Source organism: Streptomyces sp. MGP-P1 (assembly GCF_057766565.1).
In genome coordinates this window covers 899,507-956,653 of the sequence record NZ_JBYMEM010000005.1, presented here as the reverse complement: position 1 = coordinate 956,653, position 57,147 = coordinate 899,507, and the positions used below count along the sequence as shown (strand labels likewise).

At 70.7% G+C, this 57,147-nt stretch carries 49 protein-coding genes, 1 tRNA gene and 1 pseudogene (2 of these 51 only partly in view); 21 read left to right on the top strand and 30 right to left on the bottom strand.

Annotated features, from left to right (window positions below):
- On the bottom strand, positions 1 to 37 hold the 5' portion of the coding sequence (locus AC3CH1_RS13790; protein WP_488463162.1) for a cystathionine gamma-lyase. It extends 1,088 nt beyond the left edge of the window; the window shows 37 of its 1,125 coding nt (coding positions 1-37); it begins with the start codon at positions 35 to 37; its stop codon lies off the left edge, out of view.
- 106 nt (positions 38 to 143) lie between these two features.
- A complete protein-coding gene (locus AC3CH1_RS13785) occupies positions 144 to 521 on the bottom strand; it encodes a phage holin family protein (protein WP_488463161.1) in 378 nt (125 codons plus the stop codon).
- Between the two features lie 87 nt (positions 522 to 608).
- Here AC3CH1_RS13785 and AC3CH1_RS13780 point away from each other — a divergent pair, with 87 nt between their 5' ends.
- The 4 genes from AC3CH1_RS13780 to AC3CH1_RS13765 all read left to right on the top strand — a co-directional run bounded on the left by AC3CH1_RS13780 (position 609) and on the right by AC3CH1_RS13765 (position 3,026).
- A complete protein-coding gene (locus tag AC3CH1_RS13780) occupies positions 609 to 926 on the top strand; it encodes a cupin domain-containing protein (RefSeq protein WP_069743704.1) in 318 nt (105 codons plus the stop codon).
- A gap of 190 nt (positions 927 to 1,116) precedes the next feature.
- The gene (locus tag AC3CH1_RS13775; protein WP_403756264.1) at positions 1,117 to 1,329 is read left to right on the top strand and encodes a DUF5326 family protein; all 213 of its coding nucleotides are present in this window, start codon (positions 1,117 to 1,119) and stop codon (positions 1,327 to 1,329) included.
- Positions 1,330 to 1,710: 381 nt separating this feature from the next.
- On the top strand, positions 1,711 to 2,487 hold the full coding sequence (locus tag AC3CH1_RS13770) for an IclR family transcriptional regulator (RefSeq protein ID WP_488463160.1): 777 nt from the start codon (positions 1,711 to 1,713) through the stop codon (positions 2,485 to 2,487).
- A 101-nt stretch (positions 2,488 to 2,588) separates the two neighbouring features.
- Complete coding sequence (locus AC3CH1_RS13765) at positions 2,589 to 3,026, top strand: SsgA family sporulation/cell division regulator (RefSeq protein ID WP_329157065.1); 438 nt, start codon at positions 2,589 to 2,591, stop codon at positions 3,024 to 3,026.
- 23 nt (positions 3,027 to 3,049) lie between these two features.
- Here AC3CH1_RS13765 and AC3CH1_RS13760 read toward each other — a convergent pair whose 3' ends face one another.
- Positions 3,050 to 4,396: a YibE/F family protein gene (locus tag AC3CH1_RS13760; protein WP_488463159.1), complete on the bottom strand. Its 1,347-nt coding sequence runs from the start codon at positions 4,394 to 4,396 to the stop codon at positions 3,050 to 3,052.
- Positions 4,397 to 4,592: 196 nt separating this feature from the next.
- On the opposite strand from AC3CH1_RS13760, the gene thiC reads away from it, so the two are divergent.
- On the top strand, positions 4,593 to 6,413 hold the full coding sequence (gene thiC / locus AC3CH1_RS13755) for a phosphomethylpyrimidine synthase ThiC (RefSeq protein WP_488463158.1): 1,821 nt from the start codon (positions 4,593 to 4,595) through the stop codon (positions 6,411 to 6,413).
- Between the two features lie 300 nt (positions 6,414 to 6,713).
- Positions 6,714 to 7,067 (top strand): DUF805 domain-containing protein, encoded by a 354-nt coding sequence (locus tag AC3CH1_RS13750; protein WP_488463157.1) that lies wholly within the window; start codon positions 6,714 to 6,716, stop codon positions 7,065 to 7,067.
- An 80-nt stretch (positions 7,068 to 7,147) separates the two neighbouring features.
- On the opposite strand, the pseudogene AC3CH1_RS13745 reads toward AC3CH1_RS13750, so the two are convergent.
- The 3 genes and pseudogenes from AC3CH1_RS13745 to AC3CH1_RS13735 form a co-directional block, all read right to left on the bottom strand.
- Positions 7,148 to 7,977 (bottom strand): annotated as a pseudogene (locus AC3CH1_RS13745) (hypothetical protein).
- Between the two features lie 205 nt (positions 7,978 to 8,182).
- The gene (locus AC3CH1_RS13740; protein ID WP_488463156.1) at positions 8,183 to 9,355 is read right to left on the bottom strand and encodes a metallophosphoesterase; all 1,173 of its coding nucleotides are present in this window, start codon (positions 9,353 to 9,355) and stop codon (positions 8,183 to 8,185) included.
- A 174-nt stretch (positions 9,356 to 9,529) separates the two neighbouring features.
- Complete coding sequence (locus AC3CH1_RS13735) at positions 9,530 to 10,642, bottom strand: LacI family DNA-binding transcriptional regulator (protein WP_006126041.1); 1,113 nt, start codon at positions 10,640 to 10,642, stop codon at positions 9,530 to 9,532.
- A 405-nt stretch (positions 10,643 to 11,047) separates the two neighbouring features.
- Between AC3CH1_RS13735 and hisC the strand changes: the two genes are divergently transcribed.
- The 5 genes from hisC (at position 11,048) to AC3CH1_RS13710 (ending at position 20,374) form a co-directional block, all read left to right on the top strand.
- A complete protein-coding gene (hisC, locus tag AC3CH1_RS13730; RefSeq protein ID WP_018957364.1) occupies positions 11,048 to 12,127 on the top strand; it encodes a histidinol-phosphate transaminase in 1,080 nt (359 codons plus the stop codon).
- A gap of 258 nt (positions 12,128 to 12,385) precedes the next feature.
- Positions 12,386 to 13,897: a cytochrome ubiquinol oxidase subunit I gene (locus AC3CH1_RS13725; RefSeq protein WP_488463155.1), complete on the top strand. Its 1,512-nt coding sequence runs from the start codon at positions 12,386 to 12,388 to the stop codon at positions 13,895 to 13,897.
- A 16-nt stretch (positions 13,898 to 13,913) separates the two neighbouring features.
- The gene (gene cydB / locus AC3CH1_RS13720; protein WP_488463154.1) at positions 13,914 to 14,915 is read left to right on the top strand and encodes a cytochrome d ubiquinol oxidase subunit II; all 1,002 of its coding nucleotides are present in this window, start codon (positions 13,914 to 13,916) and stop codon (positions 14,913 to 14,915) included.
- Between the two features lie 78 nt (positions 14,916 to 14,993).
- Positions 14,994 to 18,536: a thiol reductant ABC exporter subunit CydD gene (cydD, locus tag AC3CH1_RS13715; RefSeq protein WP_488463153.1), complete on the top strand. Its 3,543-nt coding sequence runs from the start codon at positions 14,994 to 14,996 to the stop codon at positions 18,534 to 18,536.
- Positions 18,537 to 18,667: 131 nt separating this feature from the next.
- Positions 18,668 to 20,374 (top strand): sensor histidine kinase, encoded by a 1,707-nt coding sequence (locus AC3CH1_RS13710; protein ID WP_488463152.1) that lies wholly within the window; start codon positions 18,668 to 18,670, stop codon positions 20,372 to 20,374.
- Positions 20,375 to 20,492: 118 nt separating this feature from the next.
- Here the strand turns inward: AC3CH1_RS13710 and AC3CH1_RS13705 are convergent, their stop codons facing one another.
- The gene (locus tag AC3CH1_RS13705; protein ID WP_488463151.1) at positions 20,493 to 21,350 is read right to left on the bottom strand and encodes a Cof-type HAD-IIB family hydrolase; all 858 of its coding nucleotides are present in this window, start codon (positions 21,348 to 21,350) and stop codon (positions 20,493 to 20,495) included.
- Between the two features lie 149 nt (positions 21,351 to 21,499).
- On the opposite strand from AC3CH1_RS13705, the gene AC3CH1_RS13700 reads away from it, so the two are divergent.
- Positions 21,500 to 22,402: an LLM class flavin-dependent oxidoreductase gene (locus tag AC3CH1_RS13700; RefSeq protein WP_488463150.1), complete on the top strand. Its 903-nt coding sequence runs from the start codon at positions 21,500 to 21,502 to the stop codon at positions 22,400 to 22,402.
- 21 nt (positions 22,403 to 22,423) lie between these two features.
- Here the strand turns inward: AC3CH1_RS13700 and AC3CH1_RS13695 are convergent, their stop codons facing one another.
- The 4 genes from AC3CH1_RS13695 to AC3CH1_RS13680 form a co-directional block, all read right to left on the bottom strand.
- Positions 22,424 to 23,014 (bottom strand): RNA 2'-phosphotransferase, encoded by a 591-nt coding sequence (locus AC3CH1_RS13695; protein WP_488463149.1) that lies wholly within the window; start codon positions 23,012 to 23,014, stop codon positions 22,424 to 22,426.
- Between the two features lie 215 nt (positions 23,015 to 23,229).
- Complete coding sequence (locus AC3CH1_RS13690) at positions 23,230 to 24,177, bottom strand: MerR family transcriptional regulator (RefSeq protein ID WP_488463148.1); 948 nt, start codon at positions 24,175 to 24,177, stop codon at positions 23,230 to 23,232.
- Positions 24,174 to 25,946: an SDR family oxidoreductase gene (locus tag AC3CH1_RS13685; RefSeq protein ID WP_488463147.1), complete on the bottom strand. Its 1,773-nt coding sequence runs from the start codon at positions 25,944 to 25,946 to the stop codon at positions 24,174 to 24,176. Before AC3CH1_RS13685 ends, AC3CH1_RS13690 begins: the two co-directional genes overlap by 4 nt.
- Entirely contained in the window at positions 25,943 to 26,794 is an 852-nt protein-coding gene (locus tag AC3CH1_RS13680) for a M24 family metallopeptidase (protein WP_488463499.1), read from the bottom strand. Before AC3CH1_RS13680 ends, AC3CH1_RS13685 begins: the two co-directional genes overlap by 4 nt.
- 370 nt (positions 26,795 to 27,164) lie before the next feature.
- Between AC3CH1_RS13680 and AC3CH1_RS13675 the strand changes: the two genes are divergently transcribed.
- The 5 genes from AC3CH1_RS13675 to AC3CH1_RS13655 all read left to right on the top strand — a co-directional run bounded on the left by AC3CH1_RS13675 (position 27,165) and on the right by AC3CH1_RS13655 (position 31,747).
- Positions 27,165 to 28,169, top strand: a complete 1,005-nt coding sequence (locus tag AC3CH1_RS13675) for an ABC transporter ATP-binding protein (protein ID WP_488463498.1) — start codon at positions 27,165 to 27,167, stop codon at positions 28,167 to 28,169.
- Positions 28,159 to 29,067 (top strand): ABC transporter permease, encoded by a 909-nt coding sequence (locus tag AC3CH1_RS13670; protein WP_488463146.1) that lies wholly within the window; start codon positions 28,159 to 28,161, stop codon positions 29,065 to 29,067. Before AC3CH1_RS13675 ends, AC3CH1_RS13670 begins: the two co-directional genes overlap by 11 nt.
- Positions 29,064 to 29,975, top strand: a complete 912-nt coding sequence (locus tag AC3CH1_RS13665) for an ABC transporter ATP-binding protein (RefSeq protein ID WP_488463145.1) — start codon at positions 29,064 to 29,066, stop codon at positions 29,973 to 29,975. The genes AC3CH1_RS13670 and AC3CH1_RS13665 overlap by 4 nt, the downstream gene beginning before the upstream one ends.
- Positions 29,976 to 30,005: 30 nt before the next feature.
- Complete coding sequence (locus tag AC3CH1_RS13660) at positions 30,006 to 30,725, top strand: ABC transporter permease subunit (protein WP_488463144.1); 720 nt, start codon at positions 30,006 to 30,008, stop codon at positions 30,723 to 30,725.
- Between the two features lie 323 nt (positions 30,726 to 31,048).
- Complete coding sequence (locus AC3CH1_RS13655) at positions 31,049 to 31,747, top strand: hypothetical protein (RefSeq protein ID WP_488463143.1); 699 nt, start codon at positions 31,049 to 31,051, stop codon at positions 31,745 to 31,747.
- A gap of 80 nt (positions 31,748 to 31,827) precedes the next feature.
- Here the strand turns inward: AC3CH1_RS13655 and AC3CH1_RS13650 are convergent, their stop codons facing one another.
- The 10 genes from AC3CH1_RS13650 to AC3CH1_RS13605 all read right to left on the bottom strand — a co-directional run bounded on the left by AC3CH1_RS13650 (position 31,828) and on the right by AC3CH1_RS13605 (position 41,956).
- Entirely contained in the window at positions 31,828 to 32,643 is an 816-nt protein-coding gene (locus AC3CH1_RS13650; RefSeq protein ID WP_488463142.1) for an HAD family hydrolase, read from the bottom strand.
- Positions 32,640 to 33,917, bottom strand: a complete 1,278-nt coding sequence (gene serS, locus AC3CH1_RS13645; protein WP_488463141.1) for a serine--tRNA ligase — start codon at positions 33,915 to 33,917, stop codon at positions 32,640 to 32,642. Before serS ends, AC3CH1_RS13650 begins: the two co-directional genes overlap by 4 nt.
- A 9-nt stretch (positions 33,918 to 33,926) precedes the next feature.
- Positions 33,927 to 34,178 carry a hypothetical protein gene (locus AC3CH1_RS13640; RefSeq protein WP_488463140.1) on the bottom strand — a complete coding sequence of 84 codons (252 nt, stop codon included), beginning with the start codon at positions 34,176 to 34,178 and terminating at the stop codon, positions 33,927 to 33,929.
- Between the two features lie 398 nt (positions 34,179 to 34,576).
- A complete protein-coding gene (pheA, locus tag AC3CH1_RS13635) occupies positions 34,577 to 35,512 on the bottom strand; it encodes a prephenate dehydratase (RefSeq protein WP_488463139.1) in 936 nt (311 codons plus the stop codon).
- Positions 35,513 to 35,691: 179 nt separating this feature from the next.
- Entirely contained in the window at positions 35,692 to 37,038 is a 1,347-nt protein-coding gene (gene efeB, locus AC3CH1_RS13630; protein WP_488463138.1) for an iron uptake transporter deferrochelatase/peroxidase subunit, read from the bottom strand.
- 5 nt (positions 37,039 to 37,043) lie between these two features.
- Positions 37,044 to 39,032: a copper resistance CopC/CopD family protein gene (locus tag AC3CH1_RS13625; RefSeq protein ID WP_488463137.1), complete on the bottom strand. Its 1,989-nt coding sequence runs from the start codon at positions 39,030 to 39,032 to the stop codon at positions 37,044 to 37,046.
- Positions 39,033 to 39,044: 12 nt separating this feature from the next.
- Positions 39,045 to 39,491 carry a copper chaperone PCu(A)C gene (locus tag AC3CH1_RS13620; protein WP_488463136.1) on the bottom strand — a complete coding sequence of 149 codons (447 nt, stop codon included), beginning with the start codon at positions 39,489 to 39,491 and terminating at the stop codon, positions 39,045 to 39,047.
- Complete coding sequence (locus tag AC3CH1_RS13615; RefSeq protein ID WP_488463135.1) at positions 39,488 to 40,147, bottom strand: SCO family protein; 660 nt, start codon at positions 40,145 to 40,147, stop codon at positions 39,488 to 39,490. The genes AC3CH1_RS13620 and AC3CH1_RS13615 overlap by 4 nt, the downstream gene beginning before the upstream one ends.
- 45 nt (positions 40,148 to 40,192) lie before the next feature.
- Positions 40,193 to 40,939, bottom strand: coding sequence for a YcnI family copper-binding membrane protein (locus AC3CH1_RS13610; protein ID WP_488463134.1), 747 nt, complete (start codon positions 40,937 to 40,939; stop codon positions 40,193 to 40,195).
- 150 nt (positions 40,940 to 41,089) lie between these two features.
- Complete coding sequence (locus AC3CH1_RS13605; protein ID WP_488463133.1) at positions 41,090 to 41,956, bottom strand: hypothetical protein; 867 nt, start codon at positions 41,954 to 41,956, stop codon at positions 41,090 to 41,092.
- Between the two features lie 293 nt (positions 41,957 to 42,249).
- Between AC3CH1_RS13605 and AC3CH1_RS13600 the strand changes: the two genes are divergently transcribed.
- Positions 42,250 to 42,786, top strand: coding sequence for an ATP-binding protein (locus AC3CH1_RS13600; protein WP_488463132.1), 537 nt, complete (start codon positions 42,250 to 42,252; stop codon positions 42,784 to 42,786).
- Between the two features lie 36 nt (positions 42,787 to 42,822).
- On the opposite strand, the gene AC3CH1_RS13595 is transcribed toward AC3CH1_RS13600, so the two are convergent.
- Complete coding sequence (locus AC3CH1_RS13595; protein ID WP_488463131.1) at positions 42,823 to 44,298, bottom strand: aminopeptidase P family protein; 1,476 nt, start codon at positions 44,296 to 44,298, stop codon at positions 42,823 to 42,825.
- A 241-nt stretch (positions 44,299 to 44,539) separates the two neighbouring features.
- Positions 44,540 to 46,027 (bottom strand): PP2C family protein-serine/threonine phosphatase, encoded by a 1,488-nt coding sequence (locus tag AC3CH1_RS13590; RefSeq protein ID WP_488463497.1) that lies wholly within the window; start codon positions 46,025 to 46,027, stop codon positions 44,540 to 44,542.
- 639 nt (positions 46,028 to 46,666) lie between these two features.
- Here AC3CH1_RS13590 and AC3CH1_RS13585 point away from each other — a divergent pair.
- A complete protein-coding gene (locus AC3CH1_RS13585) occupies positions 46,667 to 47,410 on the top strand; it encodes a bifunctional DNA primase/polymerase (RefSeq protein ID WP_488463130.1) in 744 nt (247 codons plus the stop codon).
- A 993-nt stretch (positions 47,411 to 48,403) separates the two neighbouring features.
- Here AC3CH1_RS13585 and AC3CH1_RS13580 read toward each other — a convergent pair.
- The 3 genes from AC3CH1_RS13580 to AC3CH1_RS13570 form a co-directional block, all read right to left on the bottom strand.
- Positions 48,404 to 49,369 (bottom strand): DUF5926 family protein, encoded by a 966-nt coding sequence (locus tag AC3CH1_RS13580; protein ID WP_488463129.1) that lies wholly within the window; start codon positions 49,367 to 49,369, stop codon positions 48,404 to 48,406.
- Between the two features lie 151 nt (positions 49,370 to 49,520).
- Positions 49,521 to 50,195, bottom strand: a complete 675-nt coding sequence (locus AC3CH1_RS13575) for an ATP-binding protein (protein WP_488463128.1) — start codon at positions 50,193 to 50,195, stop codon at positions 49,521 to 49,523.
- An 84-nt stretch (positions 50,196 to 50,279) separates the two neighbouring features.
- A complete protein-coding gene (locus tag AC3CH1_RS13570; RefSeq protein WP_488463496.1) occupies positions 50,280 to 51,116 on the bottom strand; it encodes a glycerophosphodiester phosphodiesterase in 837 nt (278 codons plus the stop codon).
- A 201-nt stretch (positions 51,117 to 51,317) separates the two neighbouring features.
- Here AC3CH1_RS13570 and AC3CH1_RS13565 point away from each other — a divergent pair, with 201 nt between their 5' ends.
- Together AC3CH1_RS13565 and AC3CH1_RS13560 are read left to right on the top strand one after the other, a co-directional pair.
- A complete protein-coding gene (locus AC3CH1_RS13565) occupies positions 51,318 to 53,066 on the top strand; it encodes a S1C family serine protease (protein ID WP_488463127.1) in 1,749 nt (582 codons plus the stop codon).
- Between the two features lie 86 nt (positions 53,067 to 53,152).
- A tRNA-Ser gene (locus AC3CH1_RS13560) sits at positions 53,153 to 53,242 on the top strand.
- A 136-nt stretch (positions 53,243 to 53,378) separates the two neighbouring features.
- Here the strand turns inward: AC3CH1_RS13560 and AC3CH1_RS13555 are convergent.
- From AC3CH1_RS13555 to AC3CH1_RS13540, 4 genes are all read right to left on the bottom strand, one after another.
- Positions 53,379 to 54,782, bottom strand: a complete 1,404-nt coding sequence (locus tag AC3CH1_RS13555) for a tyrosine-type recombinase/integrase (protein ID WP_488463126.1) — start codon at positions 54,780 to 54,782, stop codon at positions 53,379 to 53,381.
- A gap of 60 nt (positions 54,783 to 54,842) precedes the next feature.
- Complete coding sequence (locus AC3CH1_RS13550) at positions 54,843 to 55,028, bottom strand: helix-turn-helix transcriptional regulator (RefSeq protein WP_037878213.1); 186 nt, start codon at positions 55,026 to 55,028, stop codon at positions 54,843 to 54,845.
- 278 nt (positions 55,029 to 55,306) lie between these two features.
- On the bottom strand, positions 55,307 to 56,857 hold the full coding sequence (locus AC3CH1_RS13545; RefSeq protein ID WP_488463125.1) for a YfjI family protein: 1,551 nt from the start codon (positions 56,855 to 56,857) through the stop codon (positions 55,307 to 55,309).
- Positions 56,854 to 57,147: the 3' end of a bifunctional DNA primase/polymerase gene (locus AC3CH1_RS13540; protein WP_488463124.1), read on the bottom strand. 624 nt of this gene lie beyond the right edge of the window; the window shows 294 of its 918 coding nt (coding positions 625-918); its start codon lies off the right edge, out of view — the gene reads right to left on this strand; its stop codon occupies positions 56,854 to 56,856. Before AC3CH1_RS13540 ends, AC3CH1_RS13545 begins: the two co-directional genes overlap by 4 nt.

Here is a 57,147-nt window from a genome sequence, read left to right as displayed (position 1 = left end):
CGCGTACCGCGCGCGTTCCGTCGCCCATGGTGCTCATGCCTGCTCCTTCGCTGTTCTCCCGGTGGTGGACCGGTGTCCCCCGCACTCTTCCAGAGACCCTGGGAGCGGCCTTCCCCGGATGTCCGGAATACCGAGTACCGGAATCAGTTCTCGTCGGGCAGGACGACGTTGAGCGCCCAGGACACGACCGAGATGATCAGTCCGCCGAGCACCGCCGTCCAGAAGCCCTCGACGTGGAAGCTGAGATCGAACACGCCGGCCAGCCAGGAGGTCAGCATCAGCATCAGGGCGTTGACCACCAGGGTGATCAACCCCAGCGTCAGGATGAACAACGGGAACGTCAGGAGCTGGACCACCGGCTTCACCAGGAAGTTCACCAAGCCGAAGATCAGCGCGACCAGGATCAGGGTGAGGGCCTTGCGCCCCGTACTGCCCCCCTCCAGCGTGATGTCGCCGATGAGCCAGATGGCGACGGCCAGCGCACCCGCGTTGGCGATCGTCTTGACTACGAAATTCTTCATGTGTCTGATCGTGGCAGACATGATCGGTGGTGGACACCGGCAGCGCGGGCACAGCCGACAGCGTGGGTACAAGGGGCGGGACGGGCCATGAAGGCATTCAGACTGGACGAACTCGAGGCGGAGCGGGCCGCCAACGACGGTGCCTACCTGCAGTTCGTGCGGGAACGCAATATGTCGGTCGGCCTGTACGCGCTGGACGCGGGAGAGCTCGATCCGCAGCAGCCGCACCAGCAGGACGAGGTCTACTTCGTCGTCAGCGGGCGGGCATCGATCACGGTGGGGACGGAGACGACGCAGGTCGGCAGGGGGAGCGTCGTCTACGTGCCCGCGGGCGTGGCCCACAAGTTCCACCACATCACCGAGGATCTGCGGGTGATGGTCGTCTTCTCGCCGCCCGAGGGCTGATTCCCGGCGCCCGAGAGTCCAGCTTCCCCGGGGATCCGATGCGCTCGTCCCCGGGGATCCGCTGCGCCCGTACCCGGGGTCCCTAGGGGCTCGATCAGGGGTCTTCAAGGGCTGCCCGCCCCCCGCGGGAGGCCTTCGCGCCTCTAGCATCGAGGCAAGGACTCAGAGAGACGAGGTAGAGGCGATGGCCGTGCGGGAGATATTCGCGGGAATGCCCTGGTGGGTGAAGTGGATCGCGGTGCCCGTCATTGCGATCTTCGTGTTCGGCGGGTTGATCGCCAGCGTCGTCGGCTTCGTGATCAGCCTGCTCTTCAAGGCGCTGGTCTTCGTCGTCGTGGTCGGCGGGCTGATCTTCGTCGTCCGCAAGTTCACGTCGTCGTCGTCCTCGCGTGGTGACTGGTAGTACACGGAACGCGGGTCGCCATGGGGGGCGGTCCGCTCCTTCCGGCCCCTTCGTCCCGGGCCCGCAGGACGGGGTGAGGTCAGCGCCGGGCGGGAGATTAGCCCAGCAGAGCTAAGTCCCGGAGGAAACCACCCGTCTGCCACAGGCGGCCGATACAGTGACAAACCACTGCCGCCATCCGGAATGTGACCTTCCGTCACCATATCGATCACCTGATCGGTCCTGGGTACGACAGTCCGGTCGTTGGCCTTCGATCGTCGGCGCCCGGACCGGTCCTCGCCGGTCACGGGCCGGATCCCCGGTCCTCGGGATCGCGGCAGGCCCGTGGGGGCGGCCCCCACGGGAGGGCCGACGGCCCGTCACCATGCCTGGGGGTGGCCCTTGACCACGGCATCTAGCACCGCTGTGCCGACGTTGATCGGTTCGGTTCAGCGGGCGTTGAGGCTGCTGGAGGCTGTGGGCACCCATCGGGACGGGGCGCCCGCCAAGCAACTGGCACGTGAGGCGGGGCTTCCGCTCCCGACCGCGTACCACTTGCTGCGCACCCTGACCCATGAGGGCTATCTCCGCCGCGAGAACGGCGTCTTCCTCTTCGGCGCGGCCGCCGAGAACCTGACCCTCGCCCCCGGGGTCCGGAGCCGCCCGCGCCCCGCCTCCGTAGCCGACTCCCTCGGCCGCTGGCGGGACGTCATCGGAGCCCCGGTGTACTGCGCCGTCTACTGCGACGGCGAGATCGACCTCATCGCGGTCGCGGACGCCCCCGACACCCCGGCCGTGGAGGAGTGGGCCTCGTTCCGGGAAACCGCCCACGCGCACGCCATCGGCCAGTGTCTGCTCTCCCAACTCGACGAGCGAGCCCGCGAGGACCACCTCGACCGACACCCCGTGCGCCCTCTCACCCGTTACTCAGTGCGAGATCGCGCCACACTTCTGGAACGGCTGCGCACCCTCCGTCGAGGTGAACCGGTCATCGAACGCCAGGAGTACGCACTGGGGACCGTGTGCGCCGCGATTCCCGTCACGGCCGGTGCCACCATTGCGGCGATGGCCATTTCCGTACCCCTGGACCGGGAAGATCGGTTGCTGCCCGCAGTCGAACAACTACGTGGCGAAGTCGCCAGCCTCTTGCGTTCGTTCGTGTTCTCTATCAGTATCTGAAAAATCACTCCTTGTGATCTGCTATCGCGTGCACCACGATGGCGTCAATAGGGCCATGGGGGATCATTCCTGGCCAGATTCATCTACTGCGGGGTTGAACGATGCGCGAGTCGGTTCAAGCAGAGGTCATGATGAGCTTCCTCGTCTCCGAGGAGCTCTCTTTTCGTATTCCGGTGGAGCTCCGGTACGAGGTCGGCGATCCGTACGCCATCCGGATGACGTTCCACCTTCCCGGCGATGCCCCTGTGACCTGGGCGTTCGGCCGTGAACTGCTGCTGGACGGGCTCAACAGCCCGAGCGGCGACGGAGATGTGCACATCGGCCCGACCGAGCCCGAGGGCCTCGCCGATGTGCACATCCGCCTTCAGGTCGGCGCGGACCGTGCGCTGTTCCGGGCGGGGACGGCGCCGCTGGTGGCGTTCCTCGATCGGACGGACAAGCTCGTGCCGCTCGGCCAGGAGCACACTCTGGGTGACTTCGACGGGAATCTGGAGGACGCGCTCGGCCGCATCCTCGCCGAGGAGCAGAACGCGGGCTGACCGCGCGTGCCCCCGATGCCCGGTCACCCCGCCTTACGACGACGGCCCCGACCCGTCCGCGCGGGTGCGGCCGTAGCCGCCTGTGCGCCGCCGGATCCCGGACGGTCCGCGGAGACGACCAGCGCGGCGAGCACCGTGGTCACCGGCACCGAGGCGACCAGGCCGATCGATCCGACCAGCGTGCGGACGATCTCCTCGGCGACCAGCTCGCTGTTGGCCACCGTCCCCACGCTGCTCTGGGCGATGGAGAAGAGCAGCAGCAGCGGCAGCGCCGCGCCCGCGTACGCCAGCACCAGGGTGTTGACCACCGAGGCGATGTGGTCCCTTCCGATACGGATACCTGCCCGGTACAGACCCTTCCAACCCATCCGCGGGTCCGCTTGGTGAAGTTCCCAGACGGCCGAGGTCTGGGTGACCGTCACATCGTCGAGCACCCCGAGCGAACCGATGATGACACCGGCCAGCAACAGACCGCTCATATCGATGTCCGGGTAGAGGCCGTGGATGAGGCCGGTGTTGTCGTCGGTGTTGCCGCTCAGGCTCGCCCAGCCGATGAACAGGGAGCCCAGCAGCCCGATCAGCAGCAGCGAGATCAGCGTGCCGACGACCGCGACCGAGGTACGGGCCGTGACCCCGTGGCACAGATAGAGGGCCGCCAGCATGATCGCGCTGGCCCCGATCACCGCCACGACCAGCGGGTTCGAGCCCTGCAGGATCGCCGGGAGGATGAACAGGGTCAGTACGGCGAACGACACGACCAGCGCCACCAGCGCCATCACCCCGCGCATCCTGCCCACCAGGACCACCGCCAGCGCGAAGATCCCGGCCAGCACCGCCATGGGGACCTTCCGGTTCACGTCGGTCACCGAGTACTGGAGGTCGCGCGGCGCGTCGGGGGCGTACGCGACGACCACGCCCTGCCCCTCCTTCAGCTGTCGGGGGGCGTCCGGCTGGACCACCTCGACGAACTTCCGGCCCTTGTCGTCACCGCTGGTCACCTCGATGGTGGCCTTCGCGCACTCCCCCTCCTGCTCGTTGACGGCCTCGCGGCCCGAGGGCGTGGAGGTGTCGCCGGTCGGGGGCACCTGCGCGGCGTTGACGTCCGCGCAGTCGACCTTCACGACCTGGACGACCTTGCCGTCCTGGGTCTGCCGGTCGAATCCGACGCCGGTGCGCTCGTGGTCGGGCGCGCCTCCGGGCCAGAACGCGATCAGGCCGACGACGACCGCCGTCGCGAACGGGATCAGCACGGCGGCGATCACCTTGCGCAGGTGCCGGGAGACCGGAGCGGCCGGCCCGTGGCTGTGTGTGTGGCCGTGGGTGTGGCCCTGGGGCGGCTGGGGAGCGGGGTCGCTTTGGGGGGAGGTCACGGGGCGATCATCGCAAGAACACGAGGGCCCTCTGGTCAGCTCGCCGGAAAGGACGCTAGCGTGGAGGCACCTTTGCACACGCGGGAGCTCGGAGCACCGGGCTGAGAGGGCGCTGATCGCCGTACATCCGTACGGGAAACGCTGCGCCGACCGCCGAACCTGTTACCGGGTAATGCCGGCGTAGGGAGTAGGTCTCATGACCACAGCGGACGCACGCACGCCTGCCTCGAAACAGAACGACGGAACGCCGAACGGCACGACGCCGGGCGACGGGACGCCGAACGACGAGGCCGGGAAGTCCATCGGCTGGCACAAGGGGTACGTCCAGGGCTCGCGCCCGGACCTCCTGGTGCCGGTTCGACAGGTGCACCTCACCAACGGCGAGGACGTGACGCTGTACGACACGTCCGGGCCGTACACAGATCCCTCCATCGACACCGATGTCCGCCGGGGCCTCGCGCCCCTGCGGGAGAACTGGATCATCGCCCGCGGCGACACCGAGGAGTACGCGGGCCGGCCCGCCCGCCCCGAGGACGACGGGCTCAAGCACACCTCGCCGCGCGGCGGACTGCGCAACCTCGACGCCGTCTTCCCCGGCCGCCCGCGCCAGCCGCGCCGCAGCCGCGACGGACGTCCCGTCACCCAGCTCGCGTACGCCCGACGGGGGGAGATCACCCCGGAGATGGAGTACGTGGCGATCCGGGAGAACGTGGAGCCTGAGGTCGTCCGCGAGGAGATCGCCCAGGGCCGGGCGGTGCTCCCGGCCAACGTCAACCACCCCGAGATCGAGCCGATGATCATCGGCAAGCGGTTCCTGGTGAAGGTCAACGCCAACATCGGCAACTCGGCCGTCACCTCCTCCATCGAGGAGGAGGTGGACAAGATGACCTGGGCGACGAAGTGGGGCGCCGACACGGTCATGGACCTGTCCACCGGCCGCAACATCCACACCACCCGTGAATGGGTGCTGCGCAACTCCCCCGTGCCGATCGGCACCGTCCCGCTCTACCAGGCGCTGGAGAAGGTCGACGGCCGGGCCGAGGAGCTGACCTGGGAGATCTACAAGGACACCGTCATCGAACAGGCCGAGCAGGGCGTGGACTACATGACGGTGCACGCCGGTGTGCGCCTGCCGTACGTCCCGCTGACGGCCCGTCGCAAGACCGGCATCGTCTCGCGCGGCGGCTCGATCATGGCGGCCTGGTGTCTGGCCCACCACAAGGAGTCGTTCCTCTACGAGCACTTCGAGGAGCTCTGCGAGATCCTCGCGACGTACGACGTCACCTACTCCCTGGGCGACGGGCTGCGTCCCGGCTCGATCGCGGACGCCAACGACGAGGCGCAGTTCGCCGAGCTGCGCACTCTGGGCGAACTGAACACGGTCGCGAAGCGGTTCGGTGTCCAGACCATGATCGAGGGCCCCGGGCACGTCCCGATGCACAAGATCAAGGAGAACATCGACCTCCAGCAGGAGATCTGCGAGGAGGCGCCGTTCTACACGCTCGGCCCGCTGACCACGGACGTCGCGCCCGCCTACGACCACATCACCTCGGGCATCGGCGCCGCGATGATCGCCTGGTGGGGCACCGCGATGCTCTGCTACGTCACGCCCAAGGAGCACCTGGGGCTGCCGAACCGGGACGACGTGAAGACGGGCGTCATCACCTACAAGATCGCCGCCCACGCGGCCGACCTGGCCAAGGGGCACCCGGGTGCGCAGGAGTGGGACGACGCCCTCTCCGACGCGCGGTTCGAGTTCCGCTGGGAGGACCAGTTCAATCTGGCCCTCGACCCGGACACGGCACGGGAGTTCCATGACGAGACGCTGCCCGCCGAACCGGCGAAGACGGCGCACTTCTGCTCGATGTGCGGGCCGAAGTTCTGCTCGATGAAGATCTCCCAGGACATCCGGCGCCGGCACGGTGGCTCGCAGGAGGAGATCGAGGAGGGCATGGCCGAGAAGTCGAAGGAGTTCGCGGCCGCCGGCAACCGGGTCTACCTGCCCATCGCCGACTGATACGGGCCGACCGCCGGGCCTTTCCCGGCGGTCGGCTTCTCCGCGGGACAGAGGCCCGATCCGGCCAGGCGTGTATGGGCGTTCTGTGGCTTACCGAGCAACTACAGCCAGTTCGAGCTGCTTTGGCAGGGTTGGCCACCTTGTCAAGCGACAGTATGGACACAGTCGTGTGGCAGCTGTATGTACGTTTGGTCCGCAGGTCACCTGCGCTTGACCCTTTACTTATCTGTGGCTTACTTTCCGGCTTGCTTGGCTTGAAATTGGCGCCCCCTCGCAACGGGGGCCGGGGAGGGAATCACAGTGAACTGGTACCTGGACGTACTCAAGAACTACGCAGGCTTCAGCGGACGCGCGCGCCGCAAGGAGTACTGGATGTTCGTGCTCTTCAACTTCATCATCGCCGTGGTGCTGTCGGCGCTCGGCATGGCGATCGACACGCAGATCCCGTACTTCCTCTACATCGCCGCGGTCATCGTTCCGTCGCTGGCGGTCATGGTGCGTCGTCTGCACGACACCGGCCGCTCGGGCTGGTGGTTCTTCATCTCGTTCGTCCCGCTGGTCGGCGGCATCATCCTGCTCGTCTTCCTCGCCTCGGAGGGCAAGCCGGAGACGAACGAGCACGGTGCCAACCCGAAGCTGGTTCCGGCCGTCTGACCGACGGCCCCGGTACGTTCCGGAGAACCGTGAGGCCGGGCGCGGCACACAGCCGCCCCGGCCTTCGCCGTACCCGGACCTCACTCCGGCCGGTGCTCCGGGCCGCCGAAGTCCGGGCTCGTGAAATCGGGGCTGGTGAAGGTCGGTCGGGGCCGGCCGCCGGCCCGTCGTCCGGGCCGGAGAAGTCCGGCCTGCTGTACCCGACCTTCGGGATGCGGTTGGGCGAACGGTGCGGGGTCCGTGCGGCGGGTCCCGCGGTGGGGTCGGCCAGGGCGTCCCGGAGGAACGGGAGGATGCCGCGCTCCAGCAGGGCGTGGCGCCACGCCTCCCTGGCCCGTGCGACGTCTTCCGGTAGATCCTGCTCCTCGTTCTCGGCGGCCAGCGACGTGGCGCCGTTGCGGAGCGCGGTGACGAGCAGCCCGACGGCCGCGACCAGGATCGCCGCGGCGGCGACCGCGGCGAAGAACCACCCGGCCGCGACCAACGAGCCGCCGAAGGTCACCGACGGGCCGACCGCCTTCAGCAGATAGCCGACGAGCAGGAAGATGACGGCCGCGGAGCCGGCCAGCAGCGGGGTCAGGACCGTGATGACCGCGCCTATGCCGGCGCCCGAGCCGGCCGCCGTGCTCTGCGGCCCGTCCGTGGCCGTGCCCCCGTCGATCCCCTCCGCGGTCGCCGCGCGGCGCAGTTCGCCGCGGGCCTTCACGTAGTGCTCGTACTCGGTGGCCGCGGCCGCGGTGATCAGCGCGGTGGCGCTGAGCGCCATGGTGCGCAGTTGTTCGGTGTTGAGCCGGTCCCCGACGCCCTCCAGGTCCGGGCGTTCATGAGCGTGGCGCAGTGCGTCGCCCAGGATCCGCTCGTACTCGGGTCCGTCCTCGGCCAGCAGGTGCGGAGCGCTTGTCATCTGCATCCCCCGATGCTCCGTCGGTGCCCGGCTGCCCGCGTGGAGACCGGGCGATCGGGCGGAAACGGAGGAGAGCCTGCCACTGATACGCCGATGGTAGAGCGCTCACGGCACGGGGTGACAGGGTGTTTCCAGAATTGGGCCCGGTGACGGGTCCGTCGATCGGCGAGGTAGGCGCAGGCGGAACCTGAAGCGCCTTCCCCGCCGACGGTCAGTCATGCAGCGGGAGTTGAACCACCAATAGCTTTCCGGCCATGGTCACTCCGCCGTCCATGGCGATGGCGAGGTCGTCCGCGTACACGTGCGGGCCGTTGATCACGGGCCCCGCGCCGTCCTCGCCGTCCTCGGCGCCGACCTCGCCCAGGAGGTAGGGAATGGGGCTGTGACCATGGACGACGCGCTGTCCGCCGTACGTCGTCAGCAGCTCGCGCACCGCCTGGGCGCCGCCCTCGTCCCGGAAGGCGAACCGCTTGGTGAGCTTGCGGAAGAGGTCCCAGCACTCGTCGGCGTCGTTGCGCGTGAGAATGGCCGTGATCGTGTCATTGACGTCCTCGATGGTGGACCCGTAGTCGAGGTAGGCCGTCGTGTCGGAGTGCATCAGCAGATGCCCGTCCTCCTCGACGACCGCGTCGAGCCGGGACATCCACTGGAGGTGGACGTCCTGGAGGCGCTCCATGTCGGTCTTCTGGCCGCCGTTGAGCAGCCAGGCGGCCTGGAAGGTGGCGGTGCCGGCCCCGGAGTTGACGGGGGTGTCGGCGAACCGCTTGGCGCCGATCAGCAGCAGCTCGTGGTTGCCCATCAGGGCCTTGCAGTAGCCGCCGGCCGCCGCCGCCTCGGCGGAGAGTCGCATGACGAGGTCGATGACCCCGATGCCGTCGGGCCCGCGGTCGGTGAAGTCGCCGAGGAACCACAGGCGGGCGTTGCCCGCGGCCCAGTTCCCGTCGGCGTCGATGAGGCCCTGCGCGCCGAGGGCGGCGAGCAGCTCGTCGAGGTAGCCGTGGACGTCCCCGACGACGAAGAGCGGGCCGCGGCTGTCCTCGGCCAGGGGGCGCTGCTCGGGAACGGTCCGCACCTGGACCGTGTCGCCGCGACGGATGACCGGGAGGTCCCGCTCGGTCGGGGTGTAGCCCTCCGGCTGGTCGCCGCCCACGACGGCGTTGCCGGGATGCGGCGGCCGGGGCGGGGCGGGAGCGCGCGGCGGCACTGCCGGGGGCACGGAGGCGCCGGGCGCCGGAGGGTTCGGTTCCGGCACCCGCGGTGGCACCGGGGAAGGAGGTGCCGCCTGCGCTTGCGGTGGCACGGGCGTCTGCGCATACGGCGGAACCCGGAAGTCACGCAACGTCGCCGTCCGCACCACGGGTTCCTGACCGGCCCCCTGAGTCATCGACCCCTCCACCACCGTCGCGCCGCCGTACACCTGACGGGCCTTGCCTGGTAGAGGTGGTCCGCGGTGTCGTGCGCCCATCATAGGAATGCGGATCGATCTGTGTGACGCACCAGGGGTGGTGAATCCGGGCGCACGCACGGTTCACCGGCTGATTAGTCCGAAAAGAGATGATCAGTCCCCGCTGGGGGAGCGTGGCGCGCTGACCGTGGTGCGCGGCGGGCGTCGTTGCGAGGAGGTCCGGACGATGAGCTCCGTCGGTATGACCTGCTCCACCGGCCCGTCGTGCTCGACCCCTTCGATGGCGTCGATGAGGAGCTGGACGACGGCCGTGCCGATGCGGCGGGGCTTCAGCGAGAGCGTCGTGATGGGCGGCTCGGTGGCCGCGTACACGGTGGACTCGCTGCAGCAGACCAGCAGCAGGTCCTCGGGGACCCGCAGTCCGTAGCGGCGGGCCGCCGCGAGGAGGTCGGTCCCATTGGGGTCGAAGAGCCCGTAGACCGCGTCGGGGCGGTCCGGGCGGGCGAGCAGCCGGTCGGCGGCGACCGCCCCCGCGCAGGGGTCGTGGGCAGGGTAGGACTCGTAGACGGGATCCTGGCCGACCCGTTCGCACCAGTGGAGGTAGGCGGTGGTGGACAACCGGGTGTACGTGTCGGTGGTGTTGCCGGTCAGCAGGCCGATACGGCGGGCTCCGGCGGCGGCGAGATGGTCGAGGAGGTCGAGCACGGCGGCCCGGTGGTCGTTGTCGACCCAGGCGGTGACGGGAAGCGTCCCGGCCGGGCGGCCGTCCGAGACCACGGGCAGTCCCTGGCGGACGAGTTCGGTGACGACCGGGTCCTGGTCGGAGGGGTCGATGACGACGGTCCCGTCGAGCGCGACGTTCGACCAGACGTCGTGCCGGGAGGTGGCGGGGAGGATGACGAGGGCGTAGCCGCGGGCGAGCGCCGCGGAGGTCGCGGCTCTCGCCATCTCCGCGAAGTACGCGAATTCGGTGAAGGTGAAAGGTTCATTCCCGTACGTGGTCACGGTCAGGCCGATCAGGCCCGACTTGCCCGTACGGAGGGTTCGGGCCGCGGCGGACGGGCGGTAGCCCAGGCGCTCGGCGACCTCGCGGACATGGCGGCGGGTGGCGTCCGGGAGCCTGCCCTTGCCGTTGAGCGCGTCGGAGACGGTCGTGATCGAGACCCCGGCCGCGGCGGCCACATCACGGATCCCCGCCCGTCCTGGCCGGCCGCTGCGCCGGGGGGTCTCCGTCCGGCTCACCTGGTGCTTCCCTGCTGCTGTCATGGCGAGCCGATAGTAGGGCTCCGAGGGGTGGTCGGTCCGGTCGCATATGCACACGTTGACAGGCACGTTTCTGCAAGGTCACTGGCCATCAGAAGCCTTGCAATGCAAGGGAGTTGACTGCCATTGCATAGCTGTTTCAGGTACGGGAGGGCGGCAGCCTGCTGTATGTGCGATGTCTCGAAGAGGTCTCAACTCACCACTTCGGGGGACGCGCGCTACGGCGCGAGCCACCAGCGCGCGCCGGAACGCGAAACGCTCCCCCCGGGAGAGGCCTCGGGTCGGCCCCGCACGACGCCGCATTCCCGGGCACTGCGGTCGATTTCCCGCTCGGGCCATTCGCAGCGGGGCCCAATCCTCTTAAGGTGTGCAGTATTGCTGTGAACAGACGGTCGAGGAGGACCTGCGGTGAGCGAGACGAGCCCCAAGCTGCGCGCCGAGCTGGACGGCGTTCCCGCCTATGTGCCGGGGAAGCCGGCGGCGGCCGGTGGACCGGTCGCGTACAAGCTGTCCTCCAACGAGAATCCCTTTCCGCCGCTGCCGGGGGTGCTGGAGTCGGCGCTCGCCGCCGCGGGCAACTTCAACCGCTACCCGGACATGGCGTGCACCGGCCTGATGAACGAGCTGGCGGACCGCTTCGGTGTGCCCCTGGCGCATCTCGCCACCGGCACCGGGTCGGTGGGGGTGGCCCAGCAGCTCCTCCAGGCCACCTCCGGACCCGGCGACGAGGTCATCTACGCCTGGCGGTCCTTCGAGGCGTACCCGATCATCACGCAGGTCAGCGGCGCGACCTCGGTGAAGGTCCCGCTGACCGACGGCGAGGTGCACGACCTCGACGCGATGGCGGAGGCGATCACCGACCGGACCCGACTGATCTTCGTCTGCAATCCCAACAACCCCACCGGCACGGTGGTGCGCCGGGCCGAGCTGGAACGGTTCCTCGACCGGGTGCCGAGCGATGTGCTGGTGGTGCTCGACGAGGCGTACAAGGAGTTCATCCGCGACGCCGAGGTGCCGGACGGCATCGAGATCTACCGGGACCGGCCCAATGTGGCGGTGCTGCGGACCTTCTCCAAGGCGTACGGTCTGGCCGGGCTGCGGGTCGGCTTCGCGGTGGCCCACGAGCCGGTGGCCGCGGCACTGCGCAAGACCGCCGTCCCGTTCGGGGTGAGCCAGCTCGCCCAGGACGCGGCGGTGGCCTCGCTCCGCGCGGAGGACGAGCTGCTGGGCCGGGTGGGCTCGCTGGTCGCCGAGCGCACCCGGGTGAGCGCGGAGCTGGTGCGCCAGGGCTGGACGGTGCCGGAGTCGCAGGCGAACTTCGTCTGGCTGCGGCTCGGTGAGCGGACCCTCGACTTCGCCGGGGCCTGTGAGCGGGCCGGGGTGGTCGTGCGGCCCTTCAAGGGCGAGGGCGTCCGGGTCTCGATCGGCGAGAACGAGGGCAACGACCTCTTCCTGAAGACGGCGGAGGCGTTCCGCGCGGAGCTGTAGACCCGCACGCGCCAGTATCGCCGGGTGGCCCCGGACCTCGATCGTGAGGTCCGGGGCCCCTTTGCGTGGGGCGGGGGCCGGTTTCGTGGGGCGGGGGCCGAAAAGGGGTACCCCCGGCGAAGGGTCCGAAAGTGTGTGCGCCATAATTGCTTGTGAATGTGAACGCGTTCACAAGCGTGCCCTGCTTTCTCCCGTAATCGGGGGGATCAAAGGGGCGTAGTGCCGGTATGACCACGGCGATGTAAGGAGACTGACGACGTGGACCTCGCTCTGGCGCCGGAGACCCTGGCGCGATGGCAGTTCGGCATCACCACCGTCTACCACTTCCTCTTCGTCCCCCTGACGATCTCGCTCGCCGCGCTCACCGCCGGCCTGCAGACCGCCTGGGTGCGGACGGAGAACGAGAAGTACCTCAGGGCGACCAAGTTCTGGGGCAAGCTGTTCCTGATCAACATCGCCATGGGCGTCGTCACGGGCATCGTCCAGGAGTTCCAGTTCGGCATGAACTGGTCCGACTACTCGCGCTTCGTCGGTGACGTCTTCGGCGCTCCGCTCGCCTTCGAGGCGCTGATCGCCTTCTTCTTCGAGTCCACCTTCATCGGTCTGTGGATCTTCGGCTGGGACAAGCTGCCGAAGAGGATCCACCTCGCCTGCATCTGGATGGTCTCGCTCGGCACGGTCCTCTCCGCCTACTTCATCCTGGCGGCCAACTCCTGGATGCAGCACCCGGTTGGCTACCGGATCAACGAGGAGCGCGGTCGCGCCGAGCTCACCGACTTCTGGCGGGTGCTCACCCAGGACACCGCGGTCACCCAGTTCTTCCACACCATCACGGCGGCGTTCCTGGTCGGCGGGGCCTTCATGGTCGGCATCGCCGCGTTCCACCTGGCGCGCAAGAAGCACATCCCGGTGATGCGGACCTCGCTGCGCCTGGGCCTGATCACCGTCGTGGTCGCCGGGATGCTCACCGCCGTCAGCGGTGACAGCCTCGCCAAGGTCATGTTCCGGCAGCAGCCGATGAAGATGGCCGCCGCCGAGGCCCTCTGGGACGGCCAGGACGGGGCGCCGTTCTCGATCTTCGCGTACGGGGATGTCAGCAAGGGCCACAACTCGGTCGAGATCTCGGTCCCCGGTGTGCTCTCCTTCCTCGCCAACAACGACCCGAACTCGTACGTCCCCGGCATCAACGACATCAACAAGAGCATGGAGGAGAAGTACGGGCCCGGCGACTACCGCCCCAACATCCCGGTCGCGTTCTGGAGCTTCCGGTGGATGATCGGCTTCGGCATGGCCTCCTTCGGCCTCGGCCTCCTGGGGCTCTGGCTGACCCGGAGGAAGTTCCTGCTCCCACCGGCGCTACGGACCGGTGAGGACGAGGTGCCCCATCTGGTCCTCTTCAAGAACAAGGCGCTGAGCCCGAGGCTCACCAAGCTCTACTGGGTCGTCGCGCTCTGGACGCTGCTCTTCCCGCTGATCGCCAACTCCTGGGGCTGGATCTTCACCGAGATGGGCCGCCAGCCGTGGGTCGTCTACGGGGTGCTCCAGACCCGTGCGGGGGTCTCCCCCGGTGTCTCGCAGGGCGAGGTCATCACCTCGATGGTCGTCTTCACCCTGCTGTACGCGGTGCTCGCCGTGATCGAGGTGAAGCTGCTCGTGAAGTACATCAAGGCCGGCCCCCCGGAGCTCACCGAGGACGACCTCAACCCGCCCACCAAGATCGGCGGCCACGACGAAGAAGACGCCGACCGGCCGATGGCCTTCTCGTACTGAGCACAGGAGCTGAGAGATGGAACTCCACGACGTCTGGTTCGTGCTCATCGCCGTCCTCTGGACCGGCTACTTCTTCCTGGAGGGATTCGACTTCGGCATCGGGGTCCTCACCAAACTGCTGGCCCGCGACCGTAAGGAGCGGCGGGTCCTGATCAACACGATCGGGCCCGTCTGGGACGGCAACGAGGTCTGGCTGCTCAGCGCCGGCGGCGCGACCTTCGCCGCTTTCCCCGAGTGGTACGCCACGCTCTTCTCCGGCTTCTACCTGCCGCTGCTGATCATCCTGTTCTGCCTGATCGTGCGTGGCGTCGCCTTCGAGTACCGCGCCAAGCGGCCCGAGGAGCGGTGGCAGACGAACTGGGAGACCGCGATCTTCTGGACCTCCCTGATTCCCGCGGTGCTGTGGGGCGTGGCGTTCGGGAACATCGTGCGGGGCGTGAAGATCGACGCCGACATGGAGTACGTCGGCAACTTCCTCGACCTCCTCAACCCGTACGCGATCCTCGGCGGCCTCGTCACCCTCACGCTCTTCACCTTCCACGGGGCGGTGTTCGCCGGCCTCAAGACGGCGGGCGACATCCGGGGCCGGGCCCGCGCACTGGCGCTGAAGCTCGGACCGGTCACCGCGGTGCTCGCCCTGGGCTTCCTGGTCTGGACCCAGGCCGACAACGGGGACGCCTGGAGCCTGGGAGCCATGATCGTGGCGGTGGTGGCGCTCCTGGCCGCGATCGGGGCCATCGCCAAGGGCCGCGAGGGCTGGTCGTTCGCACTCTCGGGCGTGACGATCGCGGCGGCGGTCGCGATGCTCTTCCTGACGCTCTTCCCGAACGTCATGCCGTCCTCGTTGAACGACGCCTGGAACCTCACGGTCACCAACGCCTCGTCCAGCCCGTACACGCTCAAGATCATGACCTGGTGCGCGGGTATCGCCACGCCCGTCGTGCTGCTCTACCAGGGCTGGACCTACTGGGTCTTCCGCAAGCGCATCGGCACCCAGCACATCGCCGACCCGCACTGACTCCGGTGAGCTGCCGCGGGCCCCGCGGCAGCTCACCGTACCGCAGAGTTCACCGACCCCGCCGGGGGGATGTTTCACGTGAAACCGATCGATCCGCGTCTGCTCCACCACGCACGCGCCACCCGCCTCTTTCTGGCGGCCGTGGTGGCCCTCGGCCTGGTCGGCGCCCTGCTGGTGATCGCCCAGGCGATGCTCATCGCCGAGATCGTGGTGGGCGGTTTCGAAGGCGGCCTCACGGTCACCGCGCTGCGCACCCCCCTTCTTCTGCTCGCCGCGGTCGCCCTCGGTCGGGCCTTCGTCGCCTGGCTCACCGAACTGGCGGCCCATCGCGCCAGCGCGGCCGTCAAGTCCGAACTGCGCGGCCGGCTCCTGGAGCGGGCCGCGCGACTGGGCCCCGACTGGCTGAGCGGGCAGCGCACCGGTTCGCTCGTCGCGCTGGCGACCCGTGGCATCGACGCGCTCGACGACTACTTCGCCCGCTATCTCCCGCAGCTCGGACTCGCCGTCGTGGTGCCCGTGGCGGTGCTTGCCCGGATCGTCACCGAGGACTGGGTGTCGGCGGCGATCATCGTCGTCACGCTGCCGCTCATCCCGCTCTTCATGATCCTGATCGGCTGGGCCACCCAGTCGCAGATGGACCGCCAGTGGCAGCTGCTGTCCCGGCTCTCCGGGCACTTCCTGGACGTCGTCGCCGGGCTGCCGACCCTGAAGGTCTTCGGGCGGGCCAAGGCGCAGGCCGAATCGATCCGCACGATCACCTCCGACTACCGCCGGGCCACCCTGCGCACCCTGCGGATCGCCTTCCTGTCCTCGTTCGCCCTGGAGCTGCTGGCGACCCTGTCGGTGGCCCTCGTCGCCGTCACGATCGGCATGCGGCTGGTCCACGGCGAACTCGACCTCTACACCGGCCTGGTGGTCCTGATCCTGGCCCCGGAGGCGTATCTGCCGATCCGCCAGGTGGGGGCGCAGTACCACGCGGCGGCCGAGGGGCTGTCGGCCGCGGAGGAGATTTTCACGGTCCTGGAGACCGAGCCCCGGGCCTCGGGCGCCGAGGACGTCCCGGACGCGCTGCGCCTGGAGCTGGCGGACGTGACCGTACGCCACGAGGGGCGCGTCGAACCCTCGCTGGACGCCGCGTCGCTCACCGTGGAGCCGGGGGAGACCGTCGCCCTGGTCGGCCCGAGCGGGGTCGGCAAGTCCACCCTGCTGAACGTGCTCCTCGGGTTCGCCGCACCCGACGAGGGGCACGTCCGGGTCGGCGGCCGGGACCTCGGGGATCTGGACCTCGAACGCTGGCGGAGCCGTATCGCCTGGGTCCCTCAGCGCCCCCACCTCTTCGCGGACACCATCGCCGAGAACGTCCGCCTCGCGCGGCCCGACGCCGACGACGAGGCGGTCCTCGCGGCGCTGCGGGACGCGGGCGCGTACGACTTCGTCGCGGCACTGCCCGACGGGATGCGGACGGCCCTGGGGGAGGACGGCGCCGGGCTCTCCGCGGGTCAGCGCCAGCGCCTCGCCCTCGCTCGGGCGTTCCTCGCCGACCGGCCGCTCCTGCTGCTGGACGAGCCGACCGCGAGCCTGGACGGCGAGAGCGAGGCGGGCATCGTCGACGCCGTACGGAGGCTGGCCGCCGGGCGGACCGTGCTGCTGGTCGTCCACCGTCCGGCCCTGCTGGCGGTGGCCGACCGTGTGGTGGCCCTCAAGCCGCGTACCGCCGTGCGGGAGCGGACCGAGGACGGGGGCCGTGGCACGCGTGCCGTCGCCGCCGGACCTGCCGTCCCCCAGCCGCTCGCCGGAGGCGAACTCCTGGACGCCCACCGGGCGGAGGAACTGCGCGCGGCCGACGGCGTACCGCGGAAGACCGCTGCCCGCTCCGGACGGGTGCTCGCCCGGGTCCGCGAGTCCGCCGGGACGCAGCGCGGACGGCTGACCCTGGCCCTGCTGCTCGGCAGCCTGGCGGTCGGGTCGGCCGTGGGGCTCATGGCGGTCTCCGGATGGTTGATCTCCCGCGCTTCCGAAGAGCCGCCGGTCATGTACTTGATGATGGCGGTCACCGCGACCCGCGCCTTCGGCATCGGCCGGGCGGTCTTCCGCTACGCCGAGCGGCTCGTCTCGCACGACGCCGTCCTGAAGCTCCTCGCCGACCTGCGGATCTCCGTCTACCGGGGTCTCGAACGCATCGCTCCCGGGGGCCTGCGCACCACGCGGCGCGGTGACCTGCTGTCCCGGCTCGTCGCCGATGTGGACGCGCTCCAGGACTATTGGCTGCGCTGGCTGCTGCCGGTCGGCACCGCCGTCGTGGTGGGGGCCGGGGCCGCCGGGTTCACCGGCTGGCTGCTCCCGGAGGCGGGCGTGATCCTGGCCGTGGGGCTGCTGGTCGCCGGGGTCGGCGTCCCGCTCGTCAGCGGCGCCTGCGCCCGCCGTACGGAGCGTCAGCTCGCACCCGCCCGCGCCGCCCTGGCCACCCGGGTCACCGACCTCCTGGGCGCCACCGCCGAACTGACCGTCGCGGGCGCGCTGCCCGCCCGGCAGACGCGGCTGCGCGCGGCCGACACGCTGCTGACCCGGATCGCCTCGCGCGCCGCCGCCGCGACGGCACTGGGCGGCGGGCTGTCCGCCCTGGTCTGCGGGCTCACCGTGGTGGCCGCCGCGACCGTCGCCGTCCCCGCCGTGCAGGACGGCCGGCTGTCCGGTGTCGCGCTCGCCGTGGTGGTGCTGACCCCGCTCGCCGCCTTCGAGGCCGTCACCGGGCTGCCGCTCGCCGTGCAGTACCGCCAGCGCGTCGCCCGGAGCGCCGAGCGGGTGTTCGAGGTGCTGGACGCCCCCGTGCCCGTACGGGAGCCCGAGGTCCCCGCCGAGGAGCCCGCGTCGCCCTTCCCGCTGGAGGTGCGAGGGCTGAGCGCCCGCTACCCGGGGGCCCGCCACGACGCGCTGGCCTCGCTCGACCTGACGCTGACGCCCGGCCGGCGCATCGCGGTCGTGGGCCCCTCCGGCTCGGGCAAGACGACGCTCGCCCAGGTCCTGCTGCGCTTCCTGGACGCCTCGTCGGGGACGTACCGGCTGGGCGGCGTCGAGGCGTCGGCGCTGGAGTCGGAGACGGTCCGGCGCTCGGTCGGGCTGTGCGCCCAGGACGCGCATGTCTTCGACAGCACGATCCGCGAGAACCTGCGGCTGGCCCGCCCCGGGGCGACCGACGCCGAACTGCTCGACGCGCTCTCCCGGGCCCGGCTTCTCACCTGGGTACTGGCCTTGCCGGAGGAGCTCGACACCCCGGTGGGCGAGCACGGCGCGCGGCTCTCCGGCGGTCAGCGCCAGCGCCTCGCGCTGGCCCGCGCGCTGCTCGCGGGCTTCCCCGTCCTCGTCCTGGACGAGCCGGCCGAGCACCTCGACCTGCCGACCGCCGACGCGCTCACCGCCGACCTGCTGGACGCGACGCGGGGCCGTGCGACCGTACTGATCACCCACCGGTTGACCGGCCTCGACACCGTCGACGAGGTGCTGGTGCTGGACGCGGGCCGGGTCGTGCAGCGCGGACCGTATGCCGAACTCGTCGCCGAGGACGGGCCGCTGCGCCGCATGCTGAAGCGTGAACGGCAGACGGTCGGGGCGGGGGCCCGATAGCGGCGTCGGCACCGGGCCGGGCCCGGGTGGCCGGCGCCCCTTCGCCCGTCGGCCCGGGTGGCCGGCGCCCCTTCGCCTGTCGAGAGCATTCTCGACTTTCGCCCCCAATCGGTACTAACTAGGCTCGGACCATGGCAGAGCCCGACCCGCAGGACTCCCTGGACGCCGCCACCCGGGCCACCCGCAGCCTCCAGGGTCTGTCCACCGAACTGACCGCGCGGGTGCCGCAGCTCCTGGAGGCGATGCGTTCCGTCGGCGCGGGGCTGGAACTGCACTCCACCCTGGACCGGATCTGCGAGACGGCGGCCGAGCTCGCCCACGCCCGGTACGCCGCCATCGGCGTCGTCGACGAGCTGGGCGAGGGGCTGTCGGACTTCGTCACCTACGGCGTTCCGCAGGAGGTGGCCGAGGCGATCGGGCGACGCCCCGACGGCCACCGGGGCCTGCTCGGCGCGCTGATCCACGACCCCGCCCCGGTCCGGCTTTCCGATCTGTCCACCGATCCGCGGTCCGCGGGCTTCCCGCCGGGGCACCCCTCGATGCGGACCTTCCTGGGGGTGCCCATCCGGGTCCAGGGGGACGTCTTCGGCAACCTCTACCTGGCCGAGAAGCAGGATGGCGCCGAATTCAGCGATTACGACCTTCACATGGTCAGGGTGCTCGCCACCGAGGCCGGGATCGCCATCGGCAATGCCCGGCTGTACGAGGCGGCACGGCAGCGGGAGCACTGGATCGACGGTTCGGTCGCGGTCACCACGGCCCTCCTGTCGGGCGGGGACGCCGACGAGGCGCTGTCCGTGGTCGCCGAACAGGCCCGCCGGCTCGCCGACTCCGCCGCCGGGATCGTGCTGCTGCCCGCCGAGGAGGGCGGCCTGGAGATCGTCGCCGTCTCGTCCGACGACCCCGCGTCCGCGCTCGGCGTGATCATCCCGCCCCGGAGCGCGGTGGTGGCGAAACTCCTGGCGGGCGAGGCGGTGTTCATCGACGACTCGGCCACCGACAGCCGGATGGTCACCAGGCTGGCCGACCGGTTCGGCCCCAGCATGATGTTGCCGCTCCACAGCGGCGGCCGGGTGCTCGGCGCGCTGGCCACTCCCCGTGCGCGGGGAGCGCGCCCGTTCACGGAGACCGAGCGGACGCTCGCCACCCAGTTCGCCTCCCAGGCGGCGCTCGCGCTGATGATGGCCGAGGCGCAGCGGGACCGGGAGCGGCTCGCGGTGTACGAGGACCGTGACCGGATCGCCCGCGACCTCCACGACCTGGTCATTCAGCGGCTGTTCGCCACCGGGATGATGCTGGAGAGCGCCCAGCGCCGGTCGGTGGTGCCCGAGGTGCGGACCGGCGTAGGCCGGGCCGTGGACGAACTGGACGTGACGATCCAGGAGATCCGCACGGCCATCTTCGCGCTCCAGCAGGAACCGGCCGAAGCCCCGTCGGGGCTGCGCACCCGCGTGCTGCGGGAGATCAACATGGCGGCCGTCCCGCTCGGCTTCAAGCCCTCGCACCGCTTCCTGGGCCCGGTGGACTCGCTCGTCGGTGAGCTGACCGGCAAGAACCTGGTCGCCGCGCTGCGCGAGGCCCTCTCCAACGCGTTCCGGCACGCGGGGGCGTCGCTGATCGATGTGGTCGTCGACGCGACGGTGACCCTGCCGGACGGGCGGGCAGCGGTGCGTCTCTCGGTCGCCGACGACGGGGTGGGCATCCCGGAGGGCGGCCGCCGCAGCGGGCTGCGCAACCTGGCCCGCCGGGCCGAGTCCCTGGGCGGATCGAGCCGAATCGAACCGGGGATCGGGGAGGGCGGCTGCGGTACGACGGTGGTGTGGGAGGCGCCGCTGTGAGGGCGGCGCGACGGTGACCCCCTGGAGGGGGCGCGGCGGGCGGGGCAGGCCTCGCGGGCCCTGCGAGGCGGTGTGCCGGTGTGCTGGCGGGTCGGCGGGGCTGGTGTGCCGAAAGGTTTCAGCGGGTCTCCGCGCGGGCGGCGAGGACCCGCTCGATGACGACCGCCACCCCGTCCTCCTCGTTGGTCGCGGTCCTGCCCGAGGCGGCGGCCACCGCGTCCGGGTGGGCGTTGCCCATCGCGAAGGAGGCGCCGGCCCAGCTGAGCATCTCGACGTCGTTGGGCATGTCGCCGAAGGCGACCACCTCGGCGGGCGCGATGCCGCGCTCGGCACAGCAGGCGGCGAGCGTGGTGGCCTTGGAGACGCCGAGCCCGCTGATCTCCAGGAGCGCGGAGGGGCTGGAGCGGGTGATGTCGGCCCGGTCGCCGGCGGCCGTACGGGCCAGGGTGAGGAAGGCGTCGGGGGACAGCTCGGTGTGGTGGGCCAGCAGCTTGATCACCGGCGCGCCGGTGCCCGGGGCGTCCTCGTGCAGCAGCTTCTCGGCGACGGCCACGGCCGCGCCCGGGTCCAGGTGGAAGGGTGGGTAGACCGGTTCGTAGTTGATGCCGGTGGTCATCTCGACGGCGAAGGAGGTGCCGGGAGCCGCCTCTCGCAGGACGCGCACGACGTGCAGGGCGGCTGCGCGCTCCAGCGGCCGTACGGAGAGCAGCTCGCCGTCCGTCCGCAGGTCGGTGACCACGGCGCCGTTGGCGCAGATCGCCGTACCGTGGCTCTGGACGTGGTCCCGCACGACGTCCATCCAGCGGGCCGGCCTGCCGGTGACGAAGAAGACCTCGATCCCGGCCTCCTCGGCCGCCGCGAGGGCCGCGACCGTACGCGCGGACAGCGTCTTGTCGTCGCGCAGCAGGGTGCCGTCGAGGTCGGTGGCGATCAGCCGGGTCACGGTGGGAAGAGGCGCATCGGTCACTGAGGTCACCGGGCCATTCTCGCCCACGAAGGTGCACGTGCGTGCGGAAGGGCGCACATCTGAGTGGGTGGGGGTGTTGGTCTGCAGAAAAGTCCTCTGGCATATGCCGTCGCCATCAGGTCGCCGTCACACGCGCGTGCGGTCGTAGGCTCAGGGGCATGAGTCTCCGCCTGAGCACCGTGATCCTTCCCGTATACCGCTGGAACGAGGGCGGTCGCGACCGCTGGCAGCGCGCGGAGGAGCTGGGCTTCCACACCGCCTACACCTACGACCACCTGTCCTGGCGGACCTTCCGGGACGGCCCGTGGTTCGGGGCGCTGCCCACGCTCACCGCCGCGGCGACGGCCACCGAACGCCTGCGGCTGGGCACCCTCGTGACCTCGCCGAACTTCCGCCACCCGGTCACGCTGGCGAAGGAACTGATCACCCTGGACGACGTCTCGGGCGGCCGGGTCACCCTCGGCATCGGCGCCGGTGGCAGCGGCTTCGACGCCACCGCCCTGGGCCAGGACGCCTGGACCCCGCGCGAACGCGCCGACCGCTTCGCCGAGTTCGTCCCGCTCCTGGACCGGCTGCTCACCGAGGACGCGGTGACCGAGCGGGGGAAGCACTACGCCGCGGAGGAGGCCCGCAACATTCCCGGCTGTATCCAGCGGCCCCGGCTGCCCTTCGCGGTCGCCGCGACCGGACCGCGCGGCCTGAAGCTCGCCGCCCGGCACGGGCAGGCCTGGGTCACCACCGGCGACCCCAAGCTGTACGAGAACGGCACGCCGGAGGAGTCACGGGCCGCGCTGCGGGGGCAGAACGAGAGGCTCACGGCGGCCTGCGCGGAGATCGACCGGGACGCATCCGAGGTGGACCGGATCCTGCTCACCGCCTTCACACCGGACCGCAACGGCCCGTTGGAGTCCGTGGACGCGTTCGTCGACTTCGCGGGACGCCACGCGGAGCTGGGCTTCACCGAGATCGTCATCCACGCCCCGATCCCGGACTCGGTCTTCGACGTCGACCCGAAGGTCTTCGAGCGCATCGCGACCGAGGCGCCCGCGCAGCTGGCGTAGAGGCGTAGCGACCGGGGCCTTTCAGTCGCGCAAGCGCAGGAACTGAGGGGGTACGGCGTCGGCGAGCCAGACGCCGTTGGCGCTGACCCGGAAGACATGGCCGACGCGGTGCATCGCACCCGCCTCCACGGTGAGGACGAGGGGGCGGCCGCGACGGGCGCCGACCAGGGTGGCCGTCTCCCGGTCGGGGGACAGGTGGACGTGGTGGCGGGCCATGGGGCGCAGGCCCTCGGTCCGGATCGCGTCCATCACCCGGGCGACCGTACCGTGGTAGAGGTACGCGGGCGGTTCGGCGGGTGGCAGGTCCAGGTCGACGGCGACGGTGTGGCCCTGATCGGCGCGGATGCGGTCGCCTTCGATGCCGTCCTGGACGCCGCTCCCCACGCTGCTCCCGGCACCGCTCTCGATGGTGAAGCGCCGCTTGTCGTTGGCGGCGACGACGTGGTCGAGCTCGGCCCGGGAGACGGCGAATCCGTGCCGGGCCGCGGCGCGCAGCAGCTCCTCGACCGCCACCCAGCCGTTCTCGTCGAGTGTGAGGCCGATGCGTTCCGGCTGATGCCGCAGATGCTTCGAGAGGTACTTGGACACCTTGACGGTGCGACGTTCGTCCATGGCGTCAGAGTGCCCGTGGCCGGCTTGTCCGTGCATCCGCATTTCCACTCGTCCACTTGTCCGCTCGTCCGCTCGCCGGTCCGTCACCTCGTCATCTCGTCGGTTCTTCGTTCTTTCGCGGTTCTTCGGACTTTCTCCTTCGACAGGTTTGATCCACAGCCAACTCAGGTTATCCACAGACTATTTGGCAGTTCTGTGGACAACACGCTTGCGCTTTAGGGGCTTTCGTCGACTTTGACCTTTTCGGCGTGAGTTGTGCTCAGGTGGTCCAAGGTGCGCGCCTGCACCTCCCGTTCGGTTGCCGCCGCGACGAAGGCAGCCACGTGGTCCGCGCCAACCAGCTGCTGCACGGCTTGTGTTGTACGGGCGGGGAGCAGCACGGGGCGCGTCGTGTCCTCGGGGGTCGCCGTTTCCGCCGTGCCGAGGTGGTGGTGCAGATGACGTGTCGCGAACGTTCGCATGGCACGGGCCAGTTCCGCGTCCACCGTCTGCTGGGCGAGGGGCCGAAGGCGCCGTACGAGGGACGCCGCCTCGGCCGCGTCGGTGTCGGTGGGAGGCCGATGGCCGAGATAGCGGGCGAAGACGTGCTCGGTGGTGAATTCGAGGAAACGGGAGGCGATGTGCTCCACCTGACCGCGAAGTTCCCGCAGATGGCCGGAGATCGCGGACAGCGGCACCCCGGCCGCGTACAACTCGACGGCCACCGCCAGCTCCTGCGGACTGGGCACGAGGAACTCGTCGTCCCGGCCGGGCACCCGCTCCAGCACGCCGAGCTCCACCGCCTCGGCGATGGCCTCGTCGTCCTGTCGGCCGCCGAACCTCGCGTCCAGCTCCCGGCGGCTGATCCGGTCGGCCTCCTCGTCCGTCCACGGGCCGTGCACCTCGGCGACCAGCCCGAGCACCCCGCCGAGCCCGCGTCCCGCGTCCCATGCCTCCAGCAACTCCTTGATGCTGGCCAGGGTGTAGCCCCGGTCCAGCAGGTCCGCGATCTGCCGCAGCCGGGCCAGATGGGTCTCCCGGTACACATTGGCCCGGCCGCGCCGCTCGGGCGTCGGGAGCAGCCCCCGGTCCTGGTAGGCGCGGATCGTGCGCACCGTGGCCCCGCTGGCGTGGGCCAGGTCCTCGATCCGGTACTCGGCGGGCCGGGCGCCGGCCCCGGTCACAGCGGAGGCTTCAGCCGGGCGACGGAGCGCAGGGCCCCGGGGCTCAGCCGGGACAGCAGCCGCGCGCCACGCGCCTCGGGGGTCACCGGCACCACAGCCTGGTTGCGCACGACCGCCCGGAGGATCGCGTCGGCGACCCTCTCCGGCGGGTAGTTGCGCCGACCGTAGAGACGGCTCGTCCGCTTCTGGAGCCGCGCCTCCTCCGCCGCGTCGGCCCCCGCGAAACGCGTGGTGGCGGTGATGTTGGTGTTGACGATGCCGGGGCATATCGCGCTCACCCCGATCGACTTCTCCGCCAGTTCGGCCCGCAGACATTCGCTGAGCATCAGCACGGCCGCCTTCGACGTGCTGTACGCGGGCAGTACCCGGGATGGCTGGAAGGCCGCGGCCGACGCCGTGTTGACGATGTGGCCGCCCTGGCCCCGGTCCGCCATCTGTGTGCCGAAGATCCGGCAGCCGTGGATGACCCCCCACAGATTGACGTCGAGGACCTTCTTCCACTCCTCGCTCGTGGTCTCCAGGAAGGAGCCGGACAGCCCGATCCCGGCGTTGTTGACCAGGACGTCGACGATGCCGTACTCGGCGGCGACCTGGGCGGCGAGCTTCTCCATCGCGGTCTCGTCGCTGACGTCGACCGCTTCGCCCCAGGCCGCGGGCGCCCCGATCAGCCGCGCCATCTCCGCGGTCCGGGCCGCCCCCTCCGCGTTCCGGTCCACGGCCACGACGCGGGCGCCCGCCTCGGCGAACGCGAACGCGGTGGCCCGCCCGATCCCGGAGGCCGCGCCCGTCACCAGGACCAGCTGACCGCCGAACCGCTGCGCGTAGGGACCCCGCGCGGCCGTCCGCTGCGCGGGCGCGCCCTCCCGTCCGGCGGACTCGTTCGCGGTGACGAACTCGTCGACCCAGGAGGCCACCTGGTCCGGTCGGGTGCGGGGCACCCAGTGCTTGGCCGGAAGCGAGCGGCGCACCAGGGTCGGGACCCAGTCCTCCAGCCCGTCGTAGAGCCGCTCGGAGAGGAACGAGTCGCCGGTCGGCGTGATCAGCTGGACGGGGGCGTGGGCGTAGGCGTCCGCGCGGGGCCTGCTGAGCCGGGCGCGGACGTTGTCGCGGTAGAGCCAGGCTCCGTGTGCCGCGTCGTCCGGCAGGGAGGCGGTCGGGTAGTCGCCCGCGGGCACCTTCTCCATGCGCTCCAGGATCCGGGGCCACCGCTTCCCGAGCGGGCCGCGCCAGGCGAGCTCCGGCAGGACCGGGGTGTGGAGCATGTACACGTACCAGGACTTCGCGCCCTGGCCGAGCAGCTGGCCGACCCGGCGCGGGGTGGGGCGGGCCATCCGGCGCTTGATCCAGTGCCCGAAGTGGTCCAGGGACGGACCGGACATCGAGGTGAAGGAGGCGATCCGGCCCTCGGTCCTGCCGACCGTGACGAACTCCCAGGCCTGGACGGATCCCCAGTCGTGGCCGACCACGTGCACCGGCCGGTCCGGGCTGACCGTGTCGATCACAGCCAGGAAGTCGTCGGTCAGCTTCTCCAGGGTGAAGCCGCCGCGCAGCGGCTTCGGCGCGGTGGACCTGCCGTGCCCCCGCACGTCGTACAGCACCACGTGCCAGTGCTCGGCCAGCCGGACGGCGACGTCCGACCAGACCTCCTTGCTGTCCGGATAGCCGTGGACCAGCACCACGGTCGGCCGGCCCGCGTCGCCCAGTTCGGCGACGCACAGCTCGACGCCCCCGGTCACCACGCGTCGCTCGCGCGCTCGGGACAGATTCACGCCGCCACCTTCTCCTCGGCCCAGCGCCGCACATGCGGCAGATCGTCGTCCAGCCAGAACGCGCTCTGCTCGGGGTCCTTGGAGTCGGTGACGACCAGGATCTCCTCGAACTTCGCGCCCGTACCCCGGAATCCGAGGTGGGGTTCAACCGCCCACAGGCCGGGCTGCGGCGGGTGGTCGGAGAAGCGGTAGGGGCTCCACAGCGGCGACCAGCCGCCCCGATGACCGTGCAGCGCGTCGCTCACCAGTCCCTTGAGGGCCTGGGCGCCGAAGCCGAACACCTGTGGCGACCAACGGCGTTCGGCGACCCGGTCGATCTTGTGGGCGATCATGCCGAAGGGGTGGGCCCGGTGCCTGTTCGCATATCCCTGCGCGGTCATGAGGCATCCGACGTCCTCGTATATCTCGCGCAGCGAACGGCGCTCGCGCACCTCCCGCAGGATCAGCTCGCGGTGGGCCTCCAGATCGGCCAGCAGCCTGACGTGCAGGGGATTGAGGCCCAGGCGCCCCGCGTACCCGACATCGGCGGTGAAGCCCTTGTACACCGGGGCCATGTCGAGGATGAACGGCATCCCCGGCTCCAGCTTCCGGTCGGTCGGGAAGAACTGCAGCGGCACCTTGAACCCGGCGAACGCCGTGCGGTCCCCGAACCAGGCGAACGGGAGGTGGAACCAGTCGCGCACGCCTCGCTCGCGCAGCCATGTGCGCTGCATCCGGGCCGCTTCGCGCTCGGTCACCCCCGACCGCAGCTGACCGGCGACCGCCTCCGCGCAGGCGTAGGCCAGACGCTGGACTTCTCTGAACCCCCGCAGCTCCGGGGCGCTTTCGTCGTGCACTGCCGAGACCATGCCGGTCGCCACCGTCCGTTCCCTGCCGTGTGCGGTACGTGCCCGTAACGTGACACTGATGAATGTGACAATGCTCAGCGGCTGCGTCAAGAGGGCTGCACGCCCTGTGGACAAGCCCGGGCGCCGGGCGCTTCTTTCTGTGGAAAACTCCGCCCCGCCGGCGGGGAGCCCGGATCGTCGGCCCCTCTGGTGAAACCCTGATCGCGCGCCGCCCGTCCCGGAGACCGGGCCTCGTCCTTCGCGGGGTCCCCCTACGGGCGCGTACGCCTGGAGTCTGACGTGGATCCAGCCATCAGGGCTGACGACCCCTGTGGCCCGCGCCACTAACGTCGTTTCCGTGACAGCCGTTATCGCTACCGAAGCCCTGAGCATGCGGTTCCCCCGGGTGACCGCGCTTGACCGGCTCACGTTGGACATTGGACCGGGTGTGACCGGTCTGGTGGGTTCCAACGGAGCCGGCAAGTCCACACTGATCAAGATCCTGCTGGGTCTTTCCCCCGCCACCGAAGGCCGGGCCGAAGTGCTCGGGCTCTCCGTCGCGACCAGCGGCGCCGCCATCCGGGAACGGGTGGGGTACATGCCCGAGCACGACTGCCTGCCGCCCGACGTCTCGGCGACCGAGTTCGTCGTGCACATGGCCCGCATGTCGGGGCTGCCGCCCACGGCGGCCCGCGAGCGCACGGCCGACACCCTGCGCCACGTCGGCCTCTACGAGGAGCGCTACCGACCCATCGGCGGCTACTCGACCGGCATGAAGCAGCGGGTCAAGCTGGCCCAGGCCCTCGTCCACGACCCCCAGCTGGTCCTCCTCGACGAGCCCACCAACGGCCTGGACCCGGTCGGCCGTGACGAGATGCTCGGCCTGATCCGCCGGATCCACACCGACTTCGGCATCTCCGTGCTGGTGACCTCGCACCTCCTGGGCGAACTGGAACGCACCTGCGACCACGTCGTCGTCATCGACGGCGGCACGCTCCTGCGCTCCAGCTCCACCAGCGACTTCACGCAGACCACCGCGACCCTCGCGGTCGAGGTGACCGACAGCGAGACCCACCCCGACGGCACCGGCGCGCTGCGCAAGATCCTCACCGACGCCGGGGTCACCCTCATCGGCCAGGACGGGATCGACACGGAGGGGCTGCCGGGCGCGGGCCACATCCTGCTGATCGAGGCGGCCGGGGAGGACACGTACGACCTGGTCCGCGACAGCGTCGCCGGGCTCGGGCTCGGCCTGGTCCGCATGGAACAGCGCCGCCACCACATCGCCGAGGTCTTCCGTGACGAACAGGGCGGGGCGCACAGCACCGCCGTCCCGGCCGCGGCCGCCACCGCCGGGGCCGTACAGCAGAAGGGAAGCGGTCGTGATGAGCACTGAGACCGGGACCGCGGCCGGGCGCGACGCCTCCCGGATCCACAACATCGGCTACCGCTCCTACGACGGACCGCGGCTCGGCCGGGCCTACGCCCGCCGGTCCCTGTTCTCGCAGACGCTGCGGGGCTCCTTCGGACTGGGCCGCTCGGCCAAGTCCAAGGTGCTCCCCATGCTGCTGTTCGGCGTGATGACGCTGGTCGCGGCGATCCTGGTGGCGGTCTCCATGGCCGCCCCGGACGCCAGCAAGCTGGTGGTCGAGTACACCGCGTACGCGATCTACCTCCAGGCCGTCATCGGTCTGTTCATCGCCGCCCAGGCGCCGCAGGCGGTATCCAGGGACCTCCGGTTCAAGAGCGTCCCCCTGTACTTCTCGCGGCCGATCGAACGCGCCGACTACGTGGGGGCGAAGTTCGCCGCCACCGCCGCCGCTCTCTTCATCCTCACCGGCGCGCCGTTGCTCGTCCTCTACGTGGGCTCTCTGCTCGCGAAGTTCGACTTCGCGGATCAGACCAAGTGGTTCGGCCAGGGACTGGTGTCGGTGGCGCTGCTGTCCGTGCTGTTCGCCGGCCTCGGCCTCGTGATGGCCGCCCTGACCCCGCGGCGCGGCTTCGGCGTCGCCGCGGTGATCGCCCTCCTGACCATCACCTACGGCGCCGTCTCCACGATCCAGGCCATCGCCTGGGAGACCGGGTCGGAGGGTGCCGTGCAGTGGCTGGGCCTCTTCTCGCCGATCACGCTGATCGACGGCGTCCAGACCGCGTTCCTCGGCGCCTCCTCGGCCTTCCCCGGAGGGGAAGGCCCGGGCGCCGGCACCGGCGTGGTCTACCTGTTCGTTGTTCTCGCGCTCGTCGCCGGCTCGTACGCCGTTCTGATGCGCCGCTACCGGAGGGTCGGGCTGTGACCACCATCGAGATCGACCACACCTCGCGCTGGTTCGGCAACGTGGTCGCCGTCAACGACGTCTCCATGACCGTGGGGCCCGGCGTCACCGGACTCCTCGGCCCGAACGGCGCCGGAAAGTCCACCCTCATCAACATGATGGGCGGATTCCTCGCTCCCTCGACGGGGAAGGTCACGCTCGACGGCCGGCCGATCTGGCGCAACGAAGCCGTCTACAAGAAGATCGGCATCGTCCCGGAGCGGGAGGGGATGTACGACTTCCTCACCGGCAAGGAATTCGTCGTCGCCAACGCCGAACTCCAGGGTCTGGGCGCAGCCGAGGCGCAGAAGGCGCTCGCCACGGTCCAGATGGAGTACGCGCAGGACCGCAAGATCTCTACGTACAGCAAGGGCATGCGCCAGCGCGTGAAGATGGCTTCCTCGCTGGTCCACGAGCCCTCGGTGCTGCTCCTGGACGAGCCGTTCAACGGGATGGACCCGCGCCAGCGGATGCAGCTGATGGAACTGCTGCGGCGGATGGGGGACGAGGGGCGCACGGTCCTGTTCTCCTCCCACATCCTCGAAGAGGTCGAGCAGTTGGCCTCGCACATCGAGGTGATCGTGGCCGGACGTCACGCCGCGTCCGGCGATTTCCGGAAGATCCGCCGGTTGATGACGGACCGCCCGCACCGCTATCTGGTGCGCTCAAGCGACGACCGGGCCCTCGCGGCCGCGCTCATCGCCGACCCGTCCACGGCGGGCATCGAGGTCGACGTGACCGAGAAGGCACTGCGCATCCAGGCCGTCGACTTCGGACGGTTCACCGAACTGCTGCCGAGGGTGGCCCGTGAGCAGTCCATCCGGCTGCTGACCGTCTCGCCGTCCGACGAGTCCCTCGAATCGGTCTTTTCCTACCTCGTAGCGGCCTGAGTAGTGGCCTGAAAGGAGCTGTGCACCGTCATGTACGACCCCACAGTCGCCCGGCTCACCTACCGGGCCCTGCTCGGCCGGCGCCGGGCCGCCATCCTGTTCGTCCTGCCCGCACTGCTGCTGCTCATCGCCGCGGCTGTGCGCATGTTCGCCGGAGCCGATGACCAGATCGCCTCGGACGTCCTCGGCGGTTTCGCCATCGCCACGATGGTGCCGCTGATCGGCGTGATCGCCGGCACCGGGGCGATCGGCCCCGAGATCGACGACGGCTCGATCGTCTATCTGCTCGCCAAGCCCGTGAAGCGGCCCACGATCATCTTCACCAAGCTGATCGTGGCCATCGCGGTGACCATGGTGTTCTCCGCCCTGCCGACGCTTCTCGCGGGCCTGATCCTCAACGGCAACGGCCAGCAGATCGCCGTCGCCTACACGATCGCGGCGCTGGTCGCCTCGATCGCGTACAGCGCCCTGTTCCTGCTCCTCGGCACGGTCAGCCGGCACGCGGTCGTCCTCGGCCTGGTCTACGCGCTGGTCTGGGAGGCCCTGTTCGGCAGCCTGGTGGCCGGTGCGCGGACGCTCAGCGTCCAGCAGTGGTCCCTGGCGGTCGCCCAGAAGGTCGCGGGCGACGGCCCGGTGACCTCGGACGTCGGCCTGCCGCTCGCCACGGTCCTGCTGGTCGCGGTCACGGTAGCCGCCACCTGGTACGCGGGCCAGAAGCTGCGGGCGCTGAAGCTGGCGGGCGAGGAGTGAGCAGCCTTCCGGCCTGAGCCGCCTGCCGCGCCCCGACGACCCCCGCCCCGACGACCCCCGCCCTTTCGGACATGGGCGGGGGTCGTCGTATGAACGGCCAGGCGTGCGCGTGACCGTAGGTTTATCGGGTCGTTGGGCAGGATGCGTGGAGGCAACTGGAATCCGTGGCGTCGTAGCGATCGTGAAACAGGGGAATGCCGGCACCGGGTGAGGCTCAGCCCACCGGGCCGGTCATCGAGTGAGTGGCAACCGTGAGCGTCCTCCACCCCTGAAGCCCGGGGTGTGGGCCGTCCTCGTCATTCCCTCGTACGAAAGGCACACCCATGCCCACGGAAGTCGCCCTGCTCGAATCGCGCGCGCTGCGCGGGGAGCAGATGGGGCGCGTCGACGTCCTCGACAAGGTGAAGAGCCTGGTCATGCTCCCGGACGGAATTCACGTTCGCACAGAGGACGTGGCTCGTTACTTCGAAGTATCCACAGGGGCGGTCAGGAGGCTGACCGACCGGCATCAGGAGGAATTCGCCGAGAACGGCATGCGCGTACTACGCGGCGCTGACCTGCGGTCCTTCCATAGCGACATGATGTCGCTATGGGCTGGTGGCGGGGTGGAAAGTTATCCACAGGCGGCCACGCAACTGCGGCTCTACACCCGCCGAACCGTCCTCAACATCGCCATGCTTCTTCGCGACAGCGACATCGCCCGCTGCGTGCGTACGTACCTCCTCGACGCCGAGGAGGCGCTGCGCACGCGGTACGCCTCCCTCGACCAGCGCGTCACGCGCATCGAGAGCTGCCTCACCGGCGTCGGCAGCGCGCTGCAGGAGCTCGGGCCGGTGCTGGTGCGGATGTCGGAGCGGCTCGACAGTCTGGACCGCAAGGTGGAGGTGACGCACCAGGTGATCGGGGCGATGAGTCTGCGGCTGACGGATGTGCAGCAGGACGTCGTCCGCCTGGACGGGCGGCTGGACTCCTTCGCCCGACAGCTGAAGGATCTGCGCCGCCGTAGCGGGCAGCGCGGGTAGCGCGGGTAGCGCCGATACGCCGGCGGCCCGGCACCGTGGGAAACGGTGCCGGGCCGCTGTCACGCTGCCGGGTGGGCGTTCTACTGCACGGGCGCCGAGCGGAGCAGTTCCTCCAGCACCACCGCGATGCCGTCGTCGTCGTTGGACGCCGTGATCTCGTGGGCGACGGCCTTCAGTTCGTCGTGGGCGTTGGCCATGGCCACGCCGTGGTGGGCCCAGCCGAACATCGGGATGTCGTTCGGCATGTCGCCGAAGGCGATCGTGTCGGCCGCCTTCACACCGAGTCGGCGGGCGGCCAGGGAGAGGCCGGTCGCCTTGCTCAGGCCCAGCGGCAGGATTTCGACCACGCCGGCGCCGGCCATGACCACGTCGACGAGGCTGCCGACCGCCGCCCTCGCCGCGAAGGCCAGCGCGTCGTCGTCCAGCTCCGGGTGCTGTATGTAGACCTTGTTGAGCGGTGCCGTCCACATCTCCGTGGCGTCGTCCACGAAGAGATACGGGAGAGGCCCCTCCTGTACCCGGTAGCCGGGGCCCACCAGTACCTCGCCGTCCAGTCCGTCGCGGCTGGCCGCCAGGTGCAGCGGGCCGACCTCCGCCTCGATCTTGGACAGCGCGAGACCGGCCAGCTGCCGGTCCAGGGTCAGCGAGGTCAGCAGCTTGTGCTCGCCCGCGTGGTAGACCTGCGCGCCCTGACCGCAGACCGCGAGCCCCTCGTAGCCGAGGTCGTCCAGGATGTGCCGGGTCCAGGGGACCGCACGTCCGGTGACGATGATGTGCGCGGCGCCGGCCGCCGTGGCGGCGGCCAGGGCCTCGCGGGTGCGTGCGGAGACCGTGTCGTCCCCGCGCAGCAGTGTGCCGTCGAGGTCGGTCGCGACGAGCTTGTAGGGGAAGGTCACTTGGCGACCGGTTCCAGGACCTCGCGCCCGCCCAGGTACGGGCGGAGCATCTCGGGCACCCGGACCGAACCGTCGGGAAGCTGGTGGTTCTCCAGGATCGCCACGATCGTGCGCGGTACGGCGCAGAGCGTGCCGTTCAGCGTGGCCAGCGGCTGGACCTTCTTGCCCTCGCGCATCCGGACCGACAGGCGGCGGGCCTGGAAGCCGTCGCAGTTCGACGCGGAGGTGAGCTCGCGGTACTTGCCCTGGGTCGGGATCCACGCCTCGCAGTCGAACTTCCGCGAGGCGGAGGAGCCGAGGTCACCGGTGGCGACGTCGATCACCTGGAAGGGCAGTTCGAGGGCGGTGAGCCACTGCTTCTCCCAGTCCAGGAGCCTGCGGTGTTCGGCCTCGGCGTCCGCGGGGTGGACGTACGAGAACATCTCGACCTTGTCGAACTGGTGGACGCGGAAGATGCCGCGGGTGTCCTTGCCGTACGTGCCGGCCTCGCGGCGGAAGCACGGGGAGAACCCGGCATACCGCAGGGGCAGCTTGTCGGCGTCGATGATCTCGTCCATGTGGTACGCGGCGAGGGGGACCTCGGAAGTGCCGACCAGGTAGTAGTCGTCCTTCTCCAGGTGGTACACGTTCTCCGAGGCCTGGCCGAGGAAGCCGGTGCCCTCCATGGCGCGGGGGCGGACCAGCGCCGGGGTGAGCATCGGGACGAAGCCGGCCTCCGTGGCCTGCGCGATCGCCGCGTTCACGAGGGCGAGCTCCAGCAGCGCGCCGATGCCCGTGAGGTAGTAGAACCGCGAGCCGGAGACCTTGGCCCCGCGCTCCATGTCGATGGCGCCGAGCGCCTCGCCGATCTCCAGGTGGTCCTTGGGCTCGAAGCCCTCGGCGCCGAAGTCCCGGATGGTGCCGTGGGTCTCCAGGACGACGAAGTCCTCCTCGCCGCCGACCGGCACGTCCTCGTGGACGATGTTGCCGAGCTGGAGCAGAAGCCGTTTGGCGTCCGCGTCGGCCTCGTCCTGGGCGGCGTCGGCCGCCTTGACGCCGGCCTTGAGCTGTTCGGCCTTCTTGAGGAGCTCGGTGCGCTCCTCGGGGGTGGCCTTGGGGATCAGCTTGCCGAGGGACTTCTGTTCAGCGCGGAGTTCGTCGAAGCGGACGCCGGACGACCTGCGCAGCTCGTCGGCGGAGAGCAGGGCGTCGACGAGGTCGACGTCCTCTCCACGGGCGCGCTGGGAGGCGCGAACACGGTCGGGGTCCTCACGGAGCAGGCGAAGGTCAATCACCCCACCAGGCTACCGGTGCGCGGTTCTCGCACTCGAACCGATATTGCCGAGCGTGTCACTTTGACCGAATTGCCGGAATTGATATTTCTGTGGGGAATCGTCGGCGGCGCGGCCTCCGACGCTGATGTCGGCCCCCGTTTGGGTGTCGATGCCGATGTCGTGCCGGTGTGGGGAGGGCGGGAGGTACCCGCCTTGACCGGGGCGGGAGTTGAGGGCGTGCCGTCCGTCGCGCCAGCCGTCGTGCTGCTCGTCGTTGTCCACAGGAGGCCCCGCGTCGAAATAGTTATCCACAGGCTGTGTGGGAGTTCTGTGGATGCTGAAGGGCATTTGCTTCGGAACGCGGATGAATCCCTGCGTACCCCCCACTCAAACCTGTTCCGCGTGCTCGTTCGGGTGGGAATTCATCGCCCTTAAGAGTTGATCAAGGGAATGGGGGCGACATGGGCGCCTCGCTCCGCCTCGCCCCTCTGTGGATGACTCCAAGGTGACTGGGTTGATTTGTCGATGATGTCGGGTTGTGGTGTCGACTTGTCCCCAGGTTGGGAGCACTCCTGTGGATAACTCTCCGGAGTGCGTGACTATCCGTAGATCGCACCGCTGCGGAGTGCGCAAGGAGGTCGCCCCGGGAGCCCTCGCAGCGGAGCTTCTCCTGCCTTCCGTCAGATCCGGCCGTCCTGGCTGCGCGCCAGCCAGTCGGACGCTTCCGTGAACGCCGTGTCCGACGTGCCCGCCCGCAGCGGCCCCACCTCGTCCGGGGAGACGCCCGCCCGCGGGTACGAGCCGAGGAACCGCACCTTCGGGCTGATCCGCTTCAGCCCCATCAGGGCCTCCCCGACCCGCCGGTCCGCGATGTGACCCTCGGCGTCCACGGCGAAGCAGTAGTTGCCGATGCCCTCGCCGGTCGGGCGCGACTGGATCAGCATCAGGTTGACGCCACGCACCGCGAACTCCTGGAGCAGCTCGAGGAGGGCACCGGGGTGGTCGTCGCCCAGCCAGATCACCACGGAGGTCTTGTCCGCGCCGGTCGGTGCGGAGGGCCGGGCGGGCCGTCCCACCAGGACGAAGCGCGTCTGGGCGTTCTCCGCGTCGTGGATCTCCGTCACCAGCGGCTCCAGGCCGTAGGTCGCGGCGGCGAACTCCCCGGCGAACGCGGCGTCGTACCGCCCCTCCTGGACCAGCCGGGCCCCGTCCGCGTTGGACGCGGCCGACTCCCACAGGGCCCCCGGGAGGTGGGCCGCCATCCAGTTGCGCACCTGCGGCTGGGCGGCCGGGTGGGCGGTGACCGTCTTGACGTCCGACAGCTTGGTCCCGGGCCGTACCAGCAGCGCGAAGGTGATGGAGAGCAGCACCTCGCGGTAGATCATCAGCGGTTCCCCGCCGGCCAGCTCGTCCAGCGTCGCGGTGATGCCGCCCTCGACGGAGTTCTCGATCGGCACGAGTGCCGCCGCCGCCTCGCCGCTGCGCACGGCGTCCAGGGCGGCCGGCACGGACACCATCGGGACGAGTTCCCGGGTGGCGGCTTCCGGGAGCGTACGGAGGGCGACCTCGGTGAAGGTGCCTTCGGGACCGAGATAGGCGTAGCGCGTGGCTGACATACGGTCACCCTAATGCGCCCCGCGAGGCCCGCCGCGCAGTCTCAGAATGCGGTCGGAAGGGTGCGGGAAGACCCACACCACACGCGCTTCCCGGCCCGAGCCCACGCGCTTCCCGGCTGCCCGGAGCCCGCGCGCTTCCCAGCCGGCGGGAGGCCGGGGCGAGGCCGGGGCGGGTGCTCCTACGACTCCAGCAGCCGCTGTCCCACGTACTCGCCCTCCGCCGCCCCGCCCGGGACCGCGAACACCCCGCTCGCCTCGTGCCGGAGGAACGGCGACAGCGCGTCGCCCCGGTCGAGCTTGCGCTGCACCGGCACGAATCCGCGGAACGGGTCCGCCTGCCAGCAGACGAAGAGGAGCCCGGCGTCCGGGGCGCCGTCCTCCGCGATGCCGTCGTGGTACGAGAACGGGCGGCGCAGCATGGCGGCCCCGCCGTTCTTCTCGGGCGAGGAGATCCGGGCGTGGGCGTTGTCGGGGATCACGAGCCTGCCGTCCGGGCCCGCCTTGTCGAGGTCCATCTCCGTGGTCTCGGTTCCCCCGCTCAGGGGCGCCCCGTCCGCCTTGCGCCGCCCGATGACCCGCTCCTGGCGTTCCACCGGAAGCTTCTCCCAGTCGTCCAGGAGCATCCTGATCCGGCGGACGACGGCGTACGAACCGCCCTCCATCCACTCCTGCGGTTTCCCGGGGGAGGCGGGGACGAACACGCGCCGGTCGAAGTCCTCGTCGGTCGGCTTCGGGTTGCCGGTCCCGTCGATCTGGCCCATCAGATTGCGGGCGGTCATCGGGCGGGCGGTCGCGCCGGGGGTGCGGTTGAAGCCGTTCATCTGCCACCGCACCCGTGCCGTGCCCGCGGCTTCCTTCTGGAGGGCCCGCAGCGCGTGGAAGGCGACCAGCGCGTCGTCGGCGCCGATCTGCACCCACAGGTCGCCGTTCGACCGCTCGGCGTCGAGGGCGTCGGCGGAGAACGCGGGCAGCGGGTCGAGCGCGGCGGGCAGGCGGACGGTGAGACCGGTGCGCGCGAAGAACGTACGGCCGAAGCCGAAGGTGACGGTCAGGGACGAGGGCCCCGCGTCCAGAGCGATCCCGGTGTCGTGCCCGGGGCCGTCCGGCCCGCCCGCCGTGGGGCGGCCCGCCATCAGCTCCTTCGCCACCGCGGACCAGCGCCGCAGCAGGGTCGCCGCCTCCTTGCGCCCGGCGCCCGCCGCCAGGTCGAAGGCGACGAGATGGCCCCGGGCCTGAAGCGGAGTGGTGATCCCCGGTTGATGTTTCCCGTGAAACATCGCCTCGGCCGCCCCGACGCTCGTCAGCGCGACCGTCTCCTCGGGGCGGGTGGCGGCGTACCCGGCGGCCCCGCCCCCGGCCCCCAGCAGCAGCCCGGTGGCACCCGCCGCACCCGCCGTGCCGAGCAGCCGCCGCCGCGACACGCCGCTACCGCCGGCGTCGTCGGCGCCCGGGGAACCGGTGGCGGGGCGGCCCGGGGAACCGGTGGGGGCGGTCTCGTCCGGAGCCTGCTTCTTGGTCTTGCTCACCGTGCTCAGCCGATCTTCGCGTTCTTGTCGATGGTGACCTGGTCGATGTCGGAGGTCCTTACCGTCACGTCGACCTTCCAGTCCCCGGCCATCGGGATCTGGACGCCGCTCGCCGTCCAGTGCCCCTCGGCCAGCCGGTCCGGGACGACGGGCAGTGGGCCGATGTCCTTCGACTCCAGGGTGAGGGCCACCTTCAGCTCGGGAACGTCCATCGGCTCGCCGTCGCTGCCGTCGATCCACACATGCAGATCGTTGGATCCGGTGCGGCCGGGGTCGATGTCGATGCGGACGGTGCCCTTGCCGTTCTCGCCACCGGTGTCGAACGGCATGCTCAGGTTGACCGGGCCGCCGGCGGCGGGGGCGGCGGCCGCGGTGGCGCCGGCCGCGGCCTCCTCCTCCGTACGGCCGGGTTCGGTGGACGTCAGCATGGTGGTGACGGCCAGCAGGACGACGGCGACGGCGGCTTCGGCCAGCACCGAGCGGCGCAGTCCGGAGCGCTCCGGGTCGGAGTCCCGTATCCGCTTCTTCTTCGTCGCGGTCAGAACGGCCTGCTGACGGGCCAGTTGCGCGACGCGCTCGGGGGCGATGTCCTTGTCGGAAGCGTCGGAAGCGTCGGAAGCGTCGGAAGCGTCGGAAGCCTCCGACGACGTGGCCGGGGCCGGCTCGGTGTTCCCCGGCTCGGTCGCGGCGTCCTCTTCCTCGGCTCCGGAGGAGGAGGCGACGGCGGTGTCCGTCAGCCGCCCCGTCCAGCGCCGGGAGAACCAGGCGACGGCGAGCAGGACGGCGATCAGCGCCACCTTGAGGATCAGCAGCTGCCCGTAGCGCGTCCCGGTCAGCGCCGACCAGGAGCCGACCTGGCGCCAGGACTGGTAGATCCCGGTCGCCGCCAGGACAACGACGCTGCCGAACGCGACAGCGGAGAAGCGCCGGACCACGGCGCTCCCGATGTCCGGCGTCCGGTACAGCGCGACCAGGAGCGAGGCGAGCCCGCCGAGCCACGCGGCGACGGCCAGCAGGTGCAGGACATCCACCGGCATGGCGATGGACGCCTGGATGCCGGTCGAGGCGTGCTCGGACATCGCCCAGGTGGCGGCGATGCCCGCCGCGACGACTCCGCCCCCGACGGCGAGGCCGAAGGTGAGGTCCTTCTTCTCCTGCTCGTCCTCGCGTCGGGCGTACGTGCCGAAGAGCACGGCGATGAACAGGGCGGCGGCCCCGAGCAGCAGCAGCCGGGAGACGAGGGCGGCGCCGGGCTTGGTGTCCAGGACGGACTGGAGCCCGGCGAGGTCGAAGGCGTCGGCGAACTTCCCGCTGCCCGTGTACGGGTTGCGCAGCAGCAGCATGACCAGGGTCGCCACGGTCAGCGTGAGCCAGCCGCGGACCACGAGCCGCTGCATCGGCGGGGCGGACGCGCCCCGCCGCCAGCAGACCAGGACGAACGCGCTGCCGCCGACGAGCAGCACGAATCCGCCGTAGGCGGCGTAGCGCGCGATGTCGTAGACGACGCCGACCGGGCCGCCGCCCACGTCCTGGGAGGACAGGGCCACGGTGGTCTCGGACGGGGCGCCGATGGAGAACGTGAACGCGCCGGAGATGGGGTGGCTGTCGGCGGAGATGGCCTGCCAGGCCACCGTGTAGGTGCCGTCCGGCAGACCGGAGTGGAGCGCGACGCCGTAGCGGACGGTCGAGCCCTCGGAGAGGTCGCGCGGTTCGGCCTCGGTGTCGGCGCGCTTGCCGCTGGGGTCGAGGACGCGGATGGAGTCGTCGCCCACCGCGATGGCCTCGGAGAAGCTGAGGGTGACCTCCTTGGGCGCGGTGTCCACCACCGCCCCGTCCTGCGGGTCGCTCCCGGTGAGGGCGGCGTGCGCGGACGCCGGGCCCGCGCCGGCCAGCAGCAGCCCGAACACCAGGCTGAGCAGTGCGGCGAGGAGCGCGGCGGCGGCGACGGGCCGCCGTATCGGGGACGGTCCGGCGTACGGGGCGGTGGCAGACATCGATTCAGTCCCTCACTGCTTCTTCGGGTTGTGGGTGGTTTCCTTCACCGGCAGGTCGACCGTGATGAGGCCGGCCTTCTCGAAGTGCAGCTCGACGGAGACCTTCTCGCCCTGCTGGGGCTTCTGCTTGAGCTTCATGAACATGATGTGGTTGCCGCCACGTTCGAGGTCGAGCTCGCCGCCCGCGGGCACCTCGAACGAGGAGACCTCGCGCATCTTCTGGTTCTTCGTCTCGTGGATCGTGACGTCGTCGGAGAGCGGACTGGTCACCGAGGTGAGCCGGTCCCCGGCATCGCCGTTGTTCTGGACGACGAGGAACCCGGCGGCCATGTCGCTGACGGGCTGCGGCAGATACGCGCCGACGACCTCCAGGTCGGGCGCGCCGTCCGACGAGCAGCCGGCCAACGTCAGACCCGTGGTGAGGGCCAGGGCGCCGGCGATGGCCGCCCGGCGGTTCACGGAGCCTCCCCCTTGAGCAGCTTGGGGAGGTCCTTCGTGTACTCCTCGGCGGTGGTGTCCTCGCCGTAGAGCACATACCCCTGGTCCGTCTTCGGGGAGAAGGCGATGACCTGGGCGCCGTGCATCGAGACGATGGTCCCGTCCTTCTCCTTCTTCGGCGCGTCGATGCCGATGCCCATCTGCCGCGCCCCGGCCTGGATGGTCGGGAAGTCGCCGGTGAGGCCGGTGAAGGAGGGGTCCTGGGCGGAGAGCCACTTGCCGAGCGAGGCGGGGGTGTCGCGCTCGGGGTCGGTGGTGACGAAGACGACCTGGAGCTTCTCCTGGTCGGCCTTGGGCAGCTCCCGCTTGGCGAGCGAGATGTTGCTCATGGTCAGCGGGCAGACGTCGGGGCAGTTGGTGTAGCCGAAGTAGATGAGCGTCGGCTTGCCCTTGGTCGCCTCGCGGAGGTCGTACTCCTTGCCCCGGGTGTCGGTGAGGACGAGGTTCGGCTTGGTGAACGGCTGGTCGAGTACGGTCGCGGCCTTGTTCTTCGGCGCGGCGCTGACGTCGGCGATGGCAGAGGACTCCGCCTTGTCGTCGGAGGTGCCGCAGGCGGAGAGGGCCAGTGCGGCCGCGGCGGCGAACGCCACGGCCGTCACTGCTTTTCTGTTGCGCATGGGATGAGGTGTCCTGAACGTGGTGCGGGTGAGGGAACCGGCCGGTCAGGCCGAGCGGCGACGTCCGGCGAGCACGCCGAACGCGATGCCGCCGATGCCGACGACGATGCCGATGATGCCCAGCGTGCGGGCGGTGGTGTCGCTGGAGGAGGAGGACGCGGCGGTGCTGCTCTCCTTGGCCGACGCGTCGGTGTCGGCGGCCTTGTGGTCGGCGGCCTTCTCGGCGCCGTCGGCCGCGCCGCCGTGGCCGTCCTCGGCGGCGGCGGTCAGCTTCAGGACGGGGGCGGGGCTGTCGGGCTCCTCGCCGCCCGCCGTGGGCTCCTCGATCCAGCGGACGACTTCCTTGTTGTCGTACGTCTGGATCGCCTTGAAGACGAGCTGGTCGGCGTCCTCGGGAAGCGCGCCGACGGAGACCGGGAACTGCTGGAAGTAGCCGGGGGCGATCTCGCCCTCGTCCGCGGTCCAGGTCACCTTGGAGACGGCCTCGGTGATCTTCTTGCCGTGCACCTCAAGAGGCTTGTCGAGCTTGCTCTTGGAGATGTCGATCTTCCAGCCCGGGACGGCCTGCGGGGTGACGGACGACAGCGGGTGGTCGGCCGGGAAGTTGACTTCGAGCTTCACCGTCGAGGCCTGGTCGCGCTCGTTGGGGACCTTGAAGTTGAGCGTGGCGTATCCGCCCTTGGCGGCCTCGCCGACCGGCTGGACGCTGACATGGGCGGCGGCCGGGCCGGCGATCAGCAGGACGGTGGACGCGGCGACGCCGCCGGCGAGGGCGATACGGGAAAGCTTCATGGCAGGAATCTCCACTGGGGAAACGGAACACGGTGGTCCGGCGCGCGGGGTGCGCGGCGGCATCACGACACCTCGTGGTCCCGTTCCGCGGGCGTGCGTGCACAGGGACGTGCACGGACGAGGTCGCACGGGGTCGGTGGAGGCGTCGTGTCAGGCTGCGAGGGCGTACGGGGCCGGAGGCCCGCGCCTGATCACCAGGTGTTGCAGAGGATCCCCGACGGCCGGTACCGGCACGTCGTCGGAGTGACGCGGAACGCGCGGCCCGGCCATGAGCTGCTCGCGCGCCCCGGCCCGCAGGGCGCGGACGAGGGCGAGCGCGGCCCGCAGGGACCGCAGCCGGGCCCCGGCCGCCAGTGCCTGGGCGCTGTGTGCGGAGAGCCGGGCCAGTTGGAAGAGGGCGATCTCGCCGCGTCGCAGCAGCCAGCCGGTGGCGAGCGCGACGAGGACGTGGGCCAGGAACATCGACAGGCTCGGCAGCAGCGCGGAGACCGCGGCGCAGACCTGCGCGATGCCGGAAACGCCGTCCGGGGTCGCCGACGCGGCCGTCCCGACCGCTCCGGCGGCACCGCCGTCCGCGAGATGGCCGGGGGCCCCCGTGAGCGTCGCGGGGTCGATGCCGGCGGACGAGACGATGCGGTGGGCGTCGGTCGCGGTCAGCTGCTCCGGGCCGGCGCCGCAGACGAGACCGGCGGCGAACCGGATGACCGGGTTGTCGCCGCCCGTGGGCGCCGCGGCGGCGGGGGCACCGGCGTGGCTGCCGTACGCGAAGAGCACGTGCAGGAGGATCTGTCCGCCGGCCAGCGCGCCCACGATCGACGGCAGGGAACGTTCCCGTCCGGCGAGGACCGTGGCGACGGCGAGGATGCCGAGGAATCCGGCGAGCAGGGTCCACGCGGGGACGGGCGCTCCGGCGGCGAGCGCGTGTCCGGCCGCGGACAGCACGACGCAGGCCGCGGTGAACACCGCGGCCCTCATGAGCCGCAGACCGGCTCCTGCGTGTGCGAGAGGCGTGGACATGGCCGGGACATCATCGCACTGCGCCCCCCTGTCCCGTACGGCAGGTCCGGAAGATCAGACTCCGTCCCCAACCGTGCTTGTTGAGCCAGTTCGCGGGGGATGTACGGACCGGGGGCGCGCCCCCCAGGTCACCGGACGGACGCCCGGTGACCTGGTGCCGGGCGGGTCCATACACCGGGCGGCCGAATATCCACATCCGCCGAATGAGGGCTTTCCCACCCGATCCGTGCTTACGAAGTGCCGAGGGCGGCAATACGTATCGATACGTCGAGCCGCAGCCAGGAGGCTGAAAGATGAGCATCTGGTGGTCTCTCCATTTGCGGCGCGAAGCTGCGAGCGTCCCGCTCGCCCGTCGTTTTCTGCTCGGCACCATGGAAACCGCAGGGGTGGATCCGGACATCTCCTTCGACCTGTCGGTCGCGCTCAGCGAGGCCTGTGCGAATGCCGTCGAACACGGTGGCGACCGGACGGCTCTCGGGGAGCTGGGGGATTCCGGGTACGGACACCCTGCCGCGGACTCCGGGCAGTACCGGGTCACGGCCTATCTGGACGGCGAGAAATGCCGTATCGAGGTCAGCGACTCGGGGCCGGGCTTTCCCGCCCGCCGCGCGCTTCGCCCAGCCGCGCACGCAGAACAGCATCCGCAGTACACAGAGCACCCGCAGCAGCCACTCCCCTCGCGGGACGCCGAAGCCGAGAGCGGCCGGGGCCTCGACCTCATCCAGCAGCTCTCGGACCACGTCCAGTTCGGCAACCGGCCGGGCCACGGCGCGGTGGTGCGCTTCGACAAGGTCCTGAAATGGCGCGAGGGCGCGCTGCTCACGGTGTAGTGAGCGGCACGCCCTCGCGAGAGGTACGGCGGTGGGTCAGCCCTTCAGCCGAGCCATCCAGGCCTCGACCTCGTCCGCCTGGCGGGGCAGCGTGTCGGAGAGGTTCCGGTTGCCGTCCTCGGTGACGAGGATGTCGTCCTCGATCCGGACGCCGATGCCCCGGTACTCCTCGGGCACGGTCAGGTCGTCGGCCTGGAAGTACAGACCCGGCTCCACGGTCAGGCAGACACCCGGCTCCAGGACGCCGTCGACGTACGCCTCGGTGCGCGCGACGGCGCAGTCGTGGACGTCCATGCCGAGCATGTGGCCCGTGCCGTGCAGGGTCCAGCGGCGCTGGAGGCCGAGCTCCAGGACCTTGTCGACGTCCAGGTCGCCGAGCAGACCCCACGCGACGAGCTTCTCGGCGAGGACGCGCTGCGAGGCGTCGTGGAAGTCGCGGAAGGTGGCACCGGGCTTCACGGCGGCGATGCCCGCCTCCTGGGCCTCGTACACCGCATCGTAGATCTTGCGCTGGAGCGGCGAGAACGTGCCGTTGATCGGCAGGGTGCGCGTCACGTCGGCGGTGTAGAGGTCGTTGGTCTCCACGCCGGCGTCCAGGAGCAGCAGCTCGCCGGCGCGGACGTCACCGTCGTTGCGGACCCAGTGCAGGGTGGTGGCGTGCGGACCGGCGGCGCAGATCGAGGCGTAGCCGATGTCGTTGCCCTCGATGCGGGCGCGCAGGAAGAAGGTGCCCTCGATGAAGCGCTCGCTGGTCGCCTCGGCCTTGTCCAGGCTCTTCACGACGTCCTCGAAGCCGCGCGCGGTGGCGTCGCACGCCTTCTGCAGTTCGGCGATCTCGAAGGCGTCCTTCACCAGGCGGGCCTCGGAGAGGTAGACGCGCAGCTCCTCGTCGCGCTCCGCGGTGACCTTGTCGGTGAGGGCGGCCTCGACGGACGCGTCGTGGCCGCGCACGTTGCGGACCGGGCCGGTGGCCCCGGACAGTACGGCGGTCAGCTCGCGGACGTCCTTCGCGGGGATGTTCAGCAGCTGCTCGGCCTCGGAGAGGGAGTTCCGGCGGCCGACCCACAGCTCGCCCTGGCCGTCGAGCCAGAACTCGCCGTTCTCCCGGTTGGAGCGCGGCAGCAGGTAGAGGGTCGCCTCGTGGCCGCTGCCCGTCGGCTCCAGGACGAGCACGCCGTCCTGAGTCCGGTCACCGGTGAGGTACGCGTATTCGGTGGAGGCGCGGAAGGCGTACTCGGTGTCGTTGGAGCGGGTCTTCAGGTTGCCCGCGGGGATGACCAGGCGCTCGCCGGGGAAGCGGGCGGAGAGCGCGGCCCGTCGGGCGGCGGTGTGCTCGGCCTGGGCGATCGGCTGGAGATGGTGCAGCTCCGTGTCGGCCCAGCCGGACTTCATGTTCTCGGCGAGCTCGTCGGAGACGCCCGGGTACAGGCCGTTCTTCCGCTGCTTGACCGCTTCTGCTTCGTTCTCCTCGGTCTCCTGCTCCGGGTTCTCCGGGATGAGCTCCTCAGACACGATGTGTTTCTCCTTGAGTACGACACTGGACCATCACCCATCGTACGGGCGTGCGGAAGGGGGCCCAGGGCCGAAGGACCTGTTACCGGAGACCGCCGCCGGATCGGTCGAAGGGGCCCGTCGGCGGCCGACGTGGGCGGCCCAGCGACGCCGTCGGCCGGGCGGTGTGGGCGGCCACACGGTGTGGGCCGAACGGCCGACGTGGGGGCGGTCAGCCGACGGGCGGTCAGTCGAAGGGCGGTCAGTCGAAGTGGGCGGCGAGGATCACGACGTCCTCGGCGGAGTCGCTCCGGTCGAGGCCGCCGGGGAGCATCGTCCGCAGGACGTGGTCGGCGACGGCCGCCGGATCGTGCCGGTCCGATCTCGGTACGGAGGCGGCGGCGGAGTGCAGCCGGGCGAAGGCGCGGTCCATGGCGTCCCCGGTGCGGCGCAGCAGCCCGTCCGTGTAGAGCAGCACCGTTTCACCAGGTGCCGGGCTGAACTCCACGCTCGGCGCCTCCCAGCAGGCGAGCATCCCCAGGGGGGCGGAGAGCGTGGTCTCGACGAACTCGCAGCGCCGCTCGCCGAGGACCAGGGGCGGGGTGTGCCCGGCGCCGGCCAGCACCACCTTGCGGGCGGCGGGCTCGCAGTAGGCGAAGAGGGCGGTCGCGGTCCGCGCGGGCTCGGTGAGCCGCAGCAGCAGTTCCAGGTCGGAGAGGACGGCGACGGGGTCCTCGCCCTCCATCACGGCGTACGCCCGCAGACTGGCGCGCAGCCGGCCCATGGCGGCCATGGCGCTCGGTCCGGACCCGCCGACGGAGCCGACGGCGAGCCCGAGCGCGCGGTCGGGCAGCGGCAGCGCGTCGTACCAGTCGCCGCCGCCCCGGGGGCCGGTGCGGTGTCGGGCGGCGAGCTGGACGCCGGGGATCCGGGGCAGCCGGCTGGGGAGCAGCTCCTCGGCGACGGCGGCGACGTCCGCGCGGGCGCGCTCCAGCTCGATGAGGCGGGCCAGGTGCTCGGTGGCGTAGCGCGCGTAGAGGCCGGCGAGGTGTCGTTGCTTCTGTGCGGGTTCGGCCGGTTCGTCGTAGAGCCAGACGGCCGCGCCGAGCCGACCGGCCGCCTCGGAGGCGAGCGGCAGGGCATAGCTGGCGGCGTAGCCGAGCAGGGTGGCGACCTCGCGGTGCCGGGGGCCCAGGTCCTCCTCGCCGAGCAGATCGGGGCTGGTGACCCCGTCGGCGGTGTCCGGCCGCCCGTCGAGGACCCGGCCGAGCGCGGTGGCCGCGCGCGGCACGGTCTCGATGTGGCCGAGCTCGGCGTGGCTGAGCCCGAGACCGAGGGTGGTGGAGGGGCCTTCGCCGTTCGCCGGTTCCAGAACGAGAAGTCCGCGGCGGGCGCCGACGAGGGCGGCTCCGGCGTGCAGCAGCTCGTTCAGGGCGGCGTCGAGTGTGCTGGTCCCTGCCAGCCGCTCGGTGAGTTCGTGCAGGGTCGTGAGGTCCGACACCCAGCCCGCGAGCCGGTCCTGGATGAAGGCTCCCGGAGGTCCCGGGACCTCCGTCAGGGGAGCGGGAGTGTGCGTTGAAACCGAAACCTCTGGATCGATTCCAGCCACTTTCGGCAGGTGTGGGGCGCTCATGGCAGCCAGCTTTCCGACCGGTGTGATTCGTCGAATAGCATCGCAAACCCCCATGTGATTCTGCGCCACTATCAATGCATCCACATGTACACGCACAAGTAACCCGATGTCCAGCATTGTCCGGTCGAGCACCGGGTGATTCCTGCTCTTCCAGTGTCGGTTAACTTGGCCAAAAAATGCACCCTATGGACACTATTTGCGATCGACTGGGGCTGCTCAACAGGGGCACCTCCGGGGTCAAGTCGCCGGAGGAGCGTCATTCCGGGCATGCTGGGTACGTAAACGGTGATGCGCGGGTGCGGTTGTGATCGCCCAGGAACCCGGCAGCGGGTTCAGGCGTCCTTACCCGTGAAGGTGACGCACCCGCCCCGGACGGCGGGGTTCGCACCAGGGACGGCAGGCGAGGCGCATGCCGCCCTCGCCCAGCGATCGCCGGTCCGGCTCGACCCGCTCGGTTCGACCCGCACGACTCTGCCAGGGCAGCACGACTCCGCTCGGTCAGTCCGACCCCTTCGGTCGGTTCGGCCCCGTTCGGTTCGACTCCGCTCGACTCTGCTCGGTTCGGCTCTGCTCCACCCCAGATCGGTTCTATTCGGATCGGTTCCACTCGGCTCGGCTCGGCTCACGCTCGGTATCGGCGGCACGCCCGTACCGCAGAACTGATGAGCACGTACGCACAGCGAAGAGATACGCACGTGGTGTCACCCACGCGTGTGTCATGTGGACTCGGCGTTCAACGGAAAGGAACGAGCGCTCATGCGCGAGATCCTCGGAAGGCGACGCAGGCTCCGGCTCCGGCGCAAGGAGGGGGCCGCCCGGCTCGACGCGGCCCTGACGTGCGCCACCGTATGGCAGTGGCCCGTGCTCCCCGGAGTGGGGACGGCGCAGGCCGGCCCGCGCGGCGAGAGCGGCGGCCTCGGCTGCGCCTGCCCCGAACCCGACTGCGCCGTACCGGGCGCACACCCCTTCGATCCCGGCCTGCTGGCGGCCACCACGGACGAGCGCATGGTGCGCTGGTGGTGGACCCACCGCCCCACGGCCCCCGTGATGCTGGCGACCGGCGGCCGCGCGCCCTGCGCGGTGAGCCTGCCCGCCGTGGCGGGCGCCAGAGCACTCAGCGCCCTCGACGTCCTCGGCATGCGGCTCGGCCCCGTCGTGGCGACGCCCACCCGGTGGTCGCTGCTCGTGGCCCCGTACGGCCTGGAACGGCTCGGCGAGCTGCTGTACGCGAAGGACTGGGTGCCCAGTTCGCTCCGGTTCCACGGTGAGGGCGGCTATCTCGTCCTGCCGCCGTCCCGGACCGGCACGGGTCAGGTCCGTTGGGAGCGGCCCCCCGCGCCGGGGGCGACCTCCGCCGCCGCCCCGGTGTCCCACGGACCGACGAAGGGCGGGGCTCCCACGGTCGCCGCGCCCTGGCTCCCGGATGTGGAAGCGGTCCTGGACGCCCTGGTCGAGGCGAGCACCGGCGCCCCGGGCGGCGGTAGTCGGCTCGCCCACTGACCGGGGCGGGCGGAGACCGCGGCACCCAGGAGGCGTCTCGCTCACCGGTCTTGCTCACGGGTCTCGTTCACGGTGCCCGGCTCACGTGCCTGGCTCACTCGAACGGGTGTGAGCGAGCCGGGCCGGATCACCGACAAACGGGCTCGTGTTCATGCCTGGCTGGTTCCGCTGGTCGCTTTTGCGGATCCCGTCGTTGCTCCGGATGTCGTATCGGGTGTTCCGGCCTCATCCGATGCGAAATCACCTGGCGCCTTGCCAGAAAGCACACGAGCCGGGACGCCTGATGGGCTATCCGGAGAGAAATCATTCGCCCCTTCGCCGCTGTTGCTGAAATCGCCATCGAGAATGAGCGAGGAAGCGGGACCCCTGCCCGAGTTTGATCGTTCGGCCTCTTTTGGCGGTGACGATCACAGGGGCGGCAGGACCGGCAGGGCGGCGGGTGGCACCGGAGGGCGTCGAGGGGCAGACCTGCGTTCTGCCCCGGGGCGGCGAGTCCTGGGCGCGCGTCTCCTACCGGAACGCGACCGGGGAGGAACTCCGTTCCGCGCTCACCCTGATGGAGCCGGGCGGGCGCACCGTGGCGCCGTGCCGCGAGCCGACCGCGCACGACGAGCCGGGCAGCTGCGAGACGCCGCGCGTCCCGCCCTCGGGCGCGCCCCGGGCCGCGACGGCCGTGGCGGAGTCTGTGGAGGCGGAGTCCGTGGGGGCGGACAGGCTCCGACGTGAGGGTTCCGACGTGACGGGTCCAGTGCGCCGGGCGGGTTTCGGAGGCGCCGCGGCCTCCGCACCCGGGGGTGTCACAGGGCGGTCCGCAGCCGGAAACGAAGACGCCCGGTCGCTGGCGACGGGGGATGCACCAGCGACCGGGCTTCTAGAACCGTAACAAGAGATCTGCCGTTCGCAAATTCGATCTCGCCTGTAGGGACGCCGATTTACTTATGAGTACGGCGAGTTGTGACGCGGGTCACCGTCTGGGGCGCCCTGTCATCACTGTCAGCTGAGTGTCACCTGGCGGTTGGTGAGACCGCCCCGGGCGCGGCGTTCCTCGGCGGTGAGCGGGGCGTCGGACGCGAGCGCCGCCGCCAGTCGCTCGGCGAACTCGACGGCGGGCTTCTCGCACGCCTCGGCCCCCATCGAGCTGGGCAGGTCCCAGACGGGGACCACGAGTCCGTGCGCCCGGAACGACCCGACCAGACGGGTGTCGTCGCCGAGCGAGGAGGTGCCGGCGGCGTGCAGCCGGGCGAGCGCGTCGAGGAGCTTCTCCTCGGGGTGCGGCATGACCCAGCGCAGGTGGTTCTTCTCCGGGGTCTCGCACCAGTACGCGGCGTCGACGCCGGACAGCAGCGTCGTCGGGATCGCGGCGGCGTTCGCGCGCTCCAGCGAGGCGGACACCTCCGGCGTGGCGTTCTCCGCGTCCGGAACCCAGAATTCGAACCCGGAGTGCACGTTCGGCTCGAACACGGCGTCCTGGGCGAGGAGGTCCTGGAGGCGCGGGCCGTCGGCCGGCACGCGGCGTGCGGTGACCGGGGAGCCGGGCTCGGTTTCCAGGGCGCGCTGGAGGGTGTCCGCGAGGTCGCGGCTGAGGTCGCCGGAGGAGGTGTCGTTCTGCAGGGCGAGCAGGACGGAACCGTCGTCCCGGCGCAGGGCCGGCCAGGCCATCGGCAGGACCGTCGCGAGCGTCACCGACGGAACCCCCTCGGGCAGCCCGTCCCTGAGGGTCAGTTCGACCGTGGCGGCGGGCACCAGCTCGCGCAGCGCGACCCAGTCGCACTCGCCCGCGAGTCCCTCGAAGGGGCGGTGCACGAGCTCGGTCACGGCCTGGGCGGCGGCGCGTCCGTGACACGCCTTGTAACGGCGGCCCGATCCGCACGGGCAGGGCTCACGGGCCCCGACGACCGGGATCTCACCGTCCTTGAGCTGCTGCTTCCCGGCCTTGGACTGAGGGCGCTTCTTGGCCATGGTGGGCATTCTCCCGATTGCGACAGTGCGGACTCGGCGCGAGCCTAGCCGCCCGGGGAGCCCCGCTCGTCCGCCGTAGGGGCTCGGCCCTCGTCGTCCGGACGCCAGGCCCCTGTCCTTCGTGCGCTTGCCCGTGCATTCGCCCGTGCGCTCAGCCCACGTCGTCGAAGGCCTCGGAGAGGTCCAGCCCCTCGAACCCGGTGAGCCCGCCGATGCCGTCGGCGTCGATGCCATGGGCTCTCGAGCCGTTGGCGCCGGAGCCGTTCGGGGCGGAGCCGTTGCCGCCGATTCCGGGCGGTTTCTTCGAGGAGACCAGGGCCCAGACGGTGACCTCGCCGGATGACCCGTCCCGCACGCCCCATTCCTGGGCCAGGGCGCTGATGATGTTGAGACCCCGACCGCCGCGCGCCGTCACCGAAGGGGTGGCCGGAACCGGGCGGGTCGGGCCGCCGCCGTCCGTGACCTCCACGGTGAGCGCGCCGGCGGTGTCCACCCGCCAGGCGGCGCGGATGTCTCCGTCGCCGACGTCGGTGTGCCACCCCAGGGGCCTGCCGTGCCGGCAGGCGTTGCTGAGGAGTTCGGAAAGGATCAGAACAGCGTCGTCGACGACGGCGTCCGACACCCCGTTGCCGCGCAACTGTTCACGCATCCGGTGTCGTGCCTGCCCCACGCCGGCAGGACCATGAGGAATGGCCATGCTCGACGACGCGGGCACTTCTTGTGCCACCACCAACGCCACCCCCGAGACCTCCTTTGCCCCACGCCACGGGTTGGATGCCCCACTGAGCTGCACCGGAAACCGGCCAATGCACTCGCGGTGACGCACTCGTAACGATCGAACGCGCAGCGAGTGCGCCGGTGCACACCCCGTAAGTGCCGAGGTCGGGGCCCTGGCGGGTCCTCATCCGTACTAAATGCGCCCCAGTTGGGACAGAACCTGCTTGGGGCGGTTGGTGATGATCGCCTCGACGCCGAGTTCGGCACACATGTCGACGTCCGCCGGTTCGTTCACGGTCCACACGTGCACCCGGTGCCCCGCACGGTGCAGCCGTTCGATGTATGCGGGGTGGCTGCGCACGATCCGCATGCCCGGCCCCGCGATCCGGGCCCCGGCGGGCAGCCGCCCGTCGCGCATCCGGGGCGAGATGAACTGCATCAGGTAGACCGTCGGCAGCGTGGGGGCTGCGGCCTGGACACGGTGGAGGGAGCGGGCGGAGAAGCTCATGACGCGGATGGGCGAGAGGCCGTCCGCGGGCGGGTCGGCGAGCCCGAAGCGCTTCAGGAGATGCAGCAGCCGCTCCTCGACCTGCCCGGCCCAGCGGGTGGGATGTTTCGTCTCGATGGCCAGCTGCAGCGGCCGCCCGGCGGCCCGGACCTCGGCGAAGAGCTCCAGGAGCCGTTCCAGGGTGAGTACGGAGGTGAGCTCGCCCGGCACCGGGTCCCAGTCGGGCGACTCCTCGCGGTCCTTCCAGGAGCCGAAGTCGAGGGCGGCGAGGTCGGCGAGCTCCAGCACCGACACGGCGCCGCGCCCGTTGGAAGTACGGTTCACCCGCCGGTCGTGGACGCAGACGAGGTGGCCGTCGGCGGTGAGCCGGACATCGCATTCCAAGGCGTCGGCACCGTCCTCGATCGCCTTGCGGTAGGCGGCGAGGGTGTGCTCGGGGGCGTCGTCGGAGGCTCCGCGGTGGGCGATGACCTGGATGGGGGTGTGCGCGCTGCGCTGCCGTGCGTGGGTCACCCGCGCCATGGTGTCACCGCCGCGGGGAAGGCTGAGCACATGTCACCCTGGAGGTCTGTTTTGTCGGATGTAAAGATTGGTGTGCGGATGCACAGGTCCTGCTTACAGTGGCCCGACGTGTCGTGGGAAAAGCTGACCGCAGACACGTGCACAGCGGATTTCTTGCCGAACGCCGACTGGATGCCGAGTGGAACCGAGGAGTAAAGAGCTGTGAGCACCGAGAACGAGGGCAACGAGGGCAACGCGGTACCGGCCGTGCCGTCCGCACCTCCCGGGCCGGCCGCCACTCCCGAACCGGCGACCGACGGAGTCACGCCGCCGCCCGGCCAGGACCCGGCCCAGGATGTCGCGCACAAGACGGCGCACGATCCCGCGCACGACACCGCGCGCCTTCCCGTGCACGACACCGAAGCAGCGGAGGCGGCCCCCTACGCACCCGGCGCGCAGGCCCCGGCACCGGGGGCATCGACCCCGGGGGCCCCGGCACCGGGTGCCCCGGCGTACGCCGAGGCGCCGCGCCACGACCCCACGCACCAGGGTGCCCCGGCCTCCCCGGGCGCCCCGGCCACGCCCGCGTACGCCCAGGGCCCCCACCCGACGCCATCTCAGCCGCCGCAGCCGCCGCAGCACTCCCCGTACGGAGCGACGCCCGGATACGGAGCGGAGCCCGGGCCCCCCGCGGGCGCCGCGTCCTGGCCGCCGCCTCCGCCCGCCGTCCCGTCGTACGCCGACGGGGGCGTCGGTCACGCGTCCGGCGGTATCGGCGACGGGAGCGGTCACGGCCCGGTCTGGGGCGCTCCGGTTCCGCCCGGCTCCGAGTCCCCGGGCAAGAAGAGCGGCAGGGGCCGCGGGAGCGGTCTGGTGGCGGCCGTGGCCGTCGCGGCCCTCGTCGCGGGCGGCGTCGGCGGAGCCCTCGGCTTCTGGGCGGCCGACCGGAACGACGGCAACGGTGGCGGCTCGACCACCATCTCGGCGTCGGACACCCCGAGGGACCTGAAGCGCCCGGCGGGCACGGTGGCCGGGGTCGCGGCGAAGGCGCTCCCCAGCGTGGTCACCATCGACGCGCAGGGCGGCGAGGGCGAGGGCGGCACGGGCACGGGCTTCGTGTACGACAAGGAAGGCCACATCCTCACCAACAACCACGTGGTGGCGTCCGCCGCGGAGTCGGGCGAACTGTCGGCGACCTTCTCCGACGGCAAGAAGTACGCCGCCGAGGTGGTCGGCCGGGCCCAGGGCTACGACGTGGCCGTACTGAAGCTCAAGAACCCGCCCGCGGGCCTCGCCCCGCTGCCGCTGGGCAACTCGGAGGGCGTCGCGGTCGGCGACTCGACGATCGCGATCGGCGCGCCCTTCGGGCTCTCCAACACGGTCACCACGGGCATCATCAGCGCGAAGAACCGCCCGGTGGCGTCCGGGGACGGCTCCAGCAACAAGAACTCCTACATGAGCGCCCTGCAGACCGACGCCTCGATCAACCCGGGCAACTCCGGCGGCCCGCTGTTGGACGCGACGGGCGCGGTCATCGGCATCAACTCCGCGATCCAGTCGACCGGCGGCGGCCTCGGACAGTCCCAGGCCGGCTCCATCGGTCTCGGCTTCGCGATCCCGATCAACCAGGCCAAGAACGTCGCCGAGCAGCTGATCAAGACCGGCAAGCCGGTCTACCCGGTGATCGGCGCGACGGTCACGATGGAGGAGAAGACGGGCGGCGCGGCCATCTCCGCCGAGGGAGCGGGCGGCACCCCCGCGGTCACCCCGAACGGCCCGGCGGCCAAGGCGGGCCTCAAGGCGGGCGACGTGATCACGAAGTTCAACGACACCGTGATCGACAGCGGCCCGACCCTGATCGGCGAGATCTGGACCCGCAAGCCGGGCGAGAAGGTGACCCTGACGTACGAGCGCGACGGCAAGACGGCCACGGCCGAAGTCACCCTGGGCCAGCGCGAGGGCGACAGCTGACCGGCTAGGCTGTCCCTCGCGTCGAACCGGCCCCACGCGGGCCTGACGGCCCATCGGCTTGCACAGCGACCGGACCGCCGACGCGAGGTGGGTTGCCCGAGCGGCCTAAGGGAACGGTCTTGAAAACCGTCGTGGCAGCGATGTCACCGTGGGTTCAAATCCCACACCCACCGCCAGGTGAGAGAAGTAGCAGGTCAGAGGGCGGGTCTCCGAAGTGGAGACCCGCCCTCTGCGTTCACCTTGTCTCACCCCGTACCCCTGTTTCCCGGTGCCGACCAGCGCGTGTGGGCCATGTGTGGGCCAGGATCGCGCCTACTCCTCGGCACTAAGCCCCAGCTCAACGAGCCGGTTGGCCGCCGCCGATCCGCCCTTGAGGAGCTTGGCGTAGAACCGGTAGAGCACCGCGAGGCTGTGGCCGGCGCGGTAGGCGGCCTCCACAGGGTCCATGCCGGATTTGATCCACAGCGAGATCGCGGCGTGCCGCAGGGAGTACGGGACCTCCGCCAGCGCGGTCCGAAGCTCCTGCTCGCTGAGCACGACCTTCCGCGCCTCGCTCCAGACCTCGGAGTACTCGTTCGACGTCAGGCGGCCTCCGCGCACCGCCCGAAACAGCCGGCCGTCCGGTGCGACACCGAAGCGCGCGATGTGGGCGCGGACCATGCGCACGTATACCGGCGGGACGGGAACGGCCCGTACGGCCTTCCGCGCCCTGTGCTTTAGGCCGCGCTCGTCGTGGGACTTCCCGCTGTCGGTCCAACCGCCCCCGACTTCCGGGTGGCTCTCCGATACAAGCACTTCACCCCACGCCTCCGGCTCGCTCTCGGGCGGCAGGATGAAGTCCGACTTCCTGAGCGCCGCGGCTTCGCCGGGGCGCGTCGCCACGTAGTAGACGGCCCCGTAGAACGCCTCCAAATGCTCACCGCGTTCTCCCTGCGCGGCCACGGCGGCGAGCAGAGCGCGAGCGAGTCGAGGGCCGGGCACCCACCGGAAATTGACCTCGTCCGAAGTCTGGGGGGCCGCCCAGTCCACCGACATAAACGGGTGGCGGGTGAGAAGGGCGCGTTCCTCAACCGCGTAACGGAAGGCGTTGCTGAGCACCATGCGCTTCCGGTTGGCGGTGTTCTCCGCCGCAGGCTTGCCGTTCAGGAGTAGGGAAAGAGCCGTGAGTGCCCCGCGTACGTGCTCCGGCTTCGAGGCTTCGTCCACCCGCATCGAGTGCTGAGCAACCCACTCCAATGCCTTCCGGACGTCTTCGGGGGGCTGTTGGACGTCGGCGCGCGAGACGAGCTGATCCTTCGGACCGTTCACGGCTCGGAAGGCCCACTGGTACAGAGCTGCGCGGAGCACACGGGCGTCAGGTCGGGTGCCGGCGCCAGTCGTGAAGACGGGCGTGACGACCGCGAGGGATTCCGCGATGCTCGCTCGATGCTTCGCCGCCGCGCCGGGCCACTTCATCAGCGCGTACGCCTTGGCGTGCTCGAACCACGTCGGCATCGCGAGAGCGGCAAGCTCCTTCTCGGGGATCCCGGTCTCCTCGTCGAACTGCTGCCCCGCTCGCAGAGCGGCCATGAGCTGGGAGCGGCGACCATCAGCTTGCGGTTTGAGAGTGAAGCTCTTCGAGTGCCCCTCGGCTCCGACGCGCCAGCGGAGTTCCCAGGGCTTCGGTCGGCCTTTGCGTTGCCGGATGGACCAGATGACGACGTCGAAGGTGAGCATGTCTCTCCATGAAAAGAGGGCCCGCCGTGGCGGGCCCTCTCAGGTCTGGTCGGTGCGGACTCAGGCGGCTTCCTCGTACCTGGCGAGCCAGGCGTCAAGGTCCGCGCGGCGTACACGCACCTGGTGGTTGGGGAGCTTGATGAGCTTGGGTGCGAGGCCCCGGGCGCGCAGGCGGTAGAAGGCGGCGCGAGACATGTTGAGTTCGTCGAGGACTTCGGGGAGCTTGAGCATCTGAGGGCGGGCCACGCGTGGTCTCCTTCGAGACGGTTAGCCGCCACAGAAACCACGTAATACACAGAAACCCTGTTTGGTGGGTCTGACCTGGGGTTTTGGTGGTGGAGGTGGGTTGCCACAGAAAGCGCGGGAAGTCCCACAGAAATAGGGGGGCCGGGGTGGGCTCGTATTTGTGTGGTTCTTCTGCGGATTTCTGTGGCAGCCGCCTCCTGACCGCCCCTGGCCGTGTTCGGGCAGTTCAGGGGCGGTGCGGGGTTATTTCTGTGATTCTGTGGTTTCTGTGGCGGGGTTCAGGCGGTGGGTTCGCTGAGCTGCGGGTGGATGCGGTAGCGCGGGGAGGGCGGTCGGCCGCGTCCTCCGGTCTTGGTGACGGGTTGCGCCCGGATGTATCCGTGGTCTTCCAGCAGGTTCAGCGCCGGGTCGAGATCGGCGACGGTGGGGAACTCGGTGCGGGAGAGCTTGGTCATGACGTCGCGCTTGCTGACTTCGGTCCACTCGTTGTCGCGCAGTAGCTCGTAGACGGTGCGGGCGCGGTTGGCGGTGTGGTCGGCTCCCATGAGGTCGAACACCGCCAGGGCGTGGCCGGTGAAGTAGTCGGCCAGCTTGATGGCGTCGCGCATGGTGTCGGCGGTGATGGGCTGGGTGTGCCCGTTCTCCGTGTGCGCGGCCAGGTGGAGCAGCCCGGCAAGACGGGCGGTCGCACCGCCCAGCTTCGCTGCCCAGTTCCTGATGTGCCCGAGGTCCCCGCCCCGCTTCCGCAGCCGCGGTTCCTGCCGCCGCTCGTAGGCGGCCAGGGCCTCGTTGGCCTCGGGGGTGAGCTGGAGTACGGCGGGATCGGTCCAGCCCGCGAGGCTCATCGTCAGGGACGTGACGCGTTCCTCGTAGAGGTCGGCCACCTCTTCGGCCAGGGGCTCGGGGGTGACCTCCCGATAGCCCACCAGGTCTTCGGGGAGGGAGTACAGGAACCTGCCCAAGAGGCCCCTATCCCCCGCTCCCTTGATGCGGCTGATGTCCTCCAGCACGGAGGGCTGAACGGTCTGGCCCATGGTGAGGGCGGGGGAGTCTATGAACTCCTCACGTCCTCGGCGGTCCACCCGCAGGCGGTCCCCTGCGTGGCCCTTAAGGAAGGGCTCCATGTTCGGGGTGCCGGAGTAGCGCCCGGCGATGATGTCGAAGATCCCGCCCTCTGCCGACATGACGGAAAGCCTGCCGCCTTGCTCTGCGAGCAGTGAGGAGATGACCTCCGGGGTAGCGTCGTCGGCCAGCAGGCGCGGTTTCGTGGGCACAGTGACCGCCTCGGCGGCTTGCCCGAGGCTGATGGCCTCGGCCATGAGCTGGTCGCGCTTGTCGGCGTCCGCGCGGGCTGCCTTGGCCGCCGCGTTGTCCGCGACTTCCTTGGCGAGGCGTGCGGTCAGTTCAGCCTCGATGATGGCCCCGGCCGCCTTGGTCGCCATCAACTCCTCGCACTTGTAGAGCGGGTCCGTCATCAGCCCGAACACCGCGCTCTTGCGGCTGCCCGGGGGCAGGGCCATGACGACGAAGAGGTTTGTGGGCTCCCGCCACCGGCCCCGGACATGGACCACGGCGCGGCCTCCGGCGGCAGTCGACAGGACCGCGAGCGCGAGCGACGCAGCTGCGTCCTCTGCCGTCTGCGTCTCCTCCGCGACGCCGCGCACGAAGTCTCCGAGCCAGGCCGGGAAGACCTCTGTGGGGAAGGGGGGCAGTTCGCGGCGGGCGGTGAGCGGGATCGGGTCGTCCCACGGGGCTGCGGCTTCCTGCTGTGCGTCCAGGGCTTCGAATCCGGCCCAGAGTTCCGTGCTGTCCACGGGCTGCGTGCTCATGCTGCGTCTCCCGTGGTGTTGCGGGTGCTGCGGAGGATGCCGTCGCGGATGCTGGCCGCGATGCGGGAGGGTGCCAGTCCCTTGGCCATGGCCGCCTCGGTGAGGGCGCTGGTGACGTCGTGCTCGGTCAGGGTTCTCGCCGCGATGAGCCTGCCGAGGGCGTAGGCCGCGTTGTAGAGGGTCGTGTTCTGGGTGCCGGTTGCGGCGGCGGCGACTTTGGCGATCTCGCCGTTGAGGGCGGCGGTCGCGTACCGGTCTGCCTTCCCGATGCGGGAACGGAGTACGGCCAC

What these genes read in the sequence shown, in the direction of transcription:
- AC3CH1_RS13785 (WP_488463161.1), bottom strand. Translation starts at nt 521, where the DNA reads ATGAAGAATTTCGTAGTCAAGACGATCGCCAACGCGGGTGCGCTGGCC.
- AC3CH1_RS13780 (WP_069743704.1), top strand. Translation starts at nt 609, where the DNA reads ATGAAGGCATTCAGACTGGACGAACTCGAGGCGGAGCGGGCCGCCAAC.
- AC3CH1_RS13765 (WP_329157065.1), top strand. Translation starts at nt 2,589, where the DNA reads ATGCGCGAGTCGGTTCAAGCAGAGGTCATGATGAGCTTCCTCGTCTCC.
- thiC (WP_488463158.1), top strand. Translation starts at nt 4,593, where the DNA reads ATGACCACAGCGGACGCACGCACGCCTGCCTCGAAACAGAACGACGGA.
- AC3CH1_RS13740 (WP_488463156.1), bottom strand. Translation starts at nt 9,355, where the DNA reads ATGACTCAGGGGGCCGGTCAGGAACCCGTGGTGCGGACGGCGACGTTG.
- AC3CH1_RS13735 (WP_006126041.1), bottom strand. Translation starts at nt 10,642, where the DNA reads ATGACAGCAGCAGGGAAGCACCAGGTGAGCCGGACGGAGACCCCCCGG.
- cydB (WP_488463154.1), top strand. Translation starts at nt 13,914, where the DNA reads ATGGAACTCCACGACGTCTGGTTCGTGCTCATCGCCGTCCTCTGGACC.
- AC3CH1_RS13710 (WP_488463152.1), top strand. Translation starts at nt 18,668, where the DNA reads ATGGCAGAGCCCGACCCGCAGGACTCCCTGGACGCCGCCACCCGGGCC.
- AC3CH1_RS13700 (WP_488463150.1), top strand. Translation starts at nt 21,500, where the DNA reads ATGAGTCTCCGCCTGAGCACCGTGATCCTTCCCGTATACCGCTGGAAC.
- AC3CH1_RS13695 (WP_488463149.1), bottom strand. Translation starts at nt 23,014, where the DNA reads ATGGACGAACGTCGCACCGTCAAGGTGTCCAAGTACCTCTCGAAGCAT.
- AC3CH1_RS13680 (WP_488463499.1), bottom strand. Translation starts at nt 26,794, where the DNA reads ATGGTCTCGGCAGTGCACGACGAAAGCGCCCCGGAGCTGCGGGGGTTC.
- AC3CH1_RS13675 (WP_488463498.1), top strand. Translation starts at nt 27,165, where the DNA reads ATGCGGTTCCCCCGGGTGACCGCGCTTGACCGGCTCACGTTGGACATT.
- AC3CH1_RS13670 (WP_488463146.1), top strand. Translation starts at nt 28,159, where the DNA reads ATGAGCACTGAGACCGGGACCGCGGCCGGGCGCGACGCCTCCCGGATC.
- AC3CH1_RS13660 (WP_488463144.1), top strand. Translation starts at nt 30,006, where the DNA reads ATGTACGACCCCACAGTCGCCCGGCTCACCTACCGGGCCCTGCTCGGC.
- AC3CH1_RS13655 (WP_488463143.1), top strand. Translation starts at nt 31,049, where the DNA reads ATGCCCACGGAAGTCGCCCTGCTCGAATCGCGCGCGCTGCGCGGGGAG.
- pheA (WP_488463139.1), bottom strand. Translation starts at nt 35,512, where the DNA reads ATGTCAGCCACGCGCTACGCCTATCTCGGTCCCGAAGGCACCTTCACC.
- AC3CH1_RS13625 (WP_488463137.1), bottom strand. Translation starts at nt 39,032, where the DNA reads ATGTCTGCCACCGCCCCGTACGCCGGACCGTCCCCGATACGGCGGCCC.
- AC3CH1_RS13615 (WP_488463135.1), bottom strand. Translation starts at nt 40,147, where the DNA reads ATGCGCAACAGAAAAGCAGTGACGGCCGTGGCGTTCGCCGCCGCGGCC.
- AC3CH1_RS13610 (WP_488463134.1), bottom strand. Translation starts at nt 40,939, where the DNA reads ATGAAGCTTTCCCGTATCGCCCTCGCCGGCGGCGTCGCCGCGTCCACC.
- AC3CH1_RS13605 (WP_488463133.1), bottom strand. Translation starts at nt 41,956, where the DNA reads ATGTCCACGCCTCTCGCACACGCAGGAGCCGGTCTGCGGCTCATGAGG.
- AC3CH1_RS13600 (WP_488463132.1), top strand. Translation starts at nt 42,250, where the DNA reads ATGAGCATCTGGTGGTCTCTCCATTTGCGGCGCGAAGCTGCGAGCGTC.
- AC3CH1_RS13590 (WP_488463497.1), bottom strand. Translation starts at nt 46,027, where the DNA reads ATGCTGGACATCGGGTTACTTGTGCGTGTACATGTGGATGCATTGATA.
- AC3CH1_RS13585 (WP_488463130.1), top strand. Translation starts at nt 46,667, where the DNA reads ATGCGCGAGATCCTCGGAAGGCGACGCAGGCTCCGGCTCCGGCGCAAG.
- AC3CH1_RS13580 (WP_488463129.1), bottom strand. Translation starts at nt 49,369, where the DNA reads ATGGCCAAGAAGCGCCCTCAGTCCAAGGCCGGGAAGCAGCAGCTCAAG.
- AC3CH1_RS13570 (WP_488463496.1), bottom strand. Translation starts at nt 51,116, where the DNA reads ATGGCGCGGGTGACCCACGCACGGCAGCGCAGCGCGCACACCCCCATC.
- AC3CH1_RS13555 (WP_488463126.1), bottom strand. Translation starts at nt 54,782, where the DNA reads ATGCTCACCTTCGACGTCGTCATCTGGTCCATCCGGCAACGCAAAGGC.
- AC3CH1_RS13545 (WP_488463125.1), bottom strand. Translation starts at nt 56,857, where the DNA reads ATGAGCACGCAGCCCGTGGACAGCACGGAACTCTGGGCCGGATTCGAA.